55 protein-coding genes and 1 other RNA gene (2 of these 56 running past the window's edge) are annotated in these 57,671 nt (G+C 38.8%); 34 read left to right on the forward strand and 22 right to left on the reverse strand.

The window, feature by feature from the left end; all coding sequences use genetic code 11:
- Positions 1-124 carry the 3' end of a DUF2147 domain-containing protein gene (locus F927_RS06355; protein WP_004639455.1) on the forward strand. Its footprint begins 350 nt before the window's first position, so only the last 124 of its 474 coding nucleotides appear in the window; its start codon lies beyond the left edge, outside the window; the stop codon is at positions 122-124.
- An 80-nt stretch (positions 125-204) separates the two neighbouring features.
- Here the strand turns inward: F927_RS06355 and F927_RS06360 are convergent, their stop codons facing one another.
- Entirely contained in the window at positions 205-462 is a 258-nt protein-coding gene (locus tag F927_RS06360; RefSeq protein ID WP_004639454.1) for a hypothetical protein, read from the reverse strand.
- A 416-nt stretch (positions 463-878) separates the two neighbouring features.
- Here F927_RS06360 and pepN point away from each other — a divergent pair, with 416 nt between their 5' ends.
- The 6 genes from pepN (at position 879) to F927_RS06390 (ending at position 9,377) form a co-directional block, all read left to right on the forward strand.
- Positions 879-3,485 (forward strand): aminopeptidase N, encoded by a 2,607-nt coding sequence (pepN, locus tag F927_RS06365; RefSeq protein WP_005082664.1) that lies wholly within the window; start codon positions 879-881, stop codon positions 3,483-3,485.
- A 132-nt stretch (positions 3,486-3,617) separates the two neighbouring features.
- A complete protein-coding gene (locus tag F927_RS06370; protein WP_005082666.1) occupies positions 3,618-4,997 on the forward strand; it encodes an L-serine ammonia-lyase in 1,380 nt (459 codons plus the stop codon).
- Positions 4,998-5,147: 150 nt separating this feature from the next.
- Positions 5,148-5,831 carry a dienelactone hydrolase family protein gene (locus F927_RS06375; RefSeq protein WP_005082669.1) on the forward strand — a complete coding sequence of 228 codons (684 nt, stop codon included), beginning with the start codon at positions 5,148-5,150 and terminating at the stop codon, positions 5,829-5,831.
- A gap of 75 nt (positions 5,832-5,906) precedes the next feature.
- Positions 5,907-6,329 carry an RDD family protein gene (locus F927_RS06380; protein WP_004639450.1) on the forward strand — a complete coding sequence of 141 codons (423 nt, stop codon included), beginning with the start codon at positions 5,907-5,909 and terminating at the stop codon, positions 6,327-6,329.
- Between the two features lie 381 nt (positions 6,330-6,710).
- The gene (locus F927_RS06385; RefSeq protein ID WP_026056330.1) at positions 6,711-7,430 is read left to right on the forward strand and encodes an MgtC/SapB family protein; all 720 of its coding nucleotides are present in this window, start codon (positions 6,711-6,713) and stop codon (positions 7,428-7,430) included.
- 114 nt (positions 7,431-7,544) lie between these two features.
- Entirely contained in the window at positions 7,545-9,377 is a 1,833-nt protein-coding gene (locus F927_RS06390) for a monovalent cation:proton antiporter-2 (CPA2) family protein (RefSeq protein ID WP_005082671.1), read from the forward strand.
- A gap of 46 nt (positions 9,378-9,423) precedes the next feature.
- Here F927_RS06390 and F927_RS06395 read toward each other — a convergent pair whose 3' ends face one another.
- The 4 genes from F927_RS06395 to aceR all read right to left on the reverse strand — a co-directional run bounded on the left by F927_RS06395 (position 9,424) and on the right by aceR (position 13,485).
- Positions 9,424-10,596 carry a benzoate/H(+) symporter BenE family transporter gene (locus F927_RS06395; protein WP_004639446.1) on the reverse strand — a complete coding sequence of 391 codons (1,173 nt, stop codon included), beginning with the start codon at positions 10,594-10,596 and terminating at the stop codon, positions 9,424-9,426.
- Between the two features lie 174 nt (positions 10,597-10,770).
- Complete coding sequence (gene leuE, locus F927_RS06400) at positions 10,771-11,418, reverse strand: leucine efflux protein LeuE (RefSeq protein ID WP_005082673.1); 648 nt, start codon at positions 11,416-11,418, stop codon at positions 10,771-10,773.
- Positions 11,419-11,492: 74 nt separating this feature from the next.
- A complete protein-coding gene (tal, locus tag F927_RS06405) occupies positions 11,493-12,482 on the reverse strand; it encodes a transaldolase (RefSeq protein WP_005082675.1) in 990 nt (329 codons plus the stop codon).
- A 109-nt stretch (positions 12,483-12,591) separates the two neighbouring features.
- Complete coding sequence (gene aceR / locus F927_RS06410; protein WP_005082676.1) at positions 12,592-13,485, reverse strand: HTH-type transcriptional regulator AceR; 894 nt, start codon at positions 13,483-13,485, stop codon at positions 12,592-12,594.
- An 88-nt stretch (positions 13,486-13,573) separates the two neighbouring features.
- On the opposite strand from aceR, the gene aceI reads away from it, so the two are divergent.
- Positions 13,574-14,002 carry a chlorhexidine efflux PACE transporter AceI gene (gene aceI / locus F927_RS06415; protein ID WP_005082678.1) on the forward strand — a complete coding sequence of 143 codons (429 nt, stop codon included), beginning with the start codon at positions 13,574-13,576 and terminating at the stop codon, positions 14,000-14,002.
- Positions 14,003-14,087: 85 nt separating this feature from the next.
- Here aceI and F927_RS06420 read toward each other — a convergent pair.
- Positions 14,088-15,253, reverse strand: a protein-coding gene (locus F927_RS06420) for an IS3 family transposase (RefSeq protein ID WP_100223926.1) whose coding sequence is annotated in 2 segments (ribosomal slippage) — positions 14,088-14,995 and positions 14,995-15,253 — 1,167 coding nt in all. Because the reading frame shifts where the segments join, the coding sequence is not laid out codon by codon here.
- A gap of 211 nt (positions 15,254-15,464) precedes the next feature.
- Between F927_RS06420 and F927_RS06430 the strand changes: the two genes are divergently transcribed.
- The 5 genes from F927_RS06430 to F927_RS06450 all read left to right on the forward strand — a co-directional run bounded on the left by F927_RS06430 (position 15,465) and on the right by F927_RS06450 (position 22,098).
- Positions 15,465-15,860 (forward strand): tautomerase family protein, encoded by a 396-nt coding sequence (locus F927_RS06430; protein ID WP_005082681.1) that lies wholly within the window; start codon positions 15,465-15,467, stop codon positions 15,858-15,860.
- Positions 15,861-15,904: 44 nt separating this feature from the next.
- Positions 15,905-16,408: a hypothetical protein gene (locus F927_RS06435; RefSeq protein WP_005082683.1), complete on the forward strand. Its 504-nt coding sequence runs from the start codon at positions 15,905-15,907 to the stop codon at positions 16,406-16,408.
- A gap of 137 nt (positions 16,409-16,545) precedes the next feature.
- On the forward strand, positions 16,546-20,007 hold the full coding sequence (mfd, locus tag F927_RS06440) for a transcription-repair coupling factor (RefSeq protein WP_005082685.1): 3,462 nt from the start codon (positions 16,546-16,548) through the stop codon (positions 20,005-20,007).
- A gap of 167 nt (positions 20,008-20,174) precedes the next feature.
- A complete protein-coding gene (locus F927_RS06445; RefSeq protein ID WP_005082687.1) occupies positions 20,175-20,609 on the forward strand; it encodes an HIT domain-containing protein in 435 nt (144 codons plus the stop codon).
- Between the two features lie 49 nt (positions 20,610-20,658).
- Positions 20,659-22,098: an adenylate/guanylate cyclase domain-containing protein gene (locus F927_RS06450; RefSeq protein WP_005082689.1), complete on the forward strand. Its 1,440-nt coding sequence runs from the start codon at positions 20,659-20,661 to the stop codon at positions 22,096-22,098.
- Between the two features lie 63 nt (positions 22,099-22,161).
- On the opposite strand, the gene fdx is transcribed toward F927_RS06450, so the two are convergent.
- The 8 genes from fdx to F927_RS06490 form a co-directional block, all read right to left on the reverse strand.
- Positions 22,162-22,500, reverse strand: a complete 339-nt coding sequence (gene fdx / locus F927_RS06455) for an ISC system 2Fe-2S type ferredoxin (RefSeq protein WP_004639436.1) — start codon at positions 22,498-22,500, stop codon at positions 22,162-22,164.
- A gap of 17 nt (positions 22,501-22,517) precedes the next feature.
- Positions 22,518-24,377 (reverse strand): Fe-S protein assembly chaperone HscA, encoded by a 1,860-nt coding sequence (gene hscA / locus F927_RS06460; protein WP_005082691.1) that lies wholly within the window; start codon positions 24,375-24,377, stop codon positions 22,518-22,520.
- 38 nt (positions 24,378-24,415) lie between these two features.
- Positions 24,416-24,934 carry a Fe-S protein assembly co-chaperone HscB gene (gene hscB / locus F927_RS06465; RefSeq protein WP_005082693.1) on the reverse strand — a complete coding sequence of 173 codons (519 nt, stop codon included), beginning with the start codon at positions 24,932-24,934 and terminating at the stop codon, positions 24,416-24,418.
- 149 nt (positions 24,935-25,083) lie between these two features.
- Entirely contained in the window at positions 25,084-25,404 is a 321-nt protein-coding gene (iscA, locus tag F927_RS06470; protein WP_005082695.1) for an iron-sulfur cluster assembly protein IscA, read from the reverse strand.
- A gap of 29 nt (positions 25,405-25,433) precedes the next feature.
- Complete coding sequence (gene iscU, locus F927_RS06475; protein WP_004639432.1) at positions 25,434-25,820, reverse strand: Fe-S cluster assembly scaffold IscU; 387 nt, start codon at positions 25,818-25,820, stop codon at positions 25,434-25,436.
- Positions 25,821-25,899: 79 nt separating this feature from the next.
- Positions 25,900-27,117, reverse strand: a complete 1,218-nt coding sequence (locus tag F927_RS06480) for an IscS subfamily cysteine desulfurase (protein ID WP_005082697.1) — start codon at positions 27,115-27,117, stop codon at positions 25,900-25,902.
- 1 nt (position 27,118) lies between these two features.
- The gene (locus F927_RS06485) at positions 27,119-27,592 is read right to left on the reverse strand and encodes an Rrf2 family transcriptional regulator (RefSeq protein ID WP_004639430.1); all 474 of its coding nucleotides are present in this window, start codon (positions 27,590-27,592) and stop codon (positions 27,119-27,121) included.
- Positions 27,593-27,700: 108 nt separating this feature from the next.
- Positions 27,701-28,348: a hypothetical protein gene (locus tag F927_RS06490; RefSeq protein ID WP_005082699.1), complete on the reverse strand. Its 648-nt coding sequence runs from the start codon at positions 28,346-28,348 to the stop codon at positions 27,701-27,703.
- A gap of 213 nt (positions 28,349-28,561) precedes the next feature.
- Here F927_RS06490 and F927_RS06495 point away from each other — a divergent pair, with 213 nt between their 5' ends.
- The 3 genes from F927_RS06495 (at position 28,562) to F927_RS06505 (ending at position 31,470) form a co-directional block, all read left to right on the forward strand.
- The gene (locus F927_RS06495; RefSeq protein WP_004639427.1) at positions 28,562-29,017 is read left to right on the forward strand and encodes a phasin family protein; all 456 of its coding nucleotides are present in this window, start codon (positions 28,562-28,564) and stop codon (positions 29,015-29,017) included.
- 169 nt (positions 29,018-29,186) lie between these two features.
- Entirely contained in the window at positions 29,187-29,459 is a 273-nt protein-coding gene (locus F927_RS06500; RefSeq protein WP_004639426.1) for an HU family DNA-binding protein, read from the forward strand.
- A 139-nt stretch (positions 29,460-29,598) separates the two neighbouring features.
- Positions 29,599-31,470, forward strand: coding sequence for a SurA N-terminal domain-containing protein (locus tag F927_RS06505; RefSeq protein WP_005082700.1), 1,872 nt, complete (start codon positions 29,599-29,601; stop codon positions 31,468-31,470).
- A 70-nt stretch (positions 31,471-31,540) separates the two neighbouring features.
- On the opposite strand, the gene F927_RS06510 is transcribed toward F927_RS06505, so the two are convergent.
- On the reverse strand, positions 31,541-32,341 hold the full coding sequence (locus F927_RS06510) for a YbgF trimerization domain-containing protein (protein WP_005082702.1): 801 nt from the start codon (positions 32,339-32,341) through the stop codon (positions 31,541-31,543).
- Between the two features lie 328 nt (positions 32,342-32,669).
- Between F927_RS06510 and ffs the strand changes: the two genes are divergently transcribed.
- An RNA gene (gene ffs / locus F927_RS16800) (signal recognition particle sRNA small type) lies at positions 32,670-32,766 on the forward strand.
- Between the two features lie 14 nt (positions 32,767-32,780).
- Here the strand turns inward: ffs and F927_RS06515 are convergent.
- The 4 genes from F927_RS06515 to F927_RS06530 form a co-directional block, all read right to left on the reverse strand.
- Positions 32,781-33,263 (reverse strand): regulatory protein RecX, encoded by a 483-nt coding sequence (locus tag F927_RS06515; RefSeq protein WP_005082704.1) that lies wholly within the window; start codon positions 33,261-33,263, stop codon positions 32,781-32,783.
- A gap of 110 nt (positions 33,264-33,373) precedes the next feature.
- Positions 33,374-34,417 (reverse strand): recombinase RecA, encoded by a 1,044-nt coding sequence (recA, locus tag F927_RS06520; RefSeq protein ID WP_005082706.1) that lies wholly within the window; start codon positions 34,415-34,417, stop codon positions 33,374-33,376.
- 171 nt (positions 34,418-34,588) lie between these two features.
- A complete protein-coding gene (locus F927_RS06525; RefSeq protein WP_005082709.1) occupies positions 34,589-35,017 on the reverse strand; it encodes an RNA-binding S4 domain-containing protein in 429 nt (142 codons plus the stop codon).
- On the reverse strand, positions 35,001-35,702 hold the full coding sequence (locus F927_RS06530; protein WP_004639419.1) for an HAD-IA family hydrolase: 702 nt from the start codon (positions 35,700-35,702) through the stop codon (positions 35,001-35,003). Before F927_RS06530 ends, F927_RS06525 begins: the two co-directional genes overlap by 17 nt.
- 11 nt (positions 35,703-35,713) lie before the next feature.
- Here F927_RS06530 and F927_RS06535 point away from each other — a divergent pair, with 11 nt between their 5' ends.
- From F927_RS06535 to F927_RS06550, 4 genes are all read left to right on the forward strand, one after another.
- Complete coding sequence (locus F927_RS06535; protein ID WP_005082713.1) at positions 35,714-36,571, forward strand: 3'(2'),5'-bisphosphate nucleotidase CysQ family protein; 858 nt, start codon at positions 35,714-35,716, stop codon at positions 36,569-36,571.
- A gap of 53 nt (positions 36,572-36,624) precedes the next feature.
- Entirely contained in the window at positions 36,625-37,359 is a 735-nt protein-coding gene (locus tag F927_RS06540) for a histidine phosphatase family protein (protein ID WP_004639417.1), read from the forward strand.
- 167 nt (positions 37,360-37,526) lie between these two features.
- Complete coding sequence (locus tag F927_RS06545; protein ID WP_005082716.1) at positions 37,527-40,217, forward strand: M66 family metalloprotease; 2,691 nt, start codon at positions 37,527-37,529, stop codon at positions 40,215-40,217.
- Between the two features lie 163 nt (positions 40,218-40,380).
- Positions 40,381-41,655: a hypothetical protein gene (locus F927_RS06550; RefSeq protein WP_005082718.1), complete on the forward strand. Its 1,275-nt coding sequence runs from the start codon at positions 40,381-40,383 to the stop codon at positions 41,653-41,655.
- A 92-nt stretch (positions 41,656-41,747) separates the two neighbouring features.
- Here F927_RS06550 and rpsT read toward each other — a convergent pair whose 3' ends face one another.
- Entirely contained in the window at positions 41,748-42,014 is a 267-nt protein-coding gene (rpsT, locus tag F927_RS06555) for a 30S ribosomal protein S20 (protein ID WP_004639414.1), read from the reverse strand.
- Positions 42,015-42,227: 213 nt separating this feature from the next.
- On the opposite strand from rpsT, the gene F927_RS06560 reads away from it, so the two are divergent.
- The 7 genes from F927_RS06560 (at position 42,228) to F927_RS06590 (ending at position 47,271) form a co-directional block, all read left to right on the forward strand.
- Complete coding sequence (locus F927_RS06560; RefSeq protein WP_005082722.1) at positions 42,228-42,893, forward strand: Rossmann-fold NAD(P)-binding domain-containing protein; 666 nt, start codon at positions 42,228-42,230, stop codon at positions 42,891-42,893.
- A 12-nt stretch (positions 42,894-42,905) separates the two neighbouring features.
- Positions 42,906-43,418: a ribonuclease E activity regulator RraA gene (gene rraA / locus F927_RS06565; protein WP_005082724.1), complete on the forward strand. Its 513-nt coding sequence runs from the start codon at positions 42,906-42,908 to the stop codon at positions 43,416-43,418.
- A gap of 12 nt (positions 43,419-43,430) precedes the next feature.
- The gene (locus tag F927_RS06570; protein ID WP_005082726.1) at positions 43,431-44,219 is read left to right on the forward strand and encodes a glutathione S-transferase N-terminal domain-containing protein; all 789 of its coding nucleotides are present in this window, start codon (positions 43,431-43,433) and stop codon (positions 44,217-44,219) included.
- A gap of 110 nt (positions 44,220-44,329) precedes the next feature.
- Positions 44,330-44,683 (forward strand): hypothetical protein, encoded by a 354-nt coding sequence (locus F927_RS06575; protein ID WP_005082727.1) that lies wholly within the window; start codon positions 44,330-44,332, stop codon positions 44,681-44,683.
- A gap of 214 nt (positions 44,684-44,897) precedes the next feature.
- Positions 44,898-45,281 (forward strand): transposase, encoded by a 384-nt coding sequence (locus F927_RS06580; RefSeq protein WP_001055585.1) that lies wholly within the window; start codon positions 44,898-44,900, stop codon positions 45,279-45,281.
- The gene (gene tnpB / locus F927_RS06585; protein ID WP_000618091.1) at positions 45,278-45,613 is read left to right on the forward strand and encodes an IS66 family insertion sequence element accessory protein TnpB; all 336 of its coding nucleotides are present in this window, start codon (positions 45,278-45,280) and stop codon (positions 45,611-45,613) included. Before F927_RS06580 ends, tnpB begins: the two co-directional genes overlap by 4 nt.
- 74 nt (positions 45,614-45,687) lie before the next feature.
- The gene (locus tag F927_RS06590; protein ID WP_005080579.1) at positions 45,688-47,271 is read left to right on the forward strand and encodes an IS66-like element ISAba25 family transposase; all 1,584 of its coding nucleotides are present in this window, start codon (positions 45,688-45,690) and stop codon (positions 47,269-47,271) included.
- A gap of 490 nt (positions 47,272-47,761) precedes the next feature.
- Here F927_RS06590 and F927_RS06600 read toward each other — a convergent pair whose 3' ends face one another.
- A complete protein-coding gene (locus tag F927_RS06600; RefSeq protein ID WP_005082731.1) occupies positions 47,762-49,291 on the reverse strand; it encodes an acetyl-CoA C-acetyltransferase in 1,530 nt (509 codons plus the stop codon).
- Between the two features lie 224 nt (positions 49,292-49,515).
- Here F927_RS06600 and F927_RS06605 point away from each other — a divergent pair, with 224 nt between their 5' ends.
- The 5 genes from F927_RS06605 to cpaB all read left to right on the forward strand — a co-directional run bounded on the left by F927_RS06605 (position 49,516) and on the right by cpaB (position 55,918).
- Positions 49,516-50,907 carry a 3-oxoacyl-ACP reductase gene (locus tag F927_RS06605; RefSeq protein WP_005082733.1) on the forward strand — a complete coding sequence of 464 codons (1,392 nt, stop codon included), beginning with the start codon at positions 49,516-49,518 and terminating at the stop codon, positions 50,905-50,907.
- 65 nt (positions 50,908-50,972) lie between these two features.
- Complete coding sequence (locus tag F927_RS06610; protein WP_005082734.1) at positions 50,973-51,827, forward strand: MaoC family dehydratase; 855 nt, start codon at positions 50,973-50,975, stop codon at positions 51,825-51,827.
- Positions 51,828-51,911: 84 nt separating this feature from the next.
- Complete coding sequence (locus tag F927_RS06615; RefSeq protein ID WP_005082736.1) at positions 51,912-53,165, forward strand: serine hydrolase domain-containing protein; 1,254 nt, start codon at positions 51,912-51,914, stop codon at positions 53,163-53,165.
- Between the two features lie 336 nt (positions 53,166-53,501).
- The gene (gene cpaA, locus F927_RS06620; protein WP_005082738.1) at positions 53,502-55,280 is read left to right on the forward strand and encodes a metalloendopeptidase CpaA; all 1,779 of its coding nucleotides are present in this window, start codon (positions 53,502-53,504) and stop codon (positions 55,278-55,280) included.
- Between the two features lie 14 nt (positions 55,281-55,294).
- The gene (gene cpaB / locus F927_RS06625; RefSeq protein ID WP_005082741.1) at positions 55,295-55,918 is read left to right on the forward strand and encodes a metalloprotease secretion chaperone CpaB; all 624 of its coding nucleotides are present in this window, start codon (positions 55,295-55,297) and stop codon (positions 55,916-55,918) included.
- Between the two features lies 1 nt (position 55,919).
- Here the strand turns inward: cpaB and F927_RS06630 are convergent, their stop codons facing one another.
- Positions 55,920-56,501, reverse strand: coding sequence for a TetR family transcriptional regulator (locus tag F927_RS06630; RefSeq protein ID WP_005082743.1), 582 nt, complete (start codon positions 56,499-56,501; stop codon positions 55,920-55,922).
- A gap of 127 nt (positions 56,502-56,628) precedes the next feature.
- Between F927_RS06630 and F927_RS06635 the strand changes: the two genes are divergently transcribed.
- Positions 56,629-57,671, forward strand: partial view of a SmvA family efflux MFS transporter gene (locus tag F927_RS06635; RefSeq protein ID WP_005082745.1) — the 5' portion only. 448 nt of this gene lie beyond the right edge of the window; 1,043 of the gene's 1,491 nt are visible here — the first part of the coding sequence; the start codon lies at positions 56,629-56,631; its stop codon lies beyond the right edge, outside the window.

Consider the following 57,671-nt stretch of genomic DNA (forward strand, 5'->3'; position numbering starts at 1 on the left):
AATTTATAAAGGTAAAGGTGTCGTATCGGGCGAAGGTAAACGTTTACGAATGCGTGGGTATATGGGGGTATCTGCGCTTGGGCGTACGGTTGTTTGGATTCGCACCAATAGCGGAAATCCGTAAATTGCCAAATACTTTGAAATTCTAGTTTAAAAAAACCTCAAATCAGAGGCTGATTTGAGGTTTTTTTATTGAGTTAAATGTTAAACAGGGCATGGTAAGTTTTCGTCCTCCTGTCCGATTTTTTTTGCGGCAATAAGTGCTTGTACTTTTTTACTCGGTACTTTCTCTTTTCCTAGGGCATCGTAAGTATTCACGATATTGGTTACTTCTAATGTCGTCAGTTCAATTCCCTCTGCTGTTAGAAAAACGGAAATCACATGATGGTCAATACCAGCTTTCGCAAGATCATGGATTGCTTTAATGTTTTCGAGACGATAAAGGTGTGCTTTCAATTCCATAGTCGTAGCCCTCGCTTGTTATTTTATTTACCTACATTGGCATAATTGATTAAGCAATAACCGTGCACAAAATGTAAAACAAATAAAAAAAATGTAAATTAAGCGATGAAAAGCAGTTCGGTCTGTCACTTTTATTTAAGAATAGAAAACTATGTTGTAATTTTGTCTAAATGATCGGCTAATTGAAGCGAATATATTTGAAATTGAATTATTTCAACCCAATAAAATTCTTAAACTCGTGTCTGGCATTAAAGACAGGCTCTGATAGTTGGCGTATGATCGGTTGAGATGTACTAAATAATTTTCTAATACGAAATATTTAGACCAAACGGCATAATTTGTGCAAATTGATGACGCAACCAGAAGTCTTACCAACAAGACCGTTGACATGAAATTATGAAAGATAAGGAATACTGATGAATATCGCGGCGCAACCTCCTGTACAAACGGATCAAACCATTTATTTAAAAGACTATCAAAAACCATCATTTTTGGTTGATTCGATTCACTTGGATATTCAAGTATATGAGAATCATACAATTGTTGATTCAACGCTCGTAATGAAGCGTCAAAGCGCTGGTTCTTTGATTCTTCTAGGTCGTGATTTAGAGTTAAAATCAATTCAACTGAATGGTCAGACATTAAATTCTGATCAATATGAGTTAGATAGTGAACAATTGGTGATCACTGATGCACCAGATGAGATCATTTTACAAATTCAAGTGATTATTCATCCTGAATCAAATACCCAGCTAGAAGGTCTTTATAAGGCCGGAGATTTGTACGTTACCCAAAACGAGCCTGAAGGTTTCCGTAAAATCACCTTTTATCCAGATCGTCCAGATGTTTTATCTGTATTTACGACACGTGTTGAAGCCGATAAGAAATATCCTGTTTTATTGGCAAATGGTAACTTGCTTGAAACTGGTGAGGTCGATGAAAATCGCCATTTCGCGATTTGGCAAGATCCAACTAAGAAACCAAGCTATTTATTTGCTTGTGTGATTGGGGACTTGGCTGTACTCAAAGACCGTTATACAACTTCTGAAGGTCGTGACGTTGCGTTAGAGATTTATGCCGTAGAAAAAGATATTCCTAAGTGTCATATTGCGATGGAAGCGTTAAAGCACTCGATGCGTTGGGATGAAGAACATTATGGTCGTCCCTATGATCTCGACAACTATATGATTGTCGCTGTGAGTCAGTTCAACATGGGGGCGATGGAAAATAAAGGTTTAAATATCTTCAACACCTCATGTGTGCTTGCTGATGAGGAGTATACGACTGATGCTGCCATCATGCGTGTGCAGTCAGTCATTGCCCATGAGTATTTCCATAACTGGACAGGCAACCGTATTACTTGTCGTGATTGGTTCCAACTCTGTTTAAAAGAAGGTTTGACAGTTTTCCGTGATCAGTCTTTTTCTGAAGATTTACAGTCAGCAGCAGTACAACGTATTGATGATGTGGCAGTGTTAAAATCTCATCAATTTCCTGAAGATGCAGGTCCTTTGTCACATCCTCCACGTCCAGACCATTTTGTTGAAATTAACAACTTCTATACGGCAACGGTTTATGAAAAGGGCGCAGAAATTAACCGTATGATGGCAACGCTATTGGGTAAAGATAAATATCGTCAAGGTACGGATGAATATTTTAAGCGTCATGATGGACAAGCGGTCACAGTTGAAGATTGGGTTGCGGCGCTTAGCGCAGGTTCAGGTGTTGATTTATCAAACTTTCTGACGTGGTATAACCAACCAGGTACACCGAAGCTGGAAGTCAATGGTGCGTATGATGCTACGGCTCAAACTTATCGTTTGAGTTTCAAGCAAAGTCTAAAAGCACATCCAAAATATCCGAATTTAAAAGCTGTACCTATTCCTATTGCTTTAGCCTTATTTAATGCAAAGTCTGGTGAGCAATACACCTTGCACAGTGCCGATCTATTTGTAAATGATGTAAAAGATGGCATGTATTTGTTTGAGCAAGATGAAGCAACGATTGAATTTACAGGTATTACTGAACAACCTGTAGTTTCATTACTGCGTAATTTTTCTGCGCCAGTCAATTTGGCATTTGATTACTCAAATGATGATCTTGCATTCTTGATTCAGCATGAGACCAATGGTTTTAATCAATGGCAAGCAACGCAGACATTATTAGAGCGTATTTTATTAGAGGATCATAAGGCAGATACTTATATTGATGCCATCAAAAATACACTGCCTGATTTAGTCAATAAAGATCCATTACTTGCTTCTCGATTATTTGATGTCCCAAGTGAAAATTATTTAGGTAGCAGAATTGATCAAGACTATGAGCCAGAACTCATTCGTGAAAAACGCGAAGCAGTTTTAGATCGTCTGGCTCGTGAACTGGGTTCATTTTGGAAAGAAACATATTTATCTCTAGACCCTGATATGCAAAAAGAATTTTCTTTGGCAATGGGTGTTCGTGCTTTAAAAAATATCATGTTGAGTATGTTGGCACGTCAAGGTGATGATTCTGTTTTTGATTTAGCTTATGCGCAATATCAGCAAACAGGAAATATGTCAGAACGTTTAGGAGCATTACGTGTTCTAGTTTGGAATGATGCACCACAGGCTCAACTAGCATTAGATGACTTCTACAATCGTTTCAAAGATGAAGCCTTGTCTTTAGACCAATGGTTTACGATCCAAGCTTCGCATCCTTGCGCGACTGCAGAAACCATTGAATATCTAACCAAACATGCCGATTACGATTTAGGCACACCGAACCGAATTCGTTCTGTGAGCGGTGGTTTAGCAAGTAATCCTGTAAATACATGGAGTTTTGGTGTGGATCATTTCATTGAGTTAGCTGCCTATCTAGATGAAAAGAATCCAATTTTAGGTTCACGTTTATTACAGGTGCTTTCTCGTTGGTATACGTTGATGGAGCCTCAGCGTAGTCAGGTACAACAAGCGTTAAAAGCATTGCAGCCAAAGGTGAAATCGAAGAATGTGTCAGAAACTTTGAATTCATTATTAAGCATTTAAGCGTTAAAATTCTCTATAACCACAATCGTCATAGTGCGGTTGTGGTTATTCTTTTTGATTTTCTTTTTTTATGGAATTTCCCATTAAATAAAAATTATAAAAACATGAAGGGATAGTAGAGGACAATAATATATGGCGCTGAGCGTATTTGATCTTTTTAAAATTGGTGTTGGACCTTCGAGTTCACATACGGTTGCACCAATGAGAGCAGCATATCGCTTTACTCAATCACTTAAAGTTCAAGATGTTTTAGACAAGGTTGCTAGAGTACAAATTTTTTTATACGGTTCATTGTCATCTACAGGTATAGGACATGGCACAGATCGAGCGACAATATTGGGTTTGATGGGTAATGATCCTGAAACAATTGATATCCCTCATAGCCAAATACAGCTAGATCAGGTGTTGCAATCTCGCATACTTATGATGGATGGTACTCATGCGGTAAAGTTTGATCCAAATCAAGATATTGTTTTTATTGATGAGGCTTTACCTTATCATCCGAATGCGATGAAGATAATAGCAGTAAATGATGCAGAAGAACTCATTTATTCCAATACTTATTACTCGATAGGTGGTGGATTTATTATCGACGAAAGTCAGGTTGATCAAGGGAGTTTTGTCGAAGATCAGACTGTTGTGCCTTATCCATTTCAAAGTGCCAAAGAGCTATTGGCACTTTGTAAAACACATCAATGTAGTGTTAGTCATTTGATGTTAGAAAATGAAAAAAGCTGGCGCAGCGAAGCAGAAATTCGTGCCAAAATTATGCAAATTTGGCAAGTGATGCAAGACTGTATCCAAAGTGGTTTGCAACATGAAGGTGTTTTGGCAGGTGGTTTGAATGTGAAACGACGTGCCAAGAATATTCATCAACGCCTATTAAAAAAAGAAAATGAAAATTTGATTGCGACAACATTCAACGCCATGGAATGGGTGAATTTATACGCGCTCGCTGTTAATGAAGAAAATGCCGCAGGTGGCCGAGTGGTCACAGCACCTACGAATGGTGCGGCTGGAATTATTCCAGCAGTGTTATCTTATTATGTTAATTTTTCTAAAGATAAATCTGAAGACACCATTGTGAGATTTTTCTTGAGTGCCGCAGCAGTAGGTATTCTATGCAAATTGAATGCATCCATTTCTGGCGCTGAGGTTGGCTGTCAGGGTGAAGTGGGTTCTGCATGTGCTATGGCATCGGCGGGATTAGCTGAAATTTTAGAAGGTACGCCTGAACAAGTTGAACATGCTGCTGAAATTGGGCTTGAACACAACTTAGGGCTGACCTGTGATCCAGTCGGTGGTTTAGTACAAGTGCCTTGTATTGAAAGAAATGCCATTGCTGCTGTAAAAGCAATCAATGCAGCTCAGATGGCATTACATGGGGATGGCGAGCATTTTATTTCATTGGATAAAGTCATTCAAACCATGAAAGAAACAGGTAAGGATATGTCTGATAAGTATAAAGAAACCTCAAAAGGTGGATTGGCAGTCAATTCGATTGAGTGTTAAAAGTAGTTGCACTTGTATAAATGGGTAACCCAAGAGGTATGATGAAAGGGGGATGGATGGAGCTGTTGACGTTTCACATCCCTTTTTATTTGACAATTATTATTGTCATAAATAATATGATTGAGAATTAATCAATATAGACATTAGAAAATGGAAATAAAAACAATCACATTACCAACTCGACAGATCGAGGTTGAGATTTATGCGCCAGCCGAAACGACTGATAAAGTACCTGCAATTTTGTTACTCCATGAATTATATGGTGTGATTGATGCTTATCGAGAGGATGCTCAAGACTTAGCCAATCGGGGATATCTAGTATACGTGCCGAACTTATATAGCGGAGGAGCAGTCAAATATTGCATTCGTGCAATGGTTGCAAAAGCAGGACGTACCAATGCAGCTGATAGTGAAGTAAACAAAGAAATCCACGTGTTATTGGATGAGTTAAAAGTGGATCTGCGATCAAATGGTCGTTTGGGGATGTTAGGTCAATGTTTAACAGGTGGCTATGTCATTCAAATGGCAAAGCGTGAAGATATGTTAGCACCAGTTGTCTATCATCATTCTTTCGGCATCGAAGGTGCAGGTGTTCCTAAAACAGAGTCTTTGGATGAAATTAGGATTTTGCAAGGACATTGGTCTGAGCAATTTGATCCATTCTGTCCTGCCAGAAAAAGGAATAAACTGATTCAACAATTAGGCGATCGTGTTGAAGCTTATACGTATCCGATGCCACATGGCTTTCGTACGGTAAGTCGTGATCGACCAGAGTCAGCATTGGTTTGGCAACGTACAGTCGATTTCTTTGACCGCGAATTAAAACAAATTTAAAGATAAATGTTATAGTTGTTGCTGAAAACAATATCTCTAAACATTGACTTTGTATAAACAAAAAGAGAGGGGAATATGTCAGATAAATACGAATATGCTGGATTCTGGATACGTGTAGGCGCGGCAATTCTTGACACAATTATTATTTTAGCAATTTTGATTCCGTTAATGATGTTGTTGTCTCCAAGTGTAACGGATAATTTGACTAGAACGAGTTGGTCATGGACTGATTGGATTGGGCAGATTTTGTCAGCAGTATTTTATATATTCTGTTGGGTCAAATTTGCAGGTACACCAGGTAAGCGTTTACTACGTTTAAAAGTTCTTGATGAACAAACTGGCAATCATGTTTCAGTAGGACAAGGTATTATTCGCTATATCGGTTATATTCCTGCAACACTGGTATTGTTTATTGGTTTAATCTGGATTGCTTTTGATCGAAAGAAACAAGGCTGGCATGACAAAATGGCGAAAACTGTCGTAGTTCGTGAACTATAAATCAAAAGATTTTATGACAGACACGTGTTTGTCATAAAAAATTCATAACATTAGGGCTTGTTTATCACATAACATGCCCTACAATGTCGGCGAGTTTATGTGTTAAGGAATATTAAATGGACAGTTGTTCGAGGTTTGGATTTAAGAAACTATTAAATCAAAGCGGAAACTGAGCAAGATCGCCATTAATATTCGCTATCTTGCAATGAGATAGCTCTGATATCATTTTTTATAAATCCATCAAAAACTTAGCTTTCAGCAAAATGATTTTGCACGAAGACATTTTTAGGTCTGTTGTCCTAAAAGTGATCATTTTTATGTGCCTAATTTTTAGCATTTTGCTGATCACGATAACGAAATTAAAAGTTGAGCAAGTCGATGATGCAGTTTAAATTTCTCCAAAATATTGATTTATCAAATATCGTAGACACTTTAATTAGTCTTAGTGTCGCTTTTATTTTAGGTGCTTTGATTGGTTTTGAAAGACAATATCGTCAACGTACGGCAGGATTAAGAACCAATGTACTAGTAGCGGTTGGGGCCGCAATTTTTGTAGATATTGCTATCAATCTTACGGGAGCTGATGGTGCAGTACGTGTAATTGCCTATGTTGTTTCAGGGATCGGATTCTTGGGTGCAGGTGTAATTATGCGCCAAGAAGGCAATATCCACGGCTTAAATACAGCAGCAACTTTGTGGTGTTCTGCCGCAGTTGGAGCGTCTGCTGGATCAGATCTGATTATTGAAGCCATTTTAGCCACTATGTTTATTTTGGCTGCCAATACGTTATTACGACCAATTGTTCATGTGATTGATCGCAGACCGTTAGATGACGATACTGAGGTGCTACATGTGATTTACATCATTTGTGATCGTAGTCAAAGTAAAGCGGTGATGGATGAGTTGAATTTGACTCTTAAGCACCATAATTATCCTGCCAAAGATATTCAGGTGACACCATTTGGTGAAAAGGAAGTCGAAATCGAAGTGACGTTGATTGCAACTTCGATTGAAACAGAAGAAGCACAACACATCATTAACCATCTGAATTCTATGCCACAAATTCGCCAAGCTTTTTGGGATAAGAATGCGATAAATTAAATCGAGTGAGGGCGTTTGTAATCAATACAATAAGAAGCATTGTCTCATAAATGATGTATAAGTCTTCTATTGTTTCAAATAAAATAGAAACACATTGATAACAATGAGAATAGTATGAGTTCAGACGCTCACTCAATTAGTTTAATTGCACCCGTTGTATTATTAGCAGCTGCTGTTATTGCAGTTCCTATTTTTAAAAGAATAGGGCTGGGTTCAGTCCTAGGATATTTAATTGCAGGGCTTATCATAGGTCCATTTGGTTTTGCTTTTTTTAATGATTCAGCTTCAATCCTACATATAGCAGAGTTGGGTATCGTGATGTACCTGTTTGTGATTGGTTTAGAAATGCAACCTTCACATTTATGGAGTCTAAGGCGAGAAATATTTGGTCTAGGCAGTTTACAAATTCTGGTAAGTTCATGTGCATTGACAGGCGTTGGAATCCTTTTTGGTTTCACATGGCAAGTAGCGTTTATCGCTGCAACAGGTTTTGTTTTGACCTCAACAGCGATTGTTATGCAGTTACTCGGTGATCGTGGAGACATTGCGCAACCACGAGGCCAAAAGATTGTCTCTATTCTATTATTTGAAGATTTATTAATTGTACCATTACTGGCACTTGTTGCTTTTATGGCACCAAACCATGTGGTGGAAAGTACTTCTGCACGATTAGAAATGATCGGTATTGGTTTGCTCGCAATAGCTGGTTTAATTGCTGCTGGCTATTGGCTGTTAAATCCATTGTTTAGACTTTTAGCCGCTGCAAAAGCGAGAGAAGTGATGACAGCCGCAGCACTTTTAGTGGTATTAGGTGCTGCATTAATCATGCAAGTGAGTGGATTGTCTATGGCAATGGGGGCTTTCCTTGCGGGTGTGTTGTTATCGGAATCCACCTTTAGACATCAAATCGAAGCAGATATTGAGCCTTTTCGAGGGATATTATTAGGGCTATTCTTCCTTGGTGTAGGGATGTCATTAGATTTGTCTGTTGTCGCTCAAAATTGGCAACTCATTTTGTGCGGTGTTTTGGCTTTAATGTTTGTAAAAGCATTGATGATTTACATCGTGGCACGTATTACCAAGAGTCCGCATACAGAAGCTCTAGATCGAGCTTTACTCATGGCACAAGGTGGTGAGTTTGCTTTTGTGTTGTTTGCTGCCGCTGTAAGTGCACAAGTTATTGACAATACGACTAGATCAAATTTGACTGCGATTGTTGTCCTTTCTATGGTCTTGACGCCGATTATTGGGATTTTATTTAAACGATTTACTGAGACTAAAGATGCAATCTCGTTAGATAATGTAAGTGTCGCTGACGGTTTAAGTGGCAGTGTTTTAATGATCGGTTTCGGGCGTTTTGGGCAAGTAACCAGTCAGTTGTTATTGGCTCGCGGTGTAGATGTAACAATCATCGATAATGATATCGATATGATTCAAAATGCAGAAAGATTTGGTTTTAAAATCTATTATGGTGATGGTGCGCGTTTAGATATTTTGCATGCATCAGGTGCTGCAACAGCACAAGCGATCGTAGTTTGTGTTGATAGTAAGGAAACAACCAATAAGATCGTCGAACTGGTAGGACATGAGTTTCCGTTAGCAAAGTTACTTGTACGCTCTTATGACAGAGAACATTCACTCTATTTAGTGAAGCACAAAGTTGATTATATGATTCGTGAAACTTTTGAATCTGCAATTAAATTTGGTGGCGTGATCTTAAAGGAGCTTGGTGTTGACCAAGAGGAAGTAAGACGTATTGCTCATGAAATTCGTGAACGAGATGAGGAACGCTTTGAGACAGAAATAGCAGCTGATGATGTTTATGCTGGGGTAGGATTCCAATATTCACATAATCAGCCACGTCCAACAGCTCCGTTGATTCAGCCACAACAAGCAGGGCGGATTTTAAATGACGATGAAGCACATAAAAATTTAGACAATAAATAATGCCCAAAGTTTATTGTATTGTGATGGATAAGCCTTAAGTTTTGACTTAAGGCTTATTTTTAAATTTGAAGATAATTAAAACAACGATTCCAAGGATTAATCCCCAAAATGCAGAACCAACCCCTAAAAATTGCACACCAGACGCGCTACATAAGAACGTAAGTAATGCTGCTTCGCGTTCTTCTACATTGGCAAAAGCAACAGCAATGTTATGGCTAATCGTTGCAAAAAGGGCGATGCCTGCAAGCGCAACGATGAAAATTTGTGGGAATGACATCAGTAAACTAACTAATGTTGCCGCAAACAGCCCCATCAAAATATAAAATAAACCACAACTAATGCCTGCGATATAACGCTTACTTGGGTCAGGATGCACTTGGTCATCCAAGCTTACTGCGGCACTGATCGCTGCCAAATTTACTGAGAAACAGCCAAATGGCGCAAAAAAAGTATGTGCGATACCTGTCCAGCCTACAAGTTGATTGACGTGAGGATGATAACCATAGCTTTTAATCATCGCGATACCGGGTAGGTTTTGCGAAGTCATATTGATCACAAATAAAGGTAAAGCCAAGCCCAAGATCGCAGACCAAGAAAATGAAGGCTGCATCCACACCGGCTGTGTCAATGACCAAGTGATCGGTGCGAGTTGAAAACTAATAAATAGTGGACAAATCGCAGCACCCAAAATGACTGTCAGCACAATACTATAGCGCGGAAATAAACGTTTTGAGAGTAAGTAAATCGCTAACATGCTGAGAATAAAACCTAGATGAGTTTCTAAGCTACTAAAGATTTGTATACCGAATTTTAAGAGGATTCCTGCAAGCATGGCACAGGTTAGGCTGGCTGGTATATGAGCCAATAATCTTTGAAAAACACCAGAAAAACCAACAACCGCAATCGCAATTCCGCAGATGACAAATGCACCAATGGCTTCATAGAGATCATAATGTCCTGTAGATGCAATAATTAAGGCAATACCGGGCGTTGACCAAGCTGTAGCAACAGGATATTTATATTTCCAAGATAATAATAAACCTGAAAGTCCGATCGCTAACCCTAATGCCCAAAACCACGAACTAATTTGTGCAGTATTTGCACCGAGGGATTGTGCCCCTTGAATCACCAATACTGCTGAAACACTAATACCAATCAGAAATGTGATAAAGCCAGCGAATACAGCAGGAATCGAAAAATCTTGGATCAGGCGTTGCATCTATATATATCTATTATTGATTAAAAAATTTATTGAAAAGTATACCGTTTATACAGCATAAAACGTAGTTCAAAGATGATTGAATAAATTGATCATTTGATTCAAAAAGATGGAGATGGAACATGACCTGAGGTCACAGTCCACCTTAAAAATAAAAAACACGTCTAGGTCTAATTAAATCGTCGAAGTTGCAAGTCTTAAACCAAATCCAAAAAATAAAATACCGACTAAAAATACGCCACTTGCAGCCAGTTTATAGTTATGTCTAAAGAAGCCAGCTAATTTCACGCCCGAAAAAATAAGTGCGGTTAGATAACTAAAACTGATGATTTGTAGAACCAATGCCAATACCAAGAAACTGATCATTGGGTAGGAATAACTTGGCTCAACAAATTGCACAAAGAATGATAAGAAAAATAAAATTGCTTTTGGATTCAATAAACTAATGCCAAGTGCTGTCCGGTAAGGGTGAACTTTATCTAATCGAGGTAAATCGGCCAACTCTGTATGATGAGGTGGCTTTTTCCATGTTTGATAGCCACTTTGGAGTAGTTTAAAACCTAAGTAAGCAAGATAGCAGGCCCCAGTTAATTTAAGAATAACAAACAAAATGGGAAAGGCTTTTAATAGCGATGCCGCGCCTAATACAGTACAAACGATTAAGATAAAATCGCCAGTAAATACACCACAAGCGGCAGCATAACCAGTACGTATACCATAGCGTGAGGCTACAGACATGACATAGATGGAGTTAGGGCCGGGTAATAAAATGATTAAGATCGTACCGATAATATAAGTAGTTAAATCTGTGATACCAAACACGATGAACTCAATAAAAAAACCGACCCTCACTAATATAGCAAAAATCGGTTTTTAATAGGTGAAAAATCAGCTAATTATGGACTGATTTCAGCATCAACACCAAAAGACTGACGAAGTAACAAACTTAATTGATTTCGAGCTTTGATAAAGCCATCAATTCCACCTTGCAACAGTTGGAATGCCATTAAGTCTTGTTCAAGCTCAGCCTTGAAGCTTTCCTTAGTTTGTTCAGAGCGCTCAATTTTTTCAGCCTGTTGCGCTGCTTCTACAGTCAGTTGAGCATTAACGTGTTGTTGATCTTGTTCTAATTGTGCCAGTAAATTTGGTGCAATTGTCAGTAAATCACAACCAGCTAAGCCCAGTACTTGTGCCGTGCTACGGAAGCTTGCTCCCATGACTTGTGTTGGGATACCTTGTTGCTTGTAATAATTATAAATTTTCTTAACAGAGAGTACGCCTGGATCTTTCTCGATTGGATAAGCATCGACGGCTTCTGCTTTTTTGTACCAATCTAAAATACGTCCAACAAATGGAGAGATAAGCGTAACGTTTGCATCTGCACAAGCTTGTGCTTGATGTAAACCAAACAATAAAGTGAGATTACATGGAATACCTTCAGCTTCTAAAACTTTAGCAGCTTGTATCCCTTCCCATGTCGAAGCAATCTTAATGAGAATACGTGATTGTTCGATGCCATAGCTTTGGTATAACTTTGAAAGCTCTCTAGCTTTAGTAATTGTCGCCTCTGTGTCATAAGAAAGTAAAGCATCAACCTCTGTAGAAACACGACCGTCAATTAATTTTAAAATTTCAACACCAAACTTGACAGTTAAAATATCAATCGTACGTTCGATCAGTTCATCAGCTTCATAACCTTCTTTTTTTGCTTGTAAATAAGCATCTTCGATGAGTTCTTTACTTTCTGGTTGTTCAGCTGCTGCTGTGATTAATGAAGGATTTGTTGTTGCATCAAGCGGACGAAATTTTTTAATTGCTTCAAGGTCACTGCTATCAGCTACAACAGTTGTAAAATTCTTTAATTGGTTTAATGCGGTTTGAGTCATTGATATAACGTTCTTACTTAAACAAATATAGTGGTATTCTCATTTATAACACACAATTCAAGAAAGCAAAGCGTCACTTGTGATGACATGTCTTATTGTTGCATGCTTTTTAAGGTTTGTTTTTCTGACGTTGATCTCGGATGTACTCAATCAGAAACCTTGCAGCTGCACCAAGTTCACTTTCTCGACTCCAGACGAGGTCTACAAAATATTCAAATTTTGGTGTGAAATCATAAAGCTTCAAAATTTTTAATTTTTTCTTTAACTCAGGGTTTTCATTAAACATTTCTAAGGGGAGAACACCCCAGCCCAAATTTCGAACAATCATCATGCACGCTGAATGGTGGTTGTCGGTACGCCAGTAATCTTTAGCAAAAAGTAATTCAGGTTTAATCCTGTTATCTCGGCTCGCTACTACGATTTGACGGGTTTGAACCATTTGCTCAAAAGATACTTGTTCAAGTTGAGCCAGTGGATGAATATTCGAGATAACAGGTACTAATGCTTCTCTTTTAAGTTCAACAAACTGCTCACGACTGTCTAATTGTTCACGTTCAAACATCAAAGCCAATTGCGCTGACTGATCTAGCAACATGTGTAAAGCATCTTCTTGCGGAGCAGATACGATATTAATCGCGAGACTCGGAAAATTTTGCTCAAGTAGGGTAATGTAGTCTGTCCAATTGGTATGCAATAGTTCGGATACAACCACAATGTTTAATGTGGACTCTAAGCCTGTACTGAGCGCATGCGCATGTTGTTTCCATTGATTCATTTCAATGAGCAATTGTTGTGTTTTTTCATACAACACCATTGCTTCAGCAGTAGGAGTTGGTTCACGTCCCACTCGCTCAAATAGGTTGAGATTTAAATCAATTTCTAGGTTAGCAATCGACATGCTTACCGCAGAAGGGACTTTGCCCAACTTGCGTGCAGCCGCAGAAAATGAGCCTGTTTCAATAACGGTTTGAAACATGATGAGTTGTTCTTGATTAATATTCATCTGTCAAAAAAACTGAAAGAACCTGATTGGATTAATCAAAATTATAAAAATAAAATGGCAAATATCCAAACAAGAGAGTGTTATAGAAATGTTGATTTCCAAAAGAAGACTCATTCATGCGATTGTCTATGAAGTGATTTTATTGGTCATCATCGCAATTGCGTTAAGTTTTATTTTTGACATGCCGATGGAAGTAACAGGAACATTAGGTGTGTTTATGGCGGTTGTTTCAGTGATTTGGAACATGATTTTTAATAATTATTTTGAGAAAATTGAGCATAAATACAATTGGGAAAGAACTGTACCAGTGCGTATTTTGCATGCAGTTGGATTTGAAGGTGGTTTGTTAGTCGCGACAGTTCCAATGATTGCTTATATGATGAATATGACGATCGTTGAAGCGTTTATTTTGGATATCGGTTTAACCTTATGTATTTTGGTCTATACCTTTATCTTCCAATGGTGTTATGACACTGTAGAAAATCGTTTCTTCCCAAATGCAAAATTTGCATCATAATAATGAGATCGTTAGGTAGCACTCTTTATCACTTGATGAAGAGTGATGTGTGCTGAATTAGCAGGAGACTTTCACTTGGGAGATTCTAGGCAGCTAACCGATAAAAGTCTTCTGCCATTTGATTTGGTGTCTTAAAATCCAAGCCTTTTTGAATTCTTCGCTGATTATAAAATAACTCTATATATTTTGTAATATCCGCTTTGGCTTCTTCCCTTGTTTTGTAGTTGCGATGATGGACTAGTTCATTTTTGAGTATGCCCCAGAAACTCTCTATCGGTGCATTATCGAAGCAGTCGCCTTTTTTGCTCATTGAACCCTGAAAATCAAATTTCTCAAGTAAGTTTCGATATTCATTACTGCAATATTGGCTGCCTCTGTCTGAATGTACAATGAGATCTTTAGCAGGTTTCTGATTGCGAATAGCCATATTCAATGCATCACAAACAAGCTTGGCTGTCATGCGCTCATTTAAGCTATAGCCAACAACCTGTTTCGTGTAAAGATCTTTGACAGCTGCCAAGTACAACCAGCCCTCAGCCGTCCAAATGTAGGTAATGTCACTCGACCACGCAAGATTAGGCTTCGTCATTGAAAACTGTTGCTTGAGTAAATTGTCATAAATAGAACGGTTGTGATCACTGTCCGTGGTTCTTTTGAAACGCTTATGGCGCTTACAATACAACTGATTTGATTTTTTTATTTGGCGCACAGCATACATACTTATTTTGATACTTTGCGCTTGTAAATGCTTGGTTAATCGAACATAGCCATAGCTTTGTTTGGTTTCTTCATGGGCTATTTTGACCAAAATTGTCTGCTGATTTCGCTGAATTGATCTTTTACTCATGCCTCGCTTTAGCCAATCATAAAAGCGAGAAACGGATACACGAAGTAATCGAGCCATTAAAATAATCGGAAATAAGTGGCTTTGCGATTTCATATAGGCGTACCTCACTGACTTTCTTTGGCAAAGTACGCTGCTGCCTTTTTTAAAAATTCACGTTCCATTTCAGCTGTTTTGAGCTGTTGTTTAAGCTTCTTATTTTCTTCGAGTAAGGCGTTTAGATCGGGCGAATACTGTTTTGTGCCTGCTAAAGTTCCAGCCTTTGCTTTGTTATTCCAGTTCGAAAGGGTTTGCATTGAAATGCCAAGTTGTCTAGCGGATTCCGATACATTACCTTGGTTCTCTTCAATGGCTTTTATGGCTTCAGCTTTAAATTCTGCGGTGTAAGTCTTCTGTTTCTTGCTCATGGTAAACTCCTAATGAGTATGTATAGTTTACCAAGTTAAACCCTCCTGTTTTTTAAGCACACATCAGAGTGCTTTTTTAATACTTAGATTAGTACAACGTGATTAAAGTTTGATAATTTTAATAAATTCGGTTTAATCAATATTAATTTGTTGCTAATAAATCTATAGAAAATATAAATATTCATTAATAGTACTTGTTTGGGAGAGTAAAATGCCGAGTGTTCTTATTGAGATAAGACAAAAATATACGTTAGATGTGGAGCTTGGAATTATTGAAGCGGTGCATTCTGCTTTGATAGAGTCATTTAAAATTATGCCAAATGATCGGCATATACGTTTAGTCACGCATGAACCACATCATTTTCAGTGTCCACAAGAAAAGGAAAAACCAGAGTTTTTTACACACATTACAATTGATTGTTTTGTAGGTCGTACATTAGAAACTAAGCGTTTATTGTATAAAACGATTGTAAATAAATTAGAGCCATTTGGTATACCCAAAGATCATACCATGATAATACTTCGAGAAATTCCAACGGATAATTTTGGAATACGGGGTGGTCAAGCTGCCTCTGATATTGATTTAGGGTTTAAAATTGATGTTTAGGAAGAGTAGGATTTAATGACAATATCAAAATTGAAGATGGATTGATGACATTAAAAGCACTTTTCGTAGAAATTTACTATACTGATTACTCTCAAGATCTTACTTTAAGTAAAATCGCAGAATATATAAAAGCACATGAGGTTGTAGAGATAGAGTACTTTGAACTTTTTGATCATGATGCTGACCACAAATCTCTTTTGTTAGGGTTGATACAAAGAGTAGATGTAAATTTTTCAGTGAATTCAATTGAGGCCGAAATTTTAGCTGCTCATTACTTCTTAAATGTTCTAAAGAAATATCAAGTGGGTGAAATACGGCCCTTTGAATTATGTAAAATTTTTAACAATATAGAAGCTGGTTTTATGGGGGCTCCACGTAATCTTGATTCGAAAATTGTATATTATCCCTCATGGCTGGGTGATTTATATGATGCTTGTGACTGGTGTGATGAAACATGGACTCATGATAATAGTCCTCATCTTCTTATTGAAGTAGCAAAGCAAATCCATAACATTAAAAATTGGTTAACGAATCCTGTTTTTAAATAATTGTGACTTTGATAGCAATTCTATTTGATCTACTGAATAGATAACTTTGCATTAAGGATAAGCCAAAAAATTCCTATTCGTAAAAAACATCATGCTAAAATAAGTCACTTGTCATTATAAATTGCACGACTTTCTCTATGTTTCAGCAAGAAATTTCTCAATTAAATCTACAACAACTCAAAGCAGGCGAAAAGCGTTGGATTGGCTCATTACTGGGATCGTCAGCAGCACTATTATTTAAAGAAATTGCGACCCAAAGTTCAAATCTATACGTCATTGTGGCAAGGAATAATCAGCATTTAGCTCAACTGGAAAGTGAGCTTGAGTTTTATGGTATTAAACCTACAATTTTCCCCGATTGGGAAATCTTGCCTTATGACCGTTTGTCTCCACATCAGGATATTGTCTCAGAGCGCTTGGCTATTTTGTCCAATATGCCGCAGAAAGGTATTTTGTTGATTTCAGCAAGTACTTTAGCCCAACGTGTTGCACCATATTCATGGGTGGTTGGTGAGCACTTTGATATTAAAGTTGGACAAAAGCTTGATTTAGAAACACAGAAAAAACAGCTCGTACAAGCAGGGTACCGTTTGGTTGATACTGTTTACGATCATGGTGAGTTTGCTGTTCGCGGTAGCATCATGGATATTTTTGCTTCGGGACAGGAACAGCCGATTCGTATAGATTTATTCGATGATGAAATTGAAAGCCTAAAATTCTTTGATCCAGAAACACAACGTACGACGGAGTCTTTGAAAAACTTTACTGTTTTACCTGCCAAAGAGTTTCCACTCAAAGAAGGCCGTTCAACTTTTAGAGATCGCTATGCTGAGAGTTTTCCAACAGCAAATCCAAAGAAAAATCCCATTTATCAAGATGTCCTCGAAGGAATTGCAACCCCAGGATTAGAAATCTATTTGCCTTTGTTTTTCGATAAGAAGGTGATGGAAGCACAAAGTATGTTCACAGCATACTTACCAAAAAATTGCATTGTCATTACAAATAATGAGATTGAAGATGAGCTGATTAATTTTTGGAAAGAAGTTGTACGTCGTTATGAAGATCGTCGTCACAACATTGATCAACCGATTCTACCTCCTGAAGATTTATTTTTAATGCCTAATCATGTACTACAAGCATTAAATCAATTACCTCGTATTATCGCTTCACCTGATGTTTTAGATTTAAAATCTGGGGTGTTAAATCTTGCTTCCGAGCAACCACCTAAACTTGCAGTTGATCCAAAAAAAGAACAACCATTTCAGGCGGCCAAAGACTACATTGATCAAAGTAAATTTCCTGTTTTGTTGGTGGCTGAAAGTGCAGGTCGTAGAGAAACTTTAAAAGATGCCTTGCGATCAGTTCTAGGTGAAATCCAAACGGTAGAAAGTTTTGCTCAGTTCCAAAAAGATAAACTCAAAGTTGCGATTACTAGTGCTCCTTTAGATCGTGGTTTGCTCCTAACAGATCAGTTATCTGTCATTTCTGAAAATCAGCTGTATGAACATCGGGTAGTACAACGTCGCCGTAAACGTCAGCAAGAAGTTTCTGAAGAGTTTTTGATTCGCAGTTTAACCGAACTGAGCATTGGTGCACCTGTGGTTCACATTGATCATGGTGTGGGGCGCTATGCAGGATTAATCACTTTAGAAATTGATGATCAAGACCATGAGTTTTTACAACTTGATTATGCTGATGCGGCTAAGGTTTATGTACCCGTCACTAACTTGCATTTAATTAGTCGTTACAGTGGTGGTGATCCTGATCTTGCACCATTGCACAAATTAGGAACGGATGCGTGGAGTAAGGCCAAGCGTAAAGCCTTGGAACAGATCCACGATGTAGCTGCTGAATTATTACATATCCAAGCGCGTCGTCAGTCCAAACCTGGATTTGCTTTTGAACTTGATCATATTGCATATATGCAATTTGCTAGTGGTTTTGCTTATGAAGAAACTTTGGATCAGGCAAATGCGATCGAAGCAACATTGCATGATATGCAACTTGCCAAACCAATGGATCGTTTAGTCTGTGGTGATGTTGGGTTTGGTAAAACAGAAGTTGCGATGCGGGCAGCATTTGTAGCAGTACAAAATGGTAAACAAGTTGCCGTATTAGTGCCAACAACCTTACTTGCACAGCAACATTATGAGTCATTTAAAGATCGCTTTGCGGATACGGCAGTACGTATTGAAGTTCTCTCACGATTTGGTAGCAATAAAACGCACTTAAAAATTATTGAAGATTTGGCGGATGGCAAAGTAGATATTGTGGTGGGCACCCATAAAATCCTGCAAGAGAATATTCAATTCAATAATCTGGGACTTATGATTGTTGATGAGGAGCACCGTTTTGGTGTTCGTGACAAAGAGCGGATTAAGGCTTTGCGTGCAGATGTAGATATGTTGACCTTAACAGCAACACCTATTCCACGTACCTTGAATATGGCTTTCTCTGGTATGCGTGATTTATCGATTATCGCAACACCACCTGCACGCCGTTTGGCGGTGAAAACCTTTGTGCAAGAACATACAGATGATTCAATCAAAGAGGCTATACTGCGTGAGCTGTTACGTGGAGGTCAAGTTTATTTCTTGCATAATGAAGTCGAGACGATTGAGCGTGCCGCAGAAAATATCCGTCATCTAGTTCCTGAAGCACGAGTGGCAGTTGCGCATGGACAAATGCGTGAACGTGAGCTTGAACAAGTGATGCAGCAGTTCTATCACAAAGACTACAATGTATTGGTGTGCTCAACGATTATTGAAACAGGGATCGATGTCCCAAATGCCAATACGATTATCATCGAACGCGCAGATAAGTTGGGACTTGCACAATTACACCAATTACGTGGTCGTGTAGGCCGTTCACATCATCAAGCTTATGCTTACCTACTTGTCCCATCTATTAAGCATCTCAAAGGTGACGCAGAGAAACGCCTAGATGCAATTCAACGTGCTTCGACTTTAGGTGCTGGTTTTATGTTGGCGACCGAAGATTTAGAAATTCGTGGAGCAGGTGAATTATTGGGTGAACAACAAAGTGGTTCAATGCAGGCAATTGGTTATAGCTTGTATATGGAAATGCTTGAGAAAGCGACCAAAGCCATTCAAAAGGGTAAAACACCTAATTTCGATGCGCCATTGTCATTAACTGCTGAAATCAATTTGCATATGCCTGCATTGATTCCTGATGAATATTTGGGAGATGTGCACCAGCGATTATTATTCTATAAGCGTATCAGTAACACCGATAGCCAAGAGAAACTTGATAATATTCGTATGGAGTTGATTGATCGTTTTGGTATTCCACCACAACCGGTGAAACAGCTGTTTAGCATACATCAGATTCGCTTAAGAGCAGAACAGTTAGGAATCACCAAAATTGATATCAATAGTAATGGTGGTTATATCGAATTTTCACCAGATACACCAGTGCAAGCGATCAGCATCATTCAGCTTATGCAGAAAAATCCGACCTATTATCGGATGGAAGGCGGACAGCGTTTGAAAGTGACTGTGCAACTTGCAGAATATGATAAACGCATCCAGTTTATTGTCGATTTGTTGAATAAGTTGCTTAATGAATTGAATGTATAGCTTAAAAAACATGCTTTATTTTAAGTAAAGGTAAAATATCAATGATTCCTCCGATAATAAGTGAGGAAAATCATTGTTATTTGTAATCAAACGACTGATGAAGAATACTCACATCAGAACTGATGTGATAGTATTGATCATCATTATTCTGCATCATTTATAAAGATATGTTTAGTTTGCATCCACAACTTGCTCAAGATACATTTTTTGTAGGCGACTTCCCGCTTTCAACATGTCGTTTAATGAATGATATGCAATTTCCTTGGTTGATCCTTGTACCACGCGTACCAGGTGTTACAGAACTTTATGAACTTAGCCAAGCAGATCAAGAACAATTTCTACGTGAATCTAGCTGGTTATCGAGCCAACTATCTCGCGTATTCCGTGCGGATAAAATGAATGTTGCCGCTTTAGGAAATGTTGTACCACAATTGCATTTTCATCATGTTGTACGTTATCAAAATGACGTGGCGTGGCCTAAACCAGTTTGGGGAACAACAGCAGTACCATACAATAGCGATGTACTTGCACATATGCGTCAGACGCTGATGTTAGCATTACGTGGACAAGGCGATATGCCGTTTGATTGGCGCATGGATTGATCCAAAAATAGAAGAATAACAGTATTCTATAATAAAAAAGGAGGATAGAGTGCCGCTAGATAGGTTGATTGATAAAGAACCTAGACAGTTCGCATATTTTCATCGTTTGATGGGATATTCGATCTTGTCACTTATTTTGGTAATTTATACATTTACCTCATCGACTGCTAACTATCAACTTTATATCCTCCCTTTATTATTGATTTATTTTTTGCTTTGTCCGCGCTTGGAAAAATGGCTGCAATACAAATACGATAAACAAACTGAGAAGAACGTATTTTTTGCCAATGAAGCAATCATCGTAGCAATTATTTTAGCCGCTTTACATCTGAGTCTAGTTCCAACGTTTGTTATTCTATTTGCCTTATTGTATGTTGGATTAAACAATAAAATCTCCTTAATGGTTTCTTGTTTAATTGGGCTGATCGGTGTTATTACCTTTTATTTCAGTACTTTCTTCATCTTTGGTGCTGAGCAATATTTTGAACCTACTAATCCAGAGTTGACTGTAGTGAGTTTGCTTGGGTTAATGGTTTTTATTGTGATTGGTAACTATTACCAGCATCGTCGTCTTAATATCCTCGGTCAACAGCGTCAGCATTATCATAATCAAATGACGCGTTATATTGCTTTTGCGAATCAATTGAGTCGGTATGCACCATTGCAATTGTGGCAATCCATTATGCGTGGTGAAGCTGAGGCGAAAATTGAATATAAACGTAAAAAACTAACGATTTTCTTTTCTGATATTCAAGGCTTTACTGAGCTTTCAGAGACGCTGATTCCAGATGATTTGGCATTTTTACTTAATGACTATTTAAGTCATATGACTGAAATCGCGAAGCAGTATGAAGCCACTGTTGATAAATTCATGGGAGATGCAATTTTAATCTTCTTTGGTGATCCAAACTCGCAAGGGACTGAGCAAGATGCAAAATCTTGTGTGGAAATGGCGATTGCAATGCGTCAGCAAATGAAATTGCTACGTGAGCGATGGAAGAAAATGGGTTATCCAGCACTGCATATTCGGATGGGGATTAGTACAGGTTATTGTCACGTTGGGAATTATGGTGCTTCACATCGTATGGCTTACACCATTGTTGGCCGTGATGTAAATTTAGCAGCACGTTTGCAGTCAGCGGCTGAAGTTGATGAAATTTTAATTGCTGATGACACACATCAACTGATTAAAAATGAATTTTTATGTGTACCTAAAGTGCCAATTTATTTAAAAGGGATTCAAGGTCCTGTTAAAACTTGGCAAGTGATGGAAAAATTCACTGGTAAGAAATCTGATACACAAAAATGGTTTGATTACGATTACAAAGGCTTCCATCTGGTATTAAATTTGGAAGAAGTACAGAATTATGAATATCCTGAACTTGTTGAAATCTTAGAAATGATGATTGATCGAATCAAGACTCAACAAAAGATCACCAATGCGCAGGGTGTTCCAAGGTTAAGTTTGGATGATGAAATAAAACCTTAACTTGTTAATACCCATAAAAAAACCTCATTGTATTAATGAGGTTTTTTTATTTTTGAAAGTCAGTTAATGATTTTCAGAGGCATGATTGATGGTGTATTTAGGAATCTCAATCTCTAGATCTTCGTCAACCACTATAACTTGACATGATAGGCGAGAGTCGGGCTCAAGTCCCCATGCACGGTCAAGTAAATCAGCCTCAACGTCATTCATTTCTTCTAAGCTATCAAAGCCTTTACGAACAACTACATGGCATGTTGTGCAAGCACACGACATATCGCATGCATGTTCAATTTTGATGCCTTGCTTAAGTAAGCTTTGGCACAAATTAGCATCTTGTTCTACTTCAAATTCTGCACCTTCAGGGCAAATTTGTGCATGAGGAAGAACTTTAATACGTGGCATATTGATCACCTATACCTTTAGTTTGAGTTTGACCAATCTTCAAGTTTTGTACCTTTTAAGGCATGGTCAATATGTCGGTTCATGCGAAGTGCAGCAAAGGCATCGCTGTGAGTTTTAAGTTGCTGAACAGCGTGTTCAATCGCTTCGAGTTCATCTGTTTTTAGACGAGCTTTCAAGGCTTCTGCAGCAAGAATTAAATCACGCGCTTGCTGCTGGGAGAGTAAATCTTTATCTACCTTTAGGGCTTGTTCTAAGGCTTCAAGTTCACGCTGAGCTTCAACTTTGGTTTCTTGCAAATGGCGAAGATTTTTGTCTTCTTCAGCATGCTGGAAACCCTCTACTAACAATCGCTCCGTGTCAGCTGCGGATAAACCATAAGAGGGTTTTATATCAATCTGCGCTTGTACACCAGAAGTCGTTTCTTTTGCAGATACGGTGAGTAAACCATCAGCATCCACTTGGAAGGTAACTTCGATACGAGCTTGACCAGCAGTCATTGGAGGAATGCCATGTAACACAAAGCGTCCAAGAGAGCGACAATGCTCAACGAGATCTCGTTCGCCTTGTACAACATGAATCAACATGGCAGTTTGCCCATCTTGATATGTGGTAAATTCTTGACGTCGTGCAACAGGAATCGCTGTATTGCGAGAAATTAAACGCTCAACTAAACCACCCATTGTCTCTAATCCAAGAGAGAGAGGGGTCACATCTAGCAATAGTGAACCATCTTGACTATTACCAATCAATTGATTGGCAGTAATAGATGCACCGATTGCAACAACCTCATCTGGATTGATCGTACATAACGGTTCGCGTTTAAATAATTCACGTACTGAATTTTGTACAGCGTAAGAGCGAGTTGAACCACCAACTAACACAACATGTTCGATATCATCTAATTCAAGTTTGGCATCACGTAATACGCGTTTGCATACACTTGCGGTTTTATCGAGTGCAACTTGAATAATTGATTCAAAAGTTTGGCGATCTAAAGTTAGACGATCATCTAATAACTTTAATTCAGTTGATTCGTGATCCGTTAAATATTCTTTGGCTTGACGCGCAGCAACCACGAAAACAGCATATTCTTCATCACTTAGTGTCGTGATGTTGAGCTGTTTTTTTGCCCATTTTACGATTAAGCGATCAAGGTCATCACCGCCTAAGGCAGTGTGTCCGCCTGTCGCGAGAACTTCAAAAACACCTTGTGAAAAACGTAATATGGATACGTCAAATGTGCCACCACCTAAATCATAAATCACATAGTTTCGATCGGTACTTAGATTGGTTTCTTGATCAAGACCATAAGCGACTGCGGCGGCAGTTGGTTCATTGAGTAGGCGTAAAACATTCAATCCTGCAAGTTGTGCAGCATCGCGTGTTGCTTGACGTTGAGCTTCATCAAAATAAGCAGGAACAGTAATCACCGCACCATTTATGGGATTATTTAGACTCGCTTCTGCACGGTCTTTCAGTTGTTTTAAAATTTCAGCCGAAACTTCAACTGGTGTTTTTCGACCAGCAATAGTTTCAAAAGCAGGCATTTCATTTTCTGCACCAACAAGTGTGTATGGGTGCTGAAACTTAATATCAGCTTGCGAGCGACCCATAAAACGCTTTACAGAGACAACTGTGTTTTTGGGGTCAGTCAACATAAATGGTTTGGCTTCATAACCAAACGTAGTTGAGTCTTTCGCATAGTGAACAATAGACGGTAAAAGAACTCTGTCTTTGTCATCTTGTAGAACTTTCGGTTTTCCCGATAGCACTGTCGCCACTAAAGAGTGGGTTGTCCCTAAGTCGATACCGATCGCAATACGATGTTGATGCGGTGCGGTTGATTGACCAGGTTCAGCAATTTGCAAAAGTGCCATGCGTGAGATATCCCTTGAAAATAATCAGTAACAGCGGATTAAAAATCATCATCTAGATCAAAGCTTTCTTCTTCATCTAGCATACGATCTTCAGCTTTATCAATATCATTCATTACACGTTGGAAAAAACGTAATTTACGAACAGTATCTCGAGCTTCAGCCCAATCTTCATCGGCATAATCTAGTTTAAACTCTCGAATTAAGCCATCAATCCATTGCTGCACTTCGATTTTTAATGTCCGAAGTTGATCGGGCGATGCGGCTTCATCGAGTTGTTCGCGCATTTCAAGTGCTGACTGTAAGAACTCAAAATCACTAATGGACTGATCGAGGTGATGATCCTGCTTTTTTAAACTAAGCAAATATGCAGCGCGGCTATCAACCTGTGAAAGCACTTTATAGGCTTGATTGATGTCGCTAGACATAATCAAACCTTGATCTTTATCACTCGCTTTGTCTGGATGATATTGCTGTTGCAAACTTAAAAATTGCTTTTTTAAAGCTGCTAAATCGATATCGAGTGCTTCTGGTAATTGGAACAACTCAAAATGATTCATGGGAGATGAATTCCGTTTTAAATCCCTCTTAACCTTCTTTACAAAAAAGGAAGGGCTTCACAAATTAAATGATGCTATATCATTTGTGGAAGTCCCCCTGTAAAAGGGGGATTCAGAGAGATTTTTGACTTTAGATAAAAATTGAATGATTAAACAGTAAATGATTCACCGCAACCACATTCACCTTTTTGGTTTGGGTTGTTAAACTCAAAACCTTCGTTTAGACCATTTTTTACATAGTCCATCTCTAAACCTTCGAGATAAACTAGGCTTTTTGGGTCTACAAAAACTTTGACACCAAATTGCTCAAATACTTCATCATGTGTGTCGACATCATCGACAAACTCAAGAACGTAAGCCAATCCAGAACAACCCGAAGTTTTCACACCAACACGAATGCCTTCACCCTTACCACGATTTTGCAGGTAATTGCTGATGTGAGTCGCAGCATTTTCAGTTAAATGGATCATGAAAACTCCAATGTATCTTCGGTAATCAATTAAGCTTTCGCTTTTTTGCCACGATAGTCTTCAATCGCAGCCTTAATTGCATCTTCAGCCAATACTGAACAGTGAACTTTTACTGGTGGAAGCGCAAGCTCAGTTGCAATATCAATATTCTTGATTGCTTGAGCTTCATCAAGCGTCTTACCTTTTAACCATTCGGTTACAAGAGAGCTTGATGCAATTGCAGAACCACAGCCGTAAGTTTTGAAGCGAGCTTCTTCAATTACACCATTATCATCAACTTGAATCTGTAAACGCATAACGTCGCCACAAGCTGGTGCACCCACCATGCCAGTACCTACATTTTCTGCATTTTTATCCAAAACGCCTACATTACGAGGGTTTTCGTAATGATCAATTACTTTTTCACTATAAGCCATGTCGCTTCTCCAAACCTCGGGGTCAGCCTAATATTAATATGAGGGTTTAAACGCTATTTTCAATGAAGAATTCAATGAATTAGTGTTCAGCCCATTCAACTGTAGAAAGGTCAATACCTTCTTTATACATATCCCAAAGCGGAGAAAGTTCGCGTAGTTTCTCTACAGCAGCTTTGGTGATTGTTAACACGTGGTCAATATCTGCTTCAGTCGTGTATTTACCAAAACTAAAACGGATCGAGCTGTGCGCTAACTCATCAGACAAACCTAAAGCACGTAAAACGTATGATGGCTCTAAAGTTGCAGATGTACATGCTGAACCACTAGATACAGCAACATCTTTGAGTGCCATCATCAATGATTCACCTTCAACAAAGTTGAAGCTGACATTAAGATAGTTTGCAACGTTGTGAGTCGGGTGACCATTCAAGAACACTTGTTCAAGGTCCTGTAAGCCATTCCAAAGTTTGTCACGTAATTTGCGAATACGTTCTTGTTCTGCTTGCATCATTTTTCCAGCAAGCTCAAACGCTTCACCCATACCAACAATTTGATGAGTCGCTAAAGTACCAGAACGCATACCACGTTCATGACCGCCACCATGCATTTGCGCTTTTAAGCGAACACGAGGGTTGCGACGAACAAATAATGCACCAATTCCTTTCGGACCATAAATCTTATGACCAGAAAAACTCATTAAATCAACCTTCATCGTAGAAAGATCAATTTCTACTTTACCAGCAGCTTGAGCAGCGTCGACATGGAAGAAGGTTTTGTTTGCGCGGGTGAGTTCACCGATTGCAGCAACATCTGTTACTGTGCCAATTTCGTTGTTCACCATCATCAGTGATACAAGGATAGTATCTGGACGTAAAGCCGCTTGAACCATTTCTGGGGTAATTAAACCAGTACGTGGTTCTGGCTCTAAATAAGTAATCTCAAAGCCTTGTTCTTCAAGTTCACGGCAAGTATCTAACACTGCTTTGTGTTCGATTTTACTTGTAATGATGTGTTTGCCTTTAGAACCGTAGAATTGGGCAATACCTTTTAATGCTAGGTTATCCGATTCAGTCGCACCCGAAGTCCAAACGATCTCACGAGGATCTGCTTTGATAAGATTTGCGACTTGTTCACGCGCATATTCGGCTTTTTCTTCAGCTTGCCAGCCATATGCATGTGAGCGCGACGCAGGGTTACCAAAAGTCCCTTCGAACGTTAAACATTCCATCATACGTTCTGCAACTTCAGGCAGTACAGGAGTGGTTGCTGCGTAATCTAGATAAATTGGACGTTTCATGTCAAATACCTGTAACCGATAGAAGGGCTGAATCTAAACTTGGTGAGTTCTGACGTAACGCAACAGTTTGAACATTGTCACGCGCAATCAGGTCAGCAAGAGTGATTTTCGCAAGATAATCGGCAATATGGTGGGAGAGGTCTTGCCATAAGTCATGCGTTAAACACATTGCACCATTTTGGCAGTTACCTTTATGGTCACAACGCGTTGCATCGACAGTTTCATTTACGGCTTCTATGATTTCTAGCACAGTAATTTCACTTGCATTGCGTGCAAGGTGATATCCACCATTTGCACCGCGAACGCTTGAAACTAACCCGTGACGCTTAAGTTTTGCGAATAACTGTTCTAAATAAGCGACTGAGATGGATTGGCGTGCTGCTATTTCCGCAAGCGTGATCGTTTGTTCAGTTGGCTGCAAAGCTAAATCAAGTAGAGCAGTCACTGCGTAACGACCGCGAGTTGTTAGGCGCATGATTCGATACACATGAATAGACTAGATGTCTAAATTTTATGAATTCCGACTAAAATAGTCAAGTTTTTTAATTGCCATTATGCGTGTGAAAAGTAAAATATTTTGGAATTATTGTATCCACATATTATATACAAAAATGGCAACTAAAATAAAGCTTAGTGTCACAAAAGCAATATTGATCATACGTTGACGTTTTTGAAGTCGATGAATGCGATTTTGGTATTGCTTTACCTCAACCAATAACGTGTTGATTTCAGAGCGTTGTTGATCGATTTTTTCCAAAAGAGGAGCGATTCGATGTTGGGATGCGATGGTGTCAGCATCATCATCAAATGCATTAAACCATTGTCTCCAGTTCACCAAGATACTAGATAAGGTAAAGTGAGGAATGAGATCTGTGAATTGTTCGGCTAAAGTCGAATCTCCTAAAATACGAAGATTAGAAATACTTTTTTGATTATTTAGAACAAAAATTTTAATCAAATCGATCAGAGTGCAATTGATTTCAAGGTCAATTTTTCGATCCAAGGCTTTCATGTCAAACAGTAAACCTTTTTCCGTGAACTGAATGTAAAAGTCAAAGAAAGGAATATAGCTGTTAATTCGAATAGTAATTTTATCATCAATTAGCTTTTTCGCTTGCAAACGTAGCCCAGCATCATGCGTCAAGATGAAGGAAAAAAAAGTTTCTAAAACAATGATGACAATGTTTAGCAACAAATGCGGATGTTTATGTATTTGTTGCGTATCAATCATAAATCTCTTTTTCCTTGCCAAAAAATAAATAACAAAACATCAAGTCTAGTAAATCTTGAGTATCCTTACCCAATTGTTAAAAATAATTTACATGACTATATTGCTTTGTAGAACAGTTTTTTAAAACGATCAAGTCCTAACTTTGATATTATAAAAACATTTTTATGGTTAAATACGACATGCTGTTTGTAACGAGCTTAGGAGTGATGGTTCATGGATAATACAAATATAGACAATGCTAGTGAAGATACTGAAGCAAAAACTAAGTCAAAATCAAAGAGTTCTAAGAAATCTGCGCTCGATTTTAAAAAGTATACACAACAGATCTGGCTAGCTGGTTTAGGCGCTTTTTCGCGTGCAGAAGAAGAGGGCAACAAATTATTCGACTCTTTAGTCAAGGTGGGTGAGGAGCTTGAGTCTAAAACTGTCGATTTTGCAGATAATACTGTCGGTAAGGTAACCGAGAAAGCAAAAGAATCGGTGACAGATACCAAAGATAAGGTCGAAAAGATTTTAGATAGTGGTGTAAATCACTCGCTGAATCGTATTGGTTTGGTGACACCAAAAGATCTTCAACATATCGAACAACTGTTAGTACAGCTTCACATTAAGGTGGACGCTTTAATTGAAGAAAATGATCAATTGAAGGCTAAATTGAATAAAAAGTAAAAAAATTGCAAGTAACTCGTCCGTTTATGTCGTATTTCGGTATTTATTTTAATTAAAAAAGCCTTTCTAGTATTGCGTTCTCCCCTAAAGCATTGCTATAAAGGCTGCATGGCCTTTTAAACTATAGCCTTGGATCTTAACAAACGATATTAAGAGGATATTTTTTATCATGAATAAATCAGAATTAATTGATGCGATTGCTGAAAAAGGGGGAGTGTCTAAGTCGGATGCTGGTAAAGCACTCGATGCGACAATTGCATCAATCACTGAAGCACTTAAAAAGGGTGATACGGTTACTTTAGTTGGTTTTGGTACTTTTAGCGTAAAAGAACGTGCTGCACGTACTGGTCGTAATCCTAAAACTGGTGAAGAGCTTCAAATCAAAGCAAGCAAAGTACCTAGCTTTAAAGCTGGTAAGGGTTTAAAAGATTCGGTTGCGTAATCTTTCTAAATCAATAAACGCACCATTTTGGGTGCGTTTTTTATTTATCCAATGAAAAAGTTAATTTGATCTTCATTCGGCATTCATTCACTTTGTTTTTTAAGTTAAAATTGCCCCGAAATTAAATATTGGAATATTTATGGAATCATTTCGTACGGTCATTAAAGGTTGGCTTGGCAAAGTCCTGTTAGTTTTGTTTTTGACCCCTTTAGCTCTTGTCGGTATTGAAGGATATTTTAGCGGTGGCAATAAAGCAGATGTTGCCAAATCGGTAAATGGTCAAGATATTTCTAATAAAGAATTAGAAAGTGCAATCAAGAATTATAAAGATCAATATTTGGCCTTGGTTCAAGGTGATGAGTCATTGTTGAATCTGTCAGCGATTCAAGAAAGAGCGATGGATGCACTTGTGGCACGTAGCTTATTGTCTCAGCAGGCTGAAAAACTGGGTATCTCTTTGAGTGATGCGCAACTTGAACAGATGTTGGCGCAGCAACCAAGCTTTCAGCAAAATGGACAATTCTCGCAACAGCTTTATGAGAACTATCTACGCTCAGTTGGTTTAACGAATCAGGCACTCATCTCGAGTTTGCGTCAAGATCATGCTCTTAAAATGATCTCATCGAGTCTGATGGACAATGCATTGGTAAGTAAGTCTGATTTACAGCAACTTGCTAATTTGCAAACAGAGCAACGTACATTGCACTTGGCAAGCATCAAGCTAGATGATTATAAAAAGGGTGTTACAGCATCAACTCAAGAAATCACTGACTACTACAACAAGCATAAAAATGAATTCAAGCAAGTTGCAAGTGTTGATGTGGATTATGTGGTTTTAAGCCCAGCATTATTAGAACAAGCTAATTTAGCTGTTACTGATGCAGACTTACAACAGGCTTATGCAGCGTTTGTAGAAAAACAGCAGCAAAGTGTGAATCGTGAAGTGAAGCATATCTTAGTAACGACGGATGAGCGTGATGATGCTGCAGCACAGAAATTGATTAATGATGTTTACGCGAAAATTCAATCGGGTATGACATTTGCTCAAGCTGCAAGCCAATATTCGGAAGATCCGAGTTCTAAAAATCAAGGTGGTTTGGTAAGTGCTTATGCGCCTGGAGCTTTCTCTGCTGATTTTGATAATGCTGTAAACACTTTAAAAAATGGTCAGGTTTCTAAGCCTGTAAAAACGCAGTATGGTTATCACATTATTGAAGTGCAGGTACCAACAGTAAATATTCCGTCATTTGAATCAGAAAAAGCACGTCTAACTGCTGAAGTTGAGAAAACTAAAGCCGCAAATCTGTTTAGTGATACGGTCAACAACTTAAACGAAATGGTTGTGGGGAGTGATTCACTAGAGGTTGTTGCACAAGAAGTCAAAGCTGCACATGTTGAATCTGCAAAAGCGATTACTTTGGCAACACAACATCCTATCTTGAGTGATTTGAATGTCAAAGTGAAACTATTCAGTGATGATGTGAAAAATGGTGATCGTAATGCATCATCAAATATTCAATTGGCGAATGGTGATTCAATCTGGATTAAAGTTCGTGATTATCACCCAGCAGGAATTAAACCATTATCTGAAGTGACTACTGAAGTTAAAGCGAAGGTAGTAGAACAGAAAGCCTATAAAGCTGCTCAGGCAAAAATGGCATCTATCCTTGCTGATTTCAAAACTCAACCTGCTGCACAAGTTGTTGCGAAGTCACAAGTCAATTTTGAGAATGCAGGTACTTTTGCTCGCTCACATGGTTTAAAGCGTGCGATTGAACGTGCTGCATTTAGCATTCCTGCGCCAAGTAAGGAAGGGATGTGGTCTGCAACAACGGCGAAATTGCCAAATGAACTCGTTATCGTTGCTGTTTCAAATGTAGACAGTAGTGTGGCGAGTAGCTTGCCAGAAAAAGAGTTGTTGGAATTAAAACAGTTGTATCAACAATTCCGTGGTCAGCAGGTTCTAGAAGACTACACGGCATATTTAAAATCTCAAGCCGACATCAAGTAAGCTTGATTTGATCGCGATAAAAAAGCCAGTTCAATGAACTGGCTTTTTTATGACTACTGTGCTCGAGTTTTTATTTTTTCTGAATAAACTTTGCTTCTTCAGATTGAGGGTATTGAGCTAGTAGCTTGGTTCTGTATTGGTTAGCTTGCGCTGTATTTTTATCGACTTCCTTTGCAATGCTGTAGAGCTGATATAAGGCACGAGATGCGCGAGCTGAGTTTGGGTATTGATTCACAACAGTCGTGTAATTTTGTTTTGCTGCTGTGTAATTTACGGGTTCTACTGCGAGGTAAAATTCTGCAAGCCAGAAGTATGCATTACCGATATAAATACCATTTGGGTGGTTTTTGATAAAGTTCTGCATCGGTTGGATAGCTTGTTTTGCACCGCCTTGTTTATAAGCATCTAACGCGACAGTGTACGCAGCTTTCTCTAGCTCGATTTGGTTGTTCACATTCATATTGGATGCAGCAGGGCTTGGCTGCGATTGTGCTGTCGTAGCTGTGCTTGTATTATTTGAAAGTGGCTGTGAAGCATCAATTGGCTCTTCAGTATTTTCTTCTGGTGGATCAATTTTCTGAGACAGCAGCTCTAAGCGTTGATCTAAATCAGTATAGCGGTTGGTAAGTTCTTTTTTTAATTGCTCAATTGCGTTGTCATGCTCTTCTAATTGACCACGTAATTTACGTACTTCTTCTTCAAGACGTTGATTTTTTTGGATGAGTTCCCAGTTTAAATTAGAGCCGACATTTGTGGTATTACTGCTGCTGGCAGTCTGCTGGCTAAGTGCACGAGATTCAATTGGAATATTGGCATATACATATGCACTGCTGAGTAACGCAACAAAGAGTACAGAATGCTTTTTTAGCATGAAAATCTATCCATTCAGTTGAAAATTAAAGCTGTGAGTGAATCAGTCTCCACTTTTTTACAGACTAGCACACAGCAAATATGCATTTTGATTTAGTCATTAAAACAGCAACTCATTTAAATGCAATAAGCATTTACAATCTTCAAGCACTTTTGAAGAGAATTGCTTGGTTGTTGTTTAATCTTTGTACATTATTAAAGCTTACTAAATGAAAGCTTTAACTTATTGTTGAGTAATTAGGCAGTTGAACGGAAAACTCACTGAAAAACAGAGACAAGTCTTGCAACTCAAGTAAAAATCTCTATACTTTGTCAGGCAATGGTAGCCCTGCTGGTAGCTTCGCAATTGTACTCTATGAACCCCGCCAGGACCGGAAGGTAGCAACGGTAGTAGAACTATGATGTGCCGAAATCTTGCTAGTAGGGTTGCCACCAATTATTTATTCTTCTTCGCTCGTTCGAGCAATTGCTTTTAAAATTACCCCCATATCAAAACCGCGATATTGTAAAAATCGAATTTGTTTTGCTTTGAGTTTTGGGTCTTTTGTAACGTCTTCACCAAATTTTTTTACTTTAAGTTGGTAGGCTTGATCTAGCCAATCCACTTCTTCAAGTTCTTCTGCTATTAATTCTGCATCTAGCTGTTTCGCCTTAAGTGCTTGTTTAATGCGTTGTAAGCCTTTTCCTTTACGAATTTGGCTTGATAGGGTTAAAGCTGCGACACGTTGATCACTCTGATAATTTTTTTCTGCTAGCTCTGTTACTAAAATTGCAACTTCATTTGGATCAATTGCATATTGATTTAGCTTTTCGGTTAATTCTGCTTGTGAGTAATCTCGACGTGTCAATAATGCAAAGGCATATGACCTGAGTCTTTGACCTGTGAGTGTTTTCGGTTTGTCATTTTTTGTCGTGCTAAACATGGCTATTAATTCAAAGGTATTTATTTACGGCTATTCGTGATTTATGCTGAGGCAGATTACCTTGGGTTTAAATGATAGACGAAAAGAAAACGCCCCGAAGGGCGTCTAGTTTAGCTTTCTAGAAGATCTAGCTCATCTTCTTCCACTGCTGCGGCTTCGTTGCTGTTCTTTGTTAGAAGCTGTTCACGAATAAGCTTTTCAATTTCTTGTGCCATTTGTGGGTTTTCTTCAAAATGGCGGATGACATTATTCTTACCTTGACCGATTTTATTGCCTTGATAAGAGTACCAAGCACCTGCTTTTTGAACGATATCTTGTTGAACTGCGAGATCAACCAGTTCACCTAGTTGATTTGTACCTCTACCATACATGATCTGGAACACTGCTTCTTTGAAAGGCGGTGCCATTTTATTTTTAACAACTTTAACGCGAGTTTCATTACCGGTGATTTCATCACCTTCTTTCACTGCACCGATACGGCGGATGTCTAAGCGTACAGATGCATAGAATTTAAGTGCATTACCACCAGTCGTTGTTTCAGGGCTACCAAACATAACGCCAATCTTCATACGGATTTGGTTAATGAAGATCACCATACAGTTTGAGCGCTTCGCATTACCGGTGATTTTACGCAATGCCTGACTCATCAAACGTGCTTGTAAGCCCATATGTGAATCGCCCATTTCGCCTTCAATTTCCGCTTTAGGGGTGAGGGCTGCAACGGAGTCGACAACGATAAGATCAATTGCGCCAGAACGAACCAGCATATCCGCAATCTCTAATGCTTGTTCACCGTTGTCAGGTTGTGAAACCAACAAGTTGTCAATATCTACGCCTAATTTACGCGCATATTCAGGGTCTAAGGCATGCTCTGCATCGATAAATGCACATGTACCACCAGTTTTTTGGCATTGAGCAATGGCTTGCAAAGTCATTGTGGTTTTACCAGAAGATTCTGGTCCATAGATTTCAATGATACGCCCTTTGGGTAAACCACCAATACCAAGCGCAATATCAAGTGTTAGAGAACCCGTTGATACAGCTTCAACTGCTTGTACGGTATTATCACCTAAGCGCATTACTGTGTTTTTACCAAATTGTTTTTCAATTTGGCTTAAAGCGGCTTGTAACGCTTTACTTTTATTATCATCCATCTCAAAACCTCAAAACTTTATATTCTTAACGACTAACCCAAGTGGATGTACTGAATCTCAACTTGTTGGGACTTGGGTATAGTGGCAGATTCTCGTTATTAATTCCACATCTGATCTATGTCAGTACGACACAAAATGACGCGCCCAAATTGAGAAAATCTCAATCCCATCTTATTCATCATGATAAGACCATGACTGAGCATTTCCATGTTTAAAACGATTGATATCACGACGATCTTTTTTACTTGGTCGGTGATCTGGTCGCGCTAGATTATGCAGCTTCCGCTGTGATGCATGCAACTCTCGGCGCTCAATACTTTCTGTTGTTTCTTCATAAAGCTGTTGTGCGATTGGGGCTCCACCACGAACGGATGAAAGTGCTTTGACTACTACGGTTTTTTTATCAAAACCTTGCTGGATGGTAAGCTGCATGCCAATACGTACATCGCGAGAAACTTTTACGCGTTCATTATTGTGATGTACCTTACCACCTTCGATAGCTGCTTTGGCGATAGAGCGTGTTTTAAAAAAACGTGCTGCCCAAAGCCATTTATCAATTCGCATGGCATCCATGCTTTCTGCTTCATGCTGTTTTGGCATCTGTTACCTGTGTGTCGGGTTCAAGATAATCAAGGAGTTCTGTGAGATGATCGAGAGCAAGATATTCTAGTTCTGTCGCGATGCGAGCGGGTTTACTGCTCGAGGGTTGTAAAATGCTATATAACTGTGTGATTCCAAATTTCTCAGCACCTCTTAATACAGCAACTGTATCATCAACAAAGACGGCATTTACTGGATCAAATGCGTGTCGCTGTTGTAGGGCTTTCCAGAAATTGACATCTTCTTTTGCAAAACCCAATTCTTCACTACTGATCATCACTTCAAAATAAGGGCTGAGTGCTACATTTTCAAGTTTCAGTTGTAAACCAGCTTGATCTGCATTGGTTAAAAGCCAACAACGATAGCCTTGAGCATTGAGCTGTTCTAATAACTCATGGCAACCAGAACGTGCTTTAATTTTTTCTTGATGTTCATACTGTAGTTGCAACGTGTCGACACCAACTTTGGTCGTCCAGTACGCCGAAGAATACCAAGATAGTGTATGCTTATGCTGTTGGTAAAATTGAAATAGTGTTTGTTGACTTTGTGCCAGACTACATTGATGGACTTGCGCATGTCGTTCAGGCAAACAATCGTTCCAGATAAAATCATCAAAAGCTAAATCAAGTAATGTGCCATCCATGTCAAACATGATGATTGGCTGCTGTAAATCTGAATATGACATAAGGTTAATCTATGTTTGTTAAAACGCTTGCCCCACAAGACAACTTTATTTTGCAACTTGTCCCTGTTATGGCGCAGGCTAGTCAAATATTACTGGAAGAATATCAAAATTATTGTGCGGGTGGTGAGTTTAATATTCAGGAAAAAATAGATGATTCACCAGTGACACAAGCTGATTTAAAGGTAAATCGTTTTATAATCAAGAAACTTGCCGAACTAACGCCTGATTTGCCAGTATTATCAGAAGAAAGCGATTACTCAGCACGTAAAGACTGGGAACGCTGTTGGATGCTTGATCCACTGGATGGGACAAAAGAGTTTATTCATGAACGTGATGAGTTTACGATCAATTTAAGTTTGATTGAAAACCATGAAACGACATTTGCTATTATTGCAGTGCCATGTGAACAAGTCATGTATATCGGCTATCGATCACAATTACCCTATAAGTATAGTTTTAGTAGACAAGAATGGTTTCAGTATCAGGTGGAATCACATTCATTAACGACACCCGTACAAATCGGTTTGAGTCACAATAGCAAAAACCCTAAATATAAAAATTTTATTGAACCGATTTTACTGCACCGAGAAGTTACGCGACGTGAAGCTGGCAGTGCCTATAAATTTTGTATGATGCTTGAAGGCGAGATTGATATATATCCACGATTTCATCCAACCTCAGAATGGGATACCAGTTCAGGACAAGCATTTTTGGAAAGTATTGGAGGTGGTTTGATGACATTAGAAGGAAAACCATTTCAATACAATCAGCGTGAAACAGTATTAAACAATGGCTTCATTGCATTTAGAGATCAAGACTATAAAACAATTGCTTATGATGCATTGCGCCTGTCAGGTATTTTAGATTGAGTGTTATGCTGCTCATGGTATAGTGAGTTAAGTTCTCATTTAAACGATTGAATATGGCCTTGCACTTATTACCCAAAAGCATGTTTGAAGCGATTGATTTACTTCCAGAAGCTTCGACGCCTGTAACGCTATTTACGCGTCATTCTTTGCGTGAATTGGTGAATGGGAAGGGTTTGGCTGGCTACGATTTGCAATTGACTGAACAAGGGCGTGAACTTGCCTATGCTTGGGGGCAATATTTAATTAAGAATACGGATCGAGCGATTCAACATTGCATCTCAAGTCCTATTCAACGATGCGTGGATACAGCTGCTTTGATGATCGAAGGGGCAGATGTAGTTCATAAGTTAGTAAATACGCATACGATAGAGATAGTTGAGCAGCGTTTATTAGTCGAACCAGGTAGTTTTGTGCTTGATATACAGCAAGCAGCTCCTTATTTTCGTAAACAAGGGGCATTAGGTTTTATCAATAGCTTTGTGAATAACGCCTTGCCTGGCATGAAGCACCCAATCACAGGTGTTTTTGACGTGTTGGAGTTGCTATATCACACTCATCCTACACATCAGCATGGTTTAAGTTTAGCCGTCAGTCATGACACCATACTTGCAGCGATTATTGCAGTAATCTCAGGCAAGAATCAAATTGAGCAAGCGGATTGGCCAGATATGATGGAAGGTTTATTCGTGTGGTTTGAGGGGGAGGATTTCGCAAATAGCAAACTTAAATGGATTTGGCGTGGTCAGAGAGAAGAGTTGCTGATTAAGCATTTTCATGATCCTTCATAATCAATAAAACTATCATTTTAGAAATTAGTTTTCCTTAGTTTTTATTAAATTTCCCCTGTGGTTTGTTTTAGGTTATATTGTTATAACTATATGATTTTTATAAATTAACTAAATCACATAATTTGTTTTTAACGATAAGTTATCGTGTTTATATTTGGGGAAATGTGATGCAATTACGCCTAAAGTATTTAGCTGTTTGTCTGCTGCCTGCTACTTTATTTGCCTGTGGTGGGGGTGGAGGGGACGCAGGTGACAAAAATAAAAGTGAAAATACCACCATACCTCCTGTTATAAATAAATACCCTGAACCAACGAAAGATGTGGTCGATGATTCTATTATTGGGTTCTACGATTATGATAAATCTGAACAAACACGCGTATTAAGAAATGATTTAAATGGAGATTTCATGGCGATGGTGCAATTTGCACAAAGTCATGTGGTGAATCCAAAAAATAATGAAAAAGATTGGATGCCGAGACTTACAGCTGAAAAAGAAGCTCTTTTATTGGTTACACCTCTGGCTGATATGGGTGACATTCAAGCTTTACAAGCAGAGATTTATGATGGTCAGAAACGTTTAAGAACGATAGATTTAATTGAGCCGACACGAATTCCAGCATCAGATCAATCTAACGCCGATGGCCGCCCAAAGGTAAGCTATTCAAAACGAGCATGGAGTGCAGCATTAAACTGGGATGAAATTCGAGCAGGTTTAAACATCCGAATTATAGATCCTACGAATAATCGTGTTGGTGATTTGCCGGCAGAAAATATTGATTTTGCTGTACCTGGCGAATTGGTGCTTCATAACATTCGACTGGGATTGCTCACTGAGCCACCTAAATCAACAGGTCACTATATGTTATTAGAACCTGCAAAAGCGGGGACGGACTATTTTCAAACGATTCCAGCTGCACGTATGGTGGTCGCGAAGTATGATGATTTAAAGCTAGATAAAGTAATGGTTGCTAGTGGCATTATTTACGATGCAGCTAGCGACACTACGGGTGACGTATATAGTGGTGATATGCGTGAAAATACAGCAAAATCTACTTTTGGTGTTGGTATTAATCTCGCTAACTGGGGGATTACCAGTGCATCTATGGCAAGCCAAGAACAACCACAACTTACGCAAAGCGTTGTTGCTCACCATGCTCGTGGTAAATATAGCAATGGTGATGTCACACACGGTTTGAGTGGTGGAAACGGTATGCTGACTTTGATTGATTCGATTGGTAACGAATTTAGTCATGAAATTGGACATCACTATGGCTTGGGGCATTATCCGGGTTCTGTAGGAGACAATATGTTTTGGGCAGCGCATCATGCGGATAGTGGTTGGGGGTATATTGCTTTTCGAAATAAGATGCGTGGTAACTTAAATTGGACGTCGACTAAATTATCTGATGGTAAAAATAGTGTACCTAACTTCTTGAATCAATATGCTTATGGTTGGGATGCAATGTCAGGTGGTGGTAGTGCAAGTAGTATCTCAAAATATACGCACTATACTGGTTATAGTACCTATTCAAAGATTCAACCTGCTTTTGATCGTCATGTTTGGGATGAGTCCTCTCCAACAGGTTATAAAAAATGGAATACGATAACTCGACAAATGGAAGTATCACAGCCCAAAGTGCCTTCTTCGAAAAATGTTTGGTATAACAGCACGGATGGGAACTATTTGAAACCACGGTTGTTTGGTGTTCCTGTTTATACGATCTTAGGGGGGTATGATCCGGTCAATCAGGTAGGATTGATTTATCCTGCGGCTAAAGGTAATTGGGGAAATGTATTTAACTTATCTCAAGTTGATACAAATGCTAAGTCGGCAAATTGTTGGCTTAATATTCAATTTCCTAAAAGTTCTCAGAATATAGCTTTAGCGCCACAGCGCGTAAATGCTGGAAGTAATGCAAATAAATTCCACATTAATCTTGCACAAGCTGATGCACCTCAAACTGTGAATTTGTATTGTAGAAAAGCAAATGAAGATGCAACACTACTATCAAGTATTACAATACCCGCATATGAGGTAGTATCAGATCCGTATGTGGAAATTGGCAAACAAGCTGGTTATTCGGCGCTTAGGGCAATTGAGTTACCACGGCTTGAACAGGCTTTGCTTGCCAATAAAGGTCGAGTGGTGATGACGCTTTCGGCTGAGTCAAAGTTATTGCTAGAAACCTATCAATCATTTATAGGGCAATTGTCTGCTGACGCTCAGAAGGAAATGCTTCGTTATAATCAGCAGCAAGAAAAAATGTATCGCTTGAATCGCTGGATGAATGTTTATTCTTCAGATTTGCATAAGACTGAACCTGAGGCTGTACAGGCCTTCAATGCATTTGTTGAGAAACTTGGCTTAACCAATGATTTAGAACTCGGTTCTGCGACTCCATTGATGAATAGAACCCATTGCCTTAAAGCTGAGCAATTAGAAAGTGGCGTCTTAAATACTTATATAAGTGGTGCAGTTGGCTGTTCAGGGGATGATTCTGAAAAATGGATCTATGATGCCAATGGCAAAATTCATAATAAGAAATATATAGGCCAATGTTTAACTACTGGTGCGGGTAATGTTGTTAATTTATTGCCATGCGGTAATTTAGCAAATCAGATTTGGACAGTTGATCCTGCTGCACAGGCCATCAAACAATCCAACCAATGTTTCGATTTGGAAGGTGGTTATTTGACCAATAATCGAGCACGTCTGATTCGCTATGCTTGTACGGGAGGTAGCAATCAAAAGTGGACGATTCCATTGGTCAACAATAGCTTAATACTTGCAGAGTTAACTGCAAAAAATTTAGTGTTAGCGGAACCGTTGTTAAGAAAAGATGGATTAAAAAAATAGAAGTTTTTTATCCATCTTTGGATGAATCATAGTTGCAAGCAGGGTCTATTTAAGTGTGAATAGACTCTGCTTATAAAATTAAAAAATTACTTTTAAAAAAACAAAAAATTCGTCATTATGTATCAATAAAAAAGATAAATTAGACACATAACTGGATAAAAACATGTCATCAAACACGATTTATTTGTGGGAACCTGAAATATTTACGGGTAAAGTTCCTGCAGAAGATGATTCTTATCAAGTGGCATTTGAATTGCATCAACAATATTGCCATACGCCGAGTCATGGCAGAACATTGCTCAGATGGTTGGATTATGTTGCTGATAAGATTAGTGATCCCCAATATCAATGTTTTTTTTCAGTACAAGTTCAACAATGGTTGGATCATGTTCAGCAACAATTTTCCGAGAACTTATGTGCGATTATGCCGATCGATGGGTTTATGTTGGATACTACTCAAAACGATGCGATATATCGTGTTTTTTATGAGGCAGTACATGAAACTGGTGTAGGGTTTTATGAGCCTAATTTTAATATTTGGGCAATTGGTGAATTGCAGTCACCTGAAAATGCTGTAGAGCATATGCTACAACCTTATTTGTTAGAACCATTAGATGTGCAAAGTCTAAAACTTGAACAAACAGAGTCAGTTGCAGCTTGGCAAATGCCTGATTTTCAAATCCCCCATAATATGGCTGCTGCTGAACAATTCATGTGTCAGTGGTTTGAGCAGCAGACATACACTAAAGATCTAAAACTCGATGTTTTTAATATCGCGCATGATTACATTTCTAATTGGGGTAATATTGGGCGACCTGAATTAGCATTGGATACAGGGTATCGTTGTTTTTTATTAACACAAAAACAGATTGGTGTTTTTTATCAATTAAAAATGGTGCTTAGAAAGCTAACGGTCAGTCCAATGCTATCGTTTGCTATGGATTTTACAGATCGTTTTATTTCGCAGTATTTGCAGGAACAGTTATCTGAACGCTTGATCTTTCGTTTACGCTCTATGGATATTTATCATTATTCAGAAGATAAAGGGCGCTCAGATTTATGTTTTTCTTTGATTGGACGTTGGGATACTGTTTCGGATATTCAGGATTTTCTTAAAAATTTAGATGCGTATATTAATTTTATTTTTTTCCATTTGGGCCAAGGTAAGTTAGATGCATTACAGGCTTGGGCATATGGTGATATGCCTGCTGGTTTGATGATTGATATGGATTTTCGTTTTGAGCTAATGATGTTTGCATTGAGCTTGGATGAGGAATATCTAATTGAACGTTATGAAGAATACAGGGAACAATTTACACGAAGTAATGCGCGCGCGCATGATCTAGGTCTATTGGAAGAGAGTTATAGTTTTTGTCAAAAGTTAATGAAAATTGTAGAAAGTGAGGGGACTGCTTTAAAACCTTATGTTCGAGGATAATAAATTTAAGCTTAGGCACTTAATCAGCTATTTTTACTAAAATTAAAGCAATAAAAAAGTCCGATAATTCGGACTTTTTTATATGCAGCAAATTAGTTAGCTAATGCTTTAATTTGAGCATTTAAGCGGCTCTTGTGACGAGCAGCTTTGTTTTTGTGGATGATGCCTTTATCAGCCATACGGTCGATTACAGGAACAGCTGTTTTATAAGCTTCTGAAGCAACAGCATAATCACCAGCAGCGATCGCGTTTACTGTACGCTTGATGTAAGTACGAACCATAGAACGCAAGCTTGCGTTGTGTTTACGTGCTTTAACGTTTTGACGAGCACGTTTTTTAGCTTGAGCAGAGTTTGCCACTCGTGCACTCCTTGAAAATAAGTTGGTCTGGGCGGGCTGAAGTTAAAACCAATACAATATTAGCAACATTCACCAGCCCGTAAACAAGTGCCATATTTTGAGGAAACTATGCCGTGAAGTCAAGTCTTGTCATGTTTTTAAGTGCATTTAACAGGTGATAATCTTAAAAGAAAACGTTACATTAATCTCAATGATCAATCGGAAGAACTATAAATGAGCAAAGCAGATAAAAAAGCAATTGTTATTGGCGCAACTGGCTTGGTTGGTCAGGCATTGGTCAGTGAGTTGCAGCAGTCAGATAGTTTTGAAACTATAACGGTTGTTGTAAGGAAAAAATTAGATACATTAGATAGTTATAATAAAGTTAATCAACTAGTGATTGAAGATTTTCTGTTGTTGAATGATGAAGATGTGAATACATATACGCACGCATTTGGTTGTTTGGGGAGCACGATCAAAAAGGCAGGATCTAAAGAGGCTTTTTATGCAATTGACTATGAGATCAATGCGCATTTTGCAGATTTAATTCAAGATAAAAATATTCATTTTTTGATTGTAAGTGCCTTAGGTGCGAACGCAAATTCACCTGTTTTTTATAATAAAGTCAAAGGTGAATTGGAGGATTATTTAAAAAGTCTGTCAATTTTTAAGCTTTCGATATTTCAACCTTCACTTTTGATTGGAAAACGTAGTGATGTACGATTGTTAGAAGATATGGCGCAGACAGCCTTTAAATTGATCGAAAAAAAATGGACGAAGCCGTTTAAATTTAAGCCTGTCACAGCCGAACAATTGGCGCATACTATGGTGGTTGCAGCACAAACACAGTCCGCTGCATTTAAACTGTATGATAATTTAGCGATACAACAAACCCAATAATGGAGAGCTTAAATGACAACTGTACCTTTTGTAACGTGCGATTTGTTAGATGATAATCCTGAAAAGAACTTACAAGTGGTGATTCCTTCTTTAGATGGTAAATTCTTTAAAAGTTATGGAGCACGTAAAAGTTTTGGTGGTGAAGTTGTTACGGTTAAATGCTTTGAAGATAACTCAAGAGTGAAAGAGCTATTGGCAACAGAGGGTACTGGTAAAGTGCTCGTTGTAGATGGAGGAGCTTCAATGCGTTGTGCGTTGATGGGAGATATGATCGCTGAGTCTGCCGTAAAGAATAAGTGGAATGGTGTGGTGATTTATGGTTGCGTGCGCGATGTAGATGCACTCGCAGAACTTGATTTGGGTGTTCATGCATTGGCAGCAATCCCTCAAAAAAGTAATCGTAAAGGCATTGGTGAGGTTGACAGTTCGCTGTATTTTGGTGGTGTAACAATCAATTCTGGTGATTATATCTATGCAGATAACAATGGAATTGTGATTGCCAAAGAAAAATTAGTCGACTGCTAAAAGGATAAAAGTATGCTTAAAATGGTGAGCCATCAATTTAAAGTTTTACAATCAGTAGCTGCAACACTTATCGAAGGTGGGCGTGGTGTGTCAGGAACACCATTTCCCCAACAGCCTGAAAAACCAATCAAGCTATATGAATTTGAAGGTTCGCCATTTTGCAGACGTGTACGTGAAGTGATTACACTCTTAAATTTAGATGTTGAAATTTATCCGTGTCCAAAAGGTGGTGAAAAATACCGCCAAATCGTAAAACAAAAAGGTGGGAAAAAGCAGTTTCCATTTTTAATTGATGAAAATACGGGTGATCAGTTATACGAATCACAAGACATTATTCATCATTTATTTAAGCATTATGGAAAAACGGGGCAAACTCCAAAAAAATATAGTAGCTATCCTAAATTACCGTATGTTTCGACTTTGGCTACTGTTGCAAATGCAGCTCGTGGTGTTTGGATTAATAAGAAAATTACTCATCGTCCAGCGCCAGAACAGCTTTTAGAGCTGTGGAGCTTTGAGGCGAGTCCATATACACGTTTGGTTCGTGAAGTATTGTGTGAATTAGAATTGCCTTATGTTTTACATAATGTACCGAAAGAGCGCTGGCAAGATATGGGACCTGCGGTTTTGCGGTTAAAACCAGGAAAATATATTCCATTGCCAAATGGTAAGCGTGAAAAGACTGTTGAAATCATGGGGCGTGATATTCAGGTTCCATATTTGGTTGATCCGAACACGGGTGTGAAAATGTTTGAATCAGCTAAAATTGTTGAATATCTAAAGAAACAGTACGGACAATAAGCTTTGAAAAAGCACCTTTAAGAAGGTGCTTTTTTGTATCATTTGGTTGTTGCATTCATGATTGTTTTGCAGCTTAAATACTTTAGTAAATATTGTGATGTGAACAACTCATGTTAAGTCAGTTATCTAGTTTATTCAAAAGCTCAAAAGAAACACCAGAACAATTGTTTTTGAAAGAGCATGCTTTAGCCTTTGATACGGAACATGGCACTATATTAAATGGTGTAAAACTGAATGAATTGGGTTTTCGCCTTGAGTATTTTTCAAATCGAAAATTAGATCACTTTGATGATTTGGCAAAGTTGTTTGAAATCAGTCCACAGATAAATGAAAAAATTGATTTAGAAATTCATTCGCAATGTTTTGTTGAACGCTTGGGGAATACAGAAGAAAATCTCAAAGAGTTGAAACAAATGATCAAAATTTTGAATGATTATTACGTGAAGTTTAAAAGAGCTAAATAACCTAAGAATGAATTTTATTAGCTAGATGTAAAGCAGAAACAAAGAAACTTACTCCCCAAAGACAAATAGCCAAAAATATAATAATAGATAAATGTTGTTCTTCACCAGCTAAGAAATGGAGTAGAACAGTAAGCATCCGGCTAACACAGCCTTACCAAGCGATCCTATAAGCCTTAATTTAGTTCCCACCTAAAAACAAGTGGGGACTTAATCCATGAACATGGATATATATTCAGCAACACCTCCTGTTGCTAAAAAACGCCGAAAATACAGCAAAGAATTCAAACTCAGTATTGTCAATGCCTGCAAAAATCCTAATACCTCGATCGCTTCGGTCGCACTGCAACATAGTATTAATGCCAACCTTGTCAGTCGTTGGATCAGGATCTTCAGCCATCATGAGGGTGCCGTGCAGGATCCTACTCATGTGAATCCAGCATTTATTGCTTTGCCTTACACTGCTGCAATCAGCCAACCTATTGATGAGAGGATCACGTTGTGTATCACCGTGCCTCATACGAATAATGATATTCAGCTAAAATGGCAGACATCAGAAATACCTGCCTTGGCAGAATTACTCAAGGCACTTGCAACATGATCCGCATTGATGAAATCTGGTTGTCTACTCAGCCCATGGACATGCGTGCAGGTATGGATACGACCATGGCTCAGGTGGTGAGAGCCTTTGGCTACATCAAACCGCATTGTGCTTACCTGTTCTGTAATAAACGTGGCCATCGCATGAAAGTGCTGGTACATGATGGATTGGGCATCTGGCTGTGTGCCCGGCGGCTGGAACAGGGCAAATTTCACTGGGCTCAAGTTCACCAAGGTGAAACCGTGGCCCTCAGCCCGGAACAGTTACAGGCACTGATCCAAGGTTTGCCCTGGCAGCGCATTGGACGACAGCAGGTGGTGACGATGCTTTAAACCAGGCTCGACCATTCTGCTATTCTCCAAACGTTCTATTTCATTCTTCTCATGACCTCAGGCATACTGCGGTCATGAATACGCTGCCTGACTTAAGCCAACTGACCCATGAACAACTGCTGGAATTCACCAGGCAGTTGGCGCTGCAGCATCAGTCTCTAGCACAATCAAACCAACAATTGGATGCCAAAGTTCAACATCTTTCTATTCTCAATCAAAAATACGAGCATGAACTGGCGCTGTTTAAAAAGCACAAATTCGCCCAAAAGAATGAACACTTAACGGCAAAACAAATCCATCTGTGGGATGAAGCGGTTGAAGAAGATATTGCCGCGGTTGATCTAGAACTGGAACGGCTAAATGCAGATAAAACCAATGCAGCGACACAGAAAGCCAAAACCAATAAACCTAAACGTCGACCACTGCCAGATCATCTACACACCATCCGTATTGAGCATGAACCTGCATCAACCCAATGTGCTTGTGGCTGCCAACTCCGTCGTATCGGCGAAGATGTCAGTGAAAAACTGCATTTCAGACCGGCACAGTTCTATAAGGAACAGCATGTGCGTGGTAAATGGGTCTGTGATCAGTGTGACACTCTAACTCAGCAAGCGATGCCCGCCTATGTGATTGATAAAGGCATTGCTTCACCTGAATTGCTCAGCCATGTGCTGGTATCGAAGTATGCCGATCATTTGCCGCTGTACCGTCAGCGCCTGATCTATCAGCGGGCTGGCATCGAACTGTCTAGATCAACTTTATCTGACTGGATAGGTCGCTGCGGTGTAGAACTGGAACCTCTGGCCAATGCCTTAAAAGAGGTGGTGCTGCAACAGCGGGTGCTGCATGCAGATGAAACACCGGTCACCATCATGCGGATGGGTGAGAATAATAAAAAACCGAAGAAAGGTTATGTCTGGGCCTATGCCACCACACAGTATAATCCAGTTCAGGCGGTGATCTATGACTTTCAGGATAGTCGTTCAGGCCAGCATGCTGAAGAGTTCTTGAAAGGCTGGCAGGGCTATCTAGTCTGTGATGATTACAGTGGTTATAAAGCACGTTTTAAATCAGGCCAGGTGATTGAGGTGGGGTGCATGGCCCATGCACGTCGTAAATTCCATGAACTGCATGTAACTGGGAAAAGTCAGGTTGCTGAACAGGCCTTAGTGCTGATTCAGAAACTGTATGCGATAGAAGCAGAACTCAGGAAAAAGACCGATGGTACAGCGGAAGACCGCCGCGAATACCGACAACAGCATAGTCAACCAGTGATGCAACAACTATATGAATGGCTCAACCAACATCATCTGACAGTGCCATCGAGTTCTCCCACCGCCAAGGCTATCAATTACACTCTGAAGCGTTGGCCAGCCTTAAGCCGCTATCTGGATGATGGCAATCTACCGATATGCAACAATTGGGTAGAGAATCAGATGCGTCCCTGGGCGTTGGGACGCAAGAACTGGCTGTTTGCAGGTTCGCTGCGCAGTGGTCAGCGAGCGGCAAACATCATGACTTTAATCCAGTCAGCAAAGCTGAATGGCTTGGATCCGTATGCCTATTTAAGTGATGTGCTGAAAAGGTTACCGACACACAAAGTGACCCAAATTGAAGAATTGCTGCCGCACTGCTGGAAACCTAAATCGAATTAAAAAATAGGTATGGGATTCAGCGGACGCTTACGTAGAACAAAACATAGCCCCAAAAATAGGAAGATATTTATGATGAATAACCACATGTTTTAATATCCATTTTGTGCTTGATGATACGTTTTACTTACTAAGATATAAGGAACAAAAATACAAAACGTTAGGTAGAAAATAAAATTGAAATTAAGAGCATAAGTTATTAAAAAAGATAGCGAAGCACCAAAAGAACTATTGAATAATCTTTTTCCAGTTTTAAAGTGATGAATAGGGCGTATAACTAGAGCCTTTTTAAATGATAGCTCTGCTAGATAGAATCCAAAAGCAAATAGCATGATCAAGAATATTGGATGCCAAGTACCAATGTAAAAGAGTTGATCAAATAGAAATGACTGCATGTGCTATATTTTTATAGATATTGGTTTATTTAATCATAATTATAATAAAAAAGGGATTAAATCCAAAGATTTAATCCCTTTTTGTGTCAGGCTAGCAGTTATTTTTCAATAATAGCCGTTACACCTTGACCACCAGCAGCACAGATCGAAACTAAGATACGACCTGAACCTTTTTGGTTTAAGATCTTCGCAGCAGTTGCGATGATACGACCACCAGTAGCAGCGAATGGATGACCAGCAGCTAAAGAAGAACCTTTAACGTTTAACTTGCTACGATCAATCGAACCTAAAGGTGCATCTAAACCTAAACGCTCTTTACAGAATTTTTCATCTTCCCATGCTTTCAAAGTAGAAAGAACTTGTGATGCAAATGCTTCGTGGATTTCATAGTAGTCGAAATCTTGAAGTTTAAGACCAGCACGCTCAAGCATACGCGGAACTGCATAAGCAGGCGCCATCAATAAGCCTTCTTTCTTACCAACGAAATCAACTGCAGCTGTTTCAGAGAAAGTTAGGTAAGCAAGAACTTCGTGACCATTTGCTTTAGCCCATTCTTCAGAGGCTAAAAGTACACATGATGCACCATCAGTAAGTGGAGTAGAGTTACCCGCTGTCATCGTTGCAGCTTCGCCTTTACCAAATACAGGTTTTAATTTAGCTAATTTCTCAGCTGTAGAGTCAGCACGTAAGTTGTTGTCACGGCTTAAACCTAGGAATGGTGTAATTAGGTCATCGAAGAAACCTTCTTCGTATGCTTTCGCCATTTTTTGGTGAGAAGAAGCAGCTAAAGCGTCTTGATCTTCACGTGCAATACCCCACTCAAGAGCAGTAATTGCTTGGTGATCACCCATAGACAAACCAGTACGTGGCTCACCATTTTTAGGCGCATCCATAAGATCTTTAATGTTGATTTTAGATAAAGCTTTTAAACGATCTTTACCAGTTTTAGCGATGTTAAGTTCAAGCAAAGCTTTACGTAAACCATCACCGAAAGCGATTGGAGCATCAGATGTTGTATCAACACCACCAGCGATACCCACTTCGATTTGACCTAAAGCAATTTTGTTTGCGACTTGGAATGCTGCTTGCAAACCAGTACCACAAGCTTGTTGAAGATCACAAGCTGGAGTTTCAGGAGCAAGTTGAGTGTTTAAAACACACTCACGAGTCATGTTGAAGTCACGGCTGTGTTTTAATACTGCACCAGCAACAACTTCACCTAAGCGCTGACCTTGTAGGTTGAAACGCTCAACCAAACCGTTTAACGCAGCAGTAAACATGTCGATGTTCGAAGCTGTGAAATATGCGCCGTTAGAGCGAGCGAAAGGAATACGGTTACCGCCGATAATGGCTACACGACGAACGGTGTTTTTGCTCATGGTTTTATCCTGTTGAACAGAAGGTTTGGTTGTTTTAGCTGTAGCTGCTTTTGTGGTTGCAGAAGAAGCAGTGCTTTTGGTGCTACGGCTACTAGTTGAACGAGTGCGAGTCGTTTTAGTTGCCGTACTTGCTGCTTTAGGAGTTGTGCTCGTACTTTTACTTCTAGTCGAAGTTGCTTTTGATGTATTTGACACATTCTCTTCAGCAGAATTCTCGACTGCTGGATTTTCTTGAGTTGTTTTGCTCATAAGGCTTTTCCAAGCATAATAGGGATATTCTTAATATAACCATAGCATATTTCAAATATTGCTGTATTGACTAGAATGACGCTTTAGACCACATTCAGGTCAAGACATCTAGACATGAACTCAAGTATGATTTGCTATGAGTCAATCAAACATTAATTTTATGTTATATACCAAACAAAAATCACTTGTTTGTAAAAAATTCATTTGTATGAGAGATAATAACCATGACCGATCAATACCAAGCATTTACACAATCACCTTTGGGTAAATTTGTTGTAAAAAATCTAGGCTTACCATCACCTGTAGTTCTAGATCGTTTTGAAAATGCTCAACCTGTTGTGAATGGTGCAGTATTGCTTGGCGCAGCACCTTCAAGTACAAATTCTGCTGCGATTGCTCAGGTTCTTAGTAATATTCATGCGGATAGCTACGTAGGAAACAATGTTGAATTACAACAAACAGCTGCAAAAGTAGGTTTGAATCTTCGTCCATTAAATGCAGATGACAAAGAGTCAAAATTTAAAGCAGTTGTATTCGATGCTTCTGGTATTCAGGATTCTGAACAGCTTAAAGCGTTGTATGATTTCTTTAATCCAATCGCTCGTCAAATTTCAAGTTCGGGTCGAGTTATCGTTGTTGGTACTACACCTGAAACGGCTAAAACAGTAAAACAAGCAATTGCACAACGCGCACTTGAAGGTTTTGTCAAATCTGTTGGTAAAGAATTTAAAAAAGGTATTACTGCTCAAGTTGTATATGTTGATCAAGGTGCTGAAGCGAATCTAGAATCTACGTTACGTTTCCTAATTTCCCCACGTTCAGCTTACGTATCGGGTCAAGTGATTCGTGTTTCAAAAGCAGATGTTGTAGATATTGACTGGGCAAAACCATTGGCAGGTAAAACTGCGCTAGTTACAGGTGCAAGCCGTGGTATCGGTGAGGCAATTGCACAAGTGCTTGCTCGTGATGGCGCGCATGTAATTTGCTTAGATGTTCCACAACAACAAGCTGATTTAGAGCGTGTTGCTGGTTCAATTGGTGGTTCAGTATTGGCAATTGACATCACTGCTGCGGATGCGGGTGAAAAAATTAAAACTGCTGCTGCCAAGCAGGGTGGTTTGGACGTGATTGTTCACAACGCTGGTATTACTCGTGACAAAACTTTGGCAAATATGAAGCCTGAGCTTTGGGATCTTGTAATCAACATTAACTTATCAGCAATTGAGCGCGTTAACGATTACTTACTTTCTAATGATGGTTTAAATGCAAATGGTCGTATCGTTTGTGTATCATCTATCAGTGGTATCGCTGGTAACTTAGGTCAAACCAACTATGCTGTTTCCAAAGCGGGTGTAATTGGTTTGGTGAAGTTCACTGCGCCTACATTAAAGAATGGCATTACCATCAATGCTGTTGCACCAGGTTTTATTGAAACTCAAATGACTGCTGCGATTCCTTTTGCGATTCGTGAAGCAGGTCGTCGTATGAACTCAATGAATCAAGGCGGTTTGCCTGTAGATGTCGCTGAAGCGATCGCTTGGTATGCATCAACCGGTTCAACAGGTGTGACTGGTAACGTTGTACGCGTTTGTGGTCAAAGCTTGTTAGGTGCTTAAGCATTAAGGTTTTGAAGAGGGGTGCTAGCGCATCCCTTTTTTATAAAAATATAGAAAGGTTTATTATGAATACACGTCATTTTAGTCAATTACCAAAACCTTATTTAGCTTATCCAAAAGTTATCCAAGGTTTAATTTTCAAAAAGCCGAAAGGTGAAAAAGTTTTGCCACAAGTTGAATATGTGGTTGATACACTCAAGATTGATACAAAACATTTAGAAACCTACAACGAAATTTGTGGTTTTAAAAATGATGGATTCGTACCTGCAATTTACTTGGCAGTATTATCTCAAAGCTTGCAAATGCACATGATGACGAGTGAAGCGTTCCCATTTGCGATTTTAGGTTTGGTGCATATTCGTAACCAGATCAAACAAACACGCAAAATTGGTGTAGATGAACAAATTACATTGTCATGTAAATTTGGTGAGTTGCAACCACATGATAAAGGCTTGCAGTTTGATTTCATCACAACTGCAAAAGTAGGTGGTGAAGTGGTGATGGAAAGTCTAACCACTTACTTATCTCGCCAAAAAACTGAGAAAAAAGCTGCTGAGAAAGTGAAAGAAACCAAAGAGCCAGCTTATCAGCCACAAGCTGAATGGAATATTTCTGAAAATACAGGTCGCCGTTATGCCGTAATTTCAGGTGATTTTAACCTGATTCATATTCATGCTGTGACTGCGAAAGCATTCGGTTTTAAACAAGCAATTGCGCATGGTATGTGGAGTAAGGCAAAAGCATTAGCTAGTATTGAATTGCCATCAGCTTATGAAGCGGATGTGTGGTTTAAATTACCAATGTATTTACCATCAACAGTTGAGTTTTTAACAGCGAATGAAGCGAAGCAAACTGAATTTTTGATACGTAATTTGAAATCTAAAAAGCCACATGTCGCTGGAACAGTAAAAGCAATTTAAGCTTTAATTAATTCCTTAGATTTACATCTCTTGTGTTCGCAGGAGAGATTGTCTTACAATAAAATGATTATAAGGATGCGTACTTTGATTAAAGAATTCCTTTTGGCCAATACTCAAAACTATCATGGCACTGTTGATGAACGATTCCTAGATTTAGCAACTCAATTTAGCCGATTTCAATATGCAAGAAGCCATCAGGGTGGAGCAGCTTTAGTTGTCTATTTTCAAGGTCAAAAAGTTGTCGATATATTTACAGGTAAAAAATCACAAGAAGAAGATTGGCAGTCTGATACTTTGGCTATGTGTTATTCAACTGGCAAAGGAATTTTAGCTACACTTGCTCATATTTTAGTGAGTGAAGGTTTGCTTGATTATGATGAGCCGATTGCAAAATATTGGCCGGAATTTGCTCAAAATGGAAAGCAATATATTACTTTAAGACATGTCCTATCTCACCAGACAGGTTTATTTGATATTCGAAATCTCATCGAGACAGCAACAGAAATGCTCGATTGGTCGCATATGCTGGATGTAATAGCCAAAGCTACACCGCGCTTTGCCGCTGGGAAAGGCTTTGCTTATCAACCATTGACCTATGGTTGGATTCTTGGTGGTGTGATTGAAAAGGCAGCCAAGCAACCATTGAGCTGGCTAATGCAACGTTATTTGGTGCAACCACTTGGATTAAATGGAGCGTATTTTGGTGTTCCAAGTTCTGAATTGGATCGTGTAGCTCGTTTAATATCCAAACCTAAAACTTCTGTTGCTTCGAAATCTGAAAATAGAAAAAGTACTCAAACACGAAAACCGTCATTATCAGAAAAACTGTTAGAGTTATCAGGACAAAGTCCACAAGATTTCAAAGATGCAATGATTCCAAAAGGAATGGGTAATTTCAGCTTTTTTAGTGATGCTGGTTTGCAGGCCGTTATTCCTGCTGCAAATGGTGTATTCACTGCCGATAGCTTAGCTAGAGTTTACGCTATGCTTGCTAATAAAGGTCTGTGGAATGGTGAACAGTTGATCAAGCCTGAAATTTTCAAGCAGTTAGGGACTGTACAATCGAAAGGACGAGATCGTGTTATGCCAATCCCAATGCATTGGCGTTTGGGTTATCACCGAATTCTTACTATGGGAAAACGTGCACCACACGGTTTTGGTCATGTTGGCTTTAATGGTTCTGGTGCATGGTGCGATTCCGATCGAGAGCTCAGTTTTGCTTACACACATAATTTTAATATTACCTCCGCAACAGGTGATTACCGCTTATGGGGTTTGAGCCAAGAAGCTTTAAGATGTGCAGATCAAGTCTTAAAGGGAAGAAAAGGATGGTTCTAAACCATCTTTTTTTATGTAATATCTAAGAACATTTTTTTCCAGAATAGAGTTGGGTATTTAGTTATATTATTTAGAACTGTTAATGAGTTTTAATGATCTTTGAGTCTTGGTTCTCGATCATATTTTAAACTTTGATGTGATATGGTTTAAACTCAAATTTATAAAGCCACTCCTACTTATTACGTATTTTTTTGATTTGTTTAATAGCTTTTTGTTAAATTGTGATAAAAATAAATATATGATATTTAATCGGAAAAATTTTAAAACAATTGATAAGTCTGATTTGGTTTGGTAGTGTTTGTTGTGCAAAAAATATACTTAAAAGGAAAGGTGAAAATGAAATTTGGAATTAAAGCGATTTGTTTTGCAAGTCTAATTGCAGCTTCAGCAGTGTATGCTTCAACCACATTATCTCCAAATCAACTTAACAATAGTGGAAGTATTCCAAGTGGTTACGCAGATTTAAAGTTTGTTTTGGCAAACGGTAATTGGGTCAAAAATATTTATTTGCCAAATACAGCCAATCACCAAGATAAAATTACGATTCAATCGAGTGCAGGTTGGAAGAGCTATCTAGATACTTCCAATACAAATCTACCGATTGAAGTACTCGAAATTCAAAGTGGTGATGTGTTTCAGTTTACTTATGATGGCAATCAAAAAAAATGGGTGGCGCAATTGAGTGCTGTGAGCCCAACCAATGGTATGCCATTTGAAGAAATCACACTTACTAGTGCTAAGTTACAACATATTTCATTAGCTGATGGTAAATGGGCACAAACAATCGCGTTACCAACTAATGTTAATGATGGAACATTAGTTCAAGTTACTTCAACGGCCACATATCCATCAATGATTGCGACGAATAATTTACTGTTTCCAAGTAGTTTTAATTTGCAGAATGGTAGTGAGTATTGGTTTAAGTACAATTCAGCATTACAAAAGTGGGTACCAGAATTCATTAAACCGATTAAACTCAATGTAAAAGATATTGGAACAAATTTGAATGCAGTCTCGGCACCGGTAACGGAAGTAAATTTTGCCAATGCAAACTGGGTCGCTAATTTTACTTTACCATCCACTGCGAATGACCGAGATCGAATCATAGTAAAGTCCACCGCAACTTGGACAGCCAAAATCAATAACACCAACATTAATAGCAGTGCTTCTTTGATGCTCAAAACAGGAGATCAATATGAGTTCATGTATGTAAGTGATAAAGGGCATTGGGTGCTAATGTCTGCGCCGATAAAGAATATTGAAAGTACCTCAAACATTGCATCTGTCCTACCGAACATGACTGAACCAACTTTAAAGGTGAAAGTGTCGAATAGTAATTGGAGACAATCAATCAATCTACCTGCGAGTGCTCAGATTGGAGATAAAGTAATTTTGGCCTCAACTGCAGATTCAAACAGCTTCATTTTGGCATCTAACGGGCTTTCAACTGTTCTGCAAAATGGTGAAACACGCCGATTTGTTTATACGCAGCAAGGATGGGCTGCTGATAGCCATACAATTGATATGTTGTTTGTAAATAGTCCAGAGGTTTCAACGATCTTGGGAGAAAGTGCTGCAAAACTTCGTATGATTGAAGGATTAAGCTTAACAAATGTTACGGCTGAAAACTCATCTGCAAAGTTCTATTTGCGCAAAACTGGCTATATTACCTATAAAATTCCAGGGGATACATTAACTGCTGTTCTGAGCATTGGTCGTTCTGATACAACCGTACAAACTGAACGTAAACGTGTATTGGCAGATGGCGTTTATTATCAAGGGAATGAGCCAGGGAATGGTGGTTGTGGTTGGGCTTATGTAAATGCAAGTGCCTACAATATGATTGGTACAAACGACATTTCAGGTTGTTCAGTAGCTGCAATGCGTCATGAAATTGGCCATAATTTAGGTCTATATCATGGTGATTCAAGTCAGATTGGTTCGGGCTTTACACATCCGCTTGGTAGCACAGCTTTAGGTGGAAATAATTTAAACTTTTATTCAAGCCCTTATCTCTATAATCCTAAGTACGGAGTACGTTTAGGCGAGGAAGGTAAAAAAGATGCAGTAAGTGTCATTAATGCCAACGCTGTTCGTATTTCTCAATATAATTAAGTGATTTCAATCATATGAAGCACTCTAAAATTTTACTTTTGCTAGCAGTCACGTTCATCGTGATTGCTACTTTATTAATTTTCCTGAAACCCAATAATGTTAAAGCATTAGTTCAAGACAATGCTGTAACGAAAGAGCAGGAATCCTTTAACCGAACCGATTCAATTTATCCGCGTCACAATTTAACACTATCAAAGACAGAGTTAGAGAAAGCTGCGAAAGAAACGGTTTTATTTCATGAAATTCAGGCTGGTGACTTAGAGGCGAATACTCTTTTACCGTTGGCAAAAAGTGGCAAAGGTATGGCGATTCGCTATGATCAAAATATCATTGAAACCAAAAAAATCGGTGATGAAGTCCGATTTCAAATGCTTGAATATGGTTTGAATCGTAGTGGGGAAATAGTTGAAATTGAAAAGATTGATGATGATATTTTGCGGTGGCATGGTCGATTTCAGCAAGGAAATCCTGAGCTAAATTTCTTTACCATAACCCAAAGCCAAAAAGATCAGTACACGATCATGCAGATTTATACAGATAAGGGAAATTATACTGCTGAAATCAAAAATGGTCGTGGAATTGTTCAAGGTATGGATGAGGGTGTTGAGGATCACGAGCTACATGCCCACGATCATTAATTTAAGTATATAGCTCCGCCTGAATAATCGCTTCTACATGGCGTTTAAAATCGGCTTCATTTAAACCATTGAGGCCGAGTTTATAAATCCCTTCTAGACCACATACAAATGCGATCAATCGCCAAGCAATGTCTCGACTCTTTGAATCGAATTTAAACTCTCCCTTATCTTTTCCTTCATCAATCATAGCAACTATGGATTGATGCCAATCTTGCATCGCGATGTTGTATGCATTCTTGATTTCTTGGTCTTGCTCAATGAGAACTTCAGCTTCATTCCATAGGCGCAGATAGGGTTGAATTTGCTCAATATTTTCACAACCTAAAAACAAGGATAGACGCTGTAAATAGCTGTTGGTCGTTACTTGATTTTCGATTTCATCTAATTGTTGCATCAGTTTAATAAATGCTTCGGCTTTTAAATGAGAACTAGAAGCAAAGTGATGATGCACTTGTCCTGTTGACGTTTGAGCTTCGGTTGCAATACGACGCACAGTCATTGCCGAGAATCCTTCGTTCAAGGCAACTTGCATTGCAGCTTGAAGAATCATTTCACGACGTTGTTCTCGATTTAAATAGGCCATTTCTAAAAATCCGATGAAATTGTAGCGGAAGCTGCAACAAACTAACTTAAATTTTAAAATTGGACAAGTGTTCAATTTTGATTATAATAGCTGAAATTGAACATCTGTCCAAATTTAGAGGCATTTTATGTCACGCAAGTGGTTAATTCTTGCAATCATCGCATTGATCTATCTTCCCGTTGTTATAGATGCAACAGTCCTACACGTTGCTGCGCCAACACTCATTGATGCGTTGTCACTATCGAATAATGAGCTGTTGTGGATTATTGATATTTATTCTTTAGTCATGGCTGGGCTCATTTTACCGATGGGCGCGTTAGGAGATCGCATTGGGTTTAAACGCTTAATGATGATCGGTGCAGCTCTTTTTGGTTTAGCATCATTGATGGCTGCATTTTCATCAACAGCTTGGATGTTGATCACATCTAGAGCACTTTTAGCTGTGGGCGCGGCCATGATTTTACCAGCGATGCTCTCAGCTGTACGTAATACCTTTTTGGATGAAAAACAGCGCAATATTGCACTAGGTATTTGGACGACGGTTGGGGGCGGTGGTGCAGCCTTCGGTCCCTTATTTGGTGGGTTTTTACTAGAGCATTTTCATTGGGGGGCCGTATTTCTAATCAATATTCCAATCGTTATATTGGTATTGATCATGGCCTACTGGGTGATTCCAAAACAGCAAGGACAACCTAAACAAAGCTTAAACTTAATACAAGCCTTGGTGCTGGTGGTTGCTATTTTGTGCATCATTTATGCAGTAAAAACAGCAATGCATGCTTTCAGTATGAGTGTGGTTGTGATGTTTATTGTGGGCTTTGGCTTATTAATAGGTTTTATCCGTACACAATTAACGGCTACATCACCAATGATTGATATTCAATTATTTAAGCATCCTGTGATTGCCACAGGTATGGTGATGGCAGTCGTCTCAATGATGGCTTTGGTTGGTTTTGAATTACTGATTTCTCAGGAGTTGCAGTTTGTTTATGAGCTATCGCCATTGGCAGCAGGGATGTTTATTTTACCCTTCATGTTGGCATTTAGTTTAGGCGGACCTATTGCTAGTATTTTGGTCAATCGCTTTGGTCTACGCTTAATAGCAAGTCTTGGAATGTTGATGAGTGCTATCAGTTTGTGGGGATTAGCCAATACAGACTTTATGCAAGC

It is taken from the genome of Acinetobacter haemolyticus CIP 64.3 = MTCC 9819 (genome assembly GCF_000369065.1).
In the GTDB taxonomy this organism is placed as follows: domain Bacteria; phylum Pseudomonadota; class Gammaproteobacteria; order Pseudomonadales; family Moraxellaceae; genus Acinetobacter; species Acinetobacter haemolyticus.

What these genes read in the sequence shown, in the direction of transcription:
- F927_RS06360 (WP_004639454.1), bottom strand. Translation starts at nt 462, where the DNA reads ATGGAATTGAAAGCACACCTTTATCGTCTCGAAAACATTAAAGCAATC.
- pepN (WP_005082664.1), top strand. Translation starts at nt 879, where the DNA reads ATGAATATCGCGGCGCAACCTCCTGTACAAACGGATCAAACCATTTAT.
- F927_RS06370 (WP_005082666.1), top strand. Translation starts at nt 3,618, where the DNA reads ATGGCGCTGAGCGTATTTGATCTTTTTAAAATTGGTGTTGGACCTTCG.
- F927_RS06375 (WP_005082669.1), top strand. Translation starts at nt 5,148, where the DNA reads ATGGAAATAAAAACAATCACATTACCAACTCGACAGATCGAGGTTGAG.
- F927_RS06380 (WP_004639450.1), top strand. Translation starts at nt 5,907, where the DNA reads ATGTCAGATAAATACGAATATGCTGGATTCTGGATACGTGTAGGCGCG.
- F927_RS06385 (WP_026056330.1), top strand. Translation starts at nt 6,711, where the DNA reads ATGCAGTTTAAATTTCTCCAAAATATTGATTTATCAAATATCGTAGAC.
- F927_RS06390 (WP_005082671.1), top strand. Translation starts at nt 7,545, where the DNA reads ATGAGTTCAGACGCTCACTCAATTAGTTTAATTGCACCCGTTGTATTA.
- F927_RS06395 (WP_004639446.1), bottom strand. Translation starts at nt 10,596, where the DNA reads ATGCAACGCCTGATCCAAGATTTTTCGATTCCTGCTGTATTCGCTGGC.
- tal (WP_005082675.1), bottom strand. Translation starts at nt 12,482, where the DNA reads ATGACTCAAACCGCATTAAACCAATTAAAGAATTTTACAACTGTTGTA.
- aceR (WP_005082676.1), bottom strand. Translation starts at nt 13,485, where the DNA reads ATGAATATTAATCAAGAACAACTCATCATGTTTCAAACCGTTATTGAA.
- aceI (WP_005082678.1), top strand. Translation starts at nt 13,574, where the DNA reads ATGTTGATTTCCAAAAGAAGACTCATTCATGCGATTGTCTATGAAGTG.
- F927_RS06430 (WP_005082681.1), top strand. Translation starts at nt 15,465, where the DNA reads ATGCCGAGTGTTCTTATTGAGATAAGACAAAAATATACGTTAGATGTG.
- F927_RS06435 (WP_005082683.1), top strand. Translation starts at nt 15,905, where the DNA reads ATGACATTAAAAGCACTTTTCGTAGAAATTTACTATACTGATTACTCT.
- mfd (WP_005082685.1), top strand. Translation starts at nt 16,546, where the DNA reads ATGTTTCAGCAAGAAATTTCTCAATTAAATCTACAACAACTCAAAGCA.
- F927_RS06445 (WP_005082687.1), top strand. Translation starts at nt 20,175, where the DNA reads ATGTTTAGTTTGCATCCACAACTTGCTCAAGATACATTTTTTGTAGGC.
- fdx (WP_004639436.1), bottom strand. Translation starts at nt 22,500, where the DNA reads ATGCCACGTATTAAAGTTCTTCCTCATGCACAAATTTGCCCTGAAGGT.
- hscA (WP_005082691.1), bottom strand. Translation starts at nt 24,377, where the DNA reads ATGGCACTTTTGCAAATTGCTGAACCTGGTCAATCAACCGCACCGCAT.
- hscB (WP_005082693.1), bottom strand. Translation starts at nt 24,934, where the DNA reads ATGAATCATTTTGAGTTGTTCCAATTACCAGAAGCACTCGATATCGAT.
- iscA (WP_005082695.1), bottom strand. Translation starts at nt 25,404, where the DNA reads ATGATCCATTTAACTGAAAATGCTGCGACTCACATCAGCAATTACCTG.
- iscU (WP_004639432.1), bottom strand. Translation starts at nt 25,820, where the DNA reads ATGGCTTATAGTGAAAAAGTAATTGATCATTACGAAAACCCTCGTAAT.
- F927_RS06480 (WP_005082697.1), bottom strand. Translation starts at nt 27,117, where the DNA reads ATGAAACGTCCAATTTATCTAGATTACGCAGCAACCACTCCTGTACTG.
- F927_RS06485 (WP_004639430.1), bottom strand. Translation starts at nt 27,592, where the DNA reads ATGCGCCTAACAACTCGCGGTCGTTACGCAGTGACTGCTCTACTTGAT.
- F927_RS06490 (WP_005082699.1), bottom strand. Translation starts at nt 28,348, where the DNA reads ATGATTGATACGCAACAAATACATAAACATCCGCATTTGTTGCTAAAC.
- F927_RS06495 (WP_004639427.1), top strand. Translation starts at nt 28,562, where the DNA reads ATGGATAATACAAATATAGACAATGCTAGTGAAGATACTGAAGCAAAA.
- F927_RS06500 (WP_004639426.1), top strand. Translation starts at nt 29,187, where the DNA reads ATGAATAAATCAGAATTAATTGATGCGATTGCTGAAAAAGGGGGAGTG.
- F927_RS06505 (WP_005082700.1), top strand. Translation starts at nt 29,599, where the DNA reads ATGGAATCATTTCGTACGGTCATTAAAGGTTGGCTTGGCAAAGTCCTG.
- F927_RS06510 (WP_005082702.1), bottom strand. Translation starts at nt 32,341, where the DNA reads ATGCTAAAAAAGCATTCTGTACTCTTTGTTGCGTTACTCAGCAGTGCA.
- F927_RS06515 (WP_005082704.1), bottom strand. Translation starts at nt 33,263, where the DNA reads ATGTTTAGCACGACAAAAAATGACAAACCGAAAACACTCACAGGTCAA.
- recA (WP_005082706.1), bottom strand. Translation starts at nt 34,417, where the DNA reads ATGGATGATAATAAAAGTAAAGCGTTACAAGCCGCTTTAAGCCAAATT.
- F927_RS06525 (WP_005082709.1), bottom strand. Translation starts at nt 35,017, where the DNA reads ATGCCAAAACAGCATGAAGCAGAAAGCATGGATGCCATGCGAATTGAT.
- F927_RS06530 (WP_004639419.1), bottom strand. Translation starts at nt 35,702, where the DNA reads ATGTCATATTCAGATTTACAGCAGCCAATCATCATGTTTGACATGGAT.
- F927_RS06535 (WP_005082713.1), top strand. Translation starts at nt 35,714, where the DNA reads ATGTTTGTTAAAACGCTTGCCCCACAAGACAACTTTATTTTGCAACTT.
- F927_RS06540 (WP_004639417.1), top strand. Translation starts at nt 36,625, where the DNA reads ATGGCCTTGCACTTATTACCCAAAAGCATGTTTGAAGCGATTGATTTA.
- F927_RS06545 (WP_005082716.1), top strand. Translation starts at nt 37,527, where the DNA reads ATGCAATTACGCCTAAAGTATTTAGCTGTTTGTCTGCTGCCTGCTACT.
- F927_RS06550 (WP_005082718.1), top strand. Translation starts at nt 40,381, where the DNA reads ATGTCATCAAACACGATTTATTTGTGGGAACCTGAAATATTTACGGGT.
- F927_RS06560 (WP_005082722.1), top strand. Translation starts at nt 42,228, where the DNA reads ATGAGCAAAGCAGATAAAAAAGCAATTGTTATTGGCGCAACTGGCTTG.
- rraA (WP_005082724.1), top strand. Translation starts at nt 42,906, where the DNA reads ATGACAACTGTACCTTTTGTAACGTGCGATTTGTTAGATGATAATCCT.
- F927_RS06570 (WP_005082726.1), top strand. Translation starts at nt 43,431, where the DNA reads ATGCTTAAAATGGTGAGCCATCAATTTAAAGTTTTACAATCAGTAGCT.
- F927_RS06575 (WP_005082727.1), top strand. Translation starts at nt 44,330, where the DNA reads ATGTTAAGTCAGTTATCTAGTTTATTCAAAAGCTCAAAAGAAACACCA.
- F927_RS06580 (WP_001055585.1), top strand. Translation starts at nt 44,898, where the DNA reads ATGAACATGGATATATATTCAGCAACACCTCCTGTTGCTAAAAAACGC.
- tnpB (WP_000618091.1), top strand. Translation starts at nt 45,278, where the DNA reads ATGATCCGCATTGATGAAATCTGGTTGTCTACTCAGCCCATGGACATG.
- F927_RS06590 (WP_005080579.1), top strand. Translation starts at nt 45,688, where the DNA reads ATGAATACGCTGCCTGACTTAAGCCAACTGACCCATGAACAACTGCTG.
- F927_RS06600 (WP_005082731.1), bottom strand. Translation starts at nt 49,291, where the DNA reads ATGAGCAAAACAACTCAAGAAAATCCAGCAGTCGAGAATTCTGCTGAA.
- F927_RS06605 (WP_005082733.1), top strand. Translation starts at nt 49,516, where the DNA reads ATGACCGATCAATACCAAGCATTTACACAATCACCTTTGGGTAAATTT.
- F927_RS06610 (WP_005082734.1), top strand. Translation starts at nt 50,973, where the DNA reads ATGAATACACGTCATTTTAGTCAATTACCAAAACCTTATTTAGCTTAT.
- cpaA (WP_005082738.1), top strand. Translation starts at nt 53,502, where the DNA reads ATGAAATTTGGAATTAAAGCGATTTGTTTTGCAAGTCTAATTGCAGCT.
- cpaB (WP_005082741.1), top strand. Translation starts at nt 55,295, where the DNA reads ATGAAGCACTCTAAAATTTTACTTTTGCTAGCAGTCACGTTCATCGTG.
- F927_RS06630 (WP_005082743.1), bottom strand. Translation starts at nt 56,501, where the DNA reads ATGGCCTATTTAAATCGAGAACAACGTCGTGAAATGATTCTTCAAGCT.